We start from the raw sequence: 57,671 nt of genomic DNA on the forward strand, positions 1-57,671 counted from the left end.
GCCCGCGCCGTGCCGACGCCGCCGGCCGCCGGGCTCTCCACCGAGAGGAACTCGCGCCGGGCGGCCCGGGCGGGCGCGCCGACCTGCGGGCTGTTCAACGCGCGGAAGGACAGGCCGCGCTTGCTGTAGAGCTGGATTCCGATGCGCAGCGGGAGATCCCGCTCATAGCGCAGGATGTCCAGGCCCTCGGTCGCCGACAGGGTCGCCACGCGGTCGAGGGAAATCTCCTCGGGCAGGCCGATATAGAACTCCGCGCCCAGCGGGGCGGCGATGTCCTCGGCGAAGATGCGGCCCAGCGTGCGATGCGCGGGATCCACCCGCCGCAGCAGCTCACCCTGATACAGGCCGGCCGTGATCGGGTGATAGCCGTGCCGGGTTCCCGGCCGCCACAACGGTTTCTGCTCGGCCAGCACCACCGCCATACCGTCCAGATCCGCCATGTCGGTGAGCCGGAACGGGCGATCCAGGGCCGCCAGACCGCCCTGATGGTCGAGCAGCTGGCGCACGGTGATCGACTCCTTGCCGTGCGCGGCGAACTCCGGCCAGTGCAAAGCCACCGGATCCTCGTAGTCGAGCAGACCCTTCGACACCGCCGCCGCCACCGCGAACGCCGTCATGCCCTTGGTCGAGGACCACACCGGAGCCATGGTGTCGCGCTCCCACGCCACCGTGCGCCGGCGATCGCGATACCCGGCCCACAGATCCACCACCGGCCGATCCCCGTCGAAGACGGCGACCGCCGCACCGATCTCGCCGTGCCGGGAGAAATTGCGGTGGAACGCGTCGGCGACCGGACCGAAACCCGCGTCCACCTCGCCGTGGACCGTGACCTGCTCACTCATGATGGGGTCGATCGTAACCGGGTTGCCGGGCAGCGCCAGGGCGGCGAGCTCGCCGGACCGCCGCCTCGGTGCCCGGCGAGACCGCTCGCGATGGCGAAGGCCTTTCCCGTCTCCGCCCGCGCGATGTACCGCACATGTGGGGAAGCCAGGGTATAGCTGCCGCTTCCTCAGGCCTTTCCGGATACGGTGGGCGCAGGGTATTCCTGCCGGTACGTACCGGTATCGTGGCCGGGCATGCCCGGAATCCCGCGGATTACCGCATCATTGCTGCGCACCAAGCCCGTCGAACAGATCACCTCCGAGGGCGAGCACACCGCACTGCGGCGCAGCATGGGGCTGATCCCGCTGATCGCGCTGTCGGTCGGCGCGACGCTGGGCACCGGCATCTTCGTCGTCCTCGGCGAGGCCGCGCCGCTGGCCGGGCCCGCCGTCGTCGTCTCCTTCGTCATCGCGGCGCTGGCCGCGCTGTTCTCGGCGCTGTCCTACGCCGAACTCGCCGGAGCCGTACCGGTATCCGGGTCGGCCTACTCGTATACCTATGCGACGCTGGGCGAGATCGTGGCCTGGGTATGCGGGTGGTGCCTGCTGCTCGAGTACGGCGTCTCGGTGGCGGCCGTCGCGGTCGGGTGGGGCGCGTACCTCAACGAATTCCTCGGCTCCACCATCGGCTGGCGGATCCCGGACGCGCTCGCGCAGCCGCCGGGCGCGGGCGGGGTGATCAATCTGCCCGCGGCCATCGTGGTGCTGCTGGCCACCGCGGTGCTGCTCGGCGGTATCCGGGAGAGCGCGCGGGTCACCACCGTCACCACCATCATCAAGATCGCGGTGCTGGTGTTCTTCGTGGTCGTCGCGGTCACCGCGTTCAGCTCCTCGAACCTGCACCCGTTCGCGCCGGAGGGCATCTCCGGGATCGGGGCGGCCGCGTCGATGGTGTTCTTCTCCTTCATCGGCTTCGACGCCGCCTCCACCGCGGGCGAGGAGGCCAAGAATCCGCAGCGGGATCTGCCGCGCGCCATCATCATCTCGCTCGGCATCGTGACGCTGGTGTACGTGCTGGTGGCGCTGACCGCGGTCGGCGCGGTCGGGGTGGACGACGTGAGCAGCTCCGGCGCCTCCCTGGCCACCGTGCTCGACCAGGTCACCGGGCGCGGCTGGCCCGCCACCATCCTCGCGGCCGGCGCGGTCATCGCCATCGCCTCGGTGGTGCTGACCGTGCTGTACGGGCAGACCCGCATCCTGGTCGCCATGTCCCGCGACGGGCTCATGCCGGCCGTGTTGTCGCGGGTCGGGCGGCAGCGGGTGCCGACGGTCAACACGCTCATCGTGGGCGGCGTGGTGGCGGTGCTGTCGGCGCTGGTGCCGCTGGGTGAGCTGGTCAACGCCACCAATATCGGCACGCTGGTGTCCTTCGCACTGGTGAACCTCGGCGTGCTGGTGCTGCGGCGCACCAAACCCGATCTGCCGCGCTCGTTCCGGACGTTGGTGCCGGTGGTGCCGGTGATCGGCGTGGCCATGTGCGTGTGGCTGCTCGTCCACCTGCCCGGGGTGACCTGGCTGGCGTTCACCGTGTGGTCGGCGGTCGGGCTGCTGGTGTACTTCGGTTACGGACGGCGGCGATCGGCTCTGAACCGGGCCGCCTAGGCTCGACGTATGCGAGCGCTCGAGCAGATTCGACAGTGGCCGGTCCGGAACGCGGCGGCGGGAGTCGTCGTCCGCGGCACAGGCGTGGTCGATACCGAGGGTGACACCGCGCGGGTGTTTCCGCTCGCCTCGGTGACCAAACCCCTTGTGGCGTACGCGGTTCTGGTGGCGGTCGAGGAGGGGGCGATCGAGCTCGACCAGCCCGCCGGGCCGCCGGGATCCACCGTGCGGCATCTGCTCGCCCACACCTCCGGGCTGGCCTTCGACACCGACGCGGTGCTGGCCGCGCCGGGCGCGAAGCGGATCTACTCCAGCGCGGGCTTCGAGGTGCTCGCGGATTTCGTTGCGGCCCAGACCGGTATCGCGTTCGACCGGTACCTGCACGAAGCGGTCTTCGAGCCGCTGGGCATGACCTCCTCGGTGCTGACCGGTCCGGCCGGGCACGCGGGCCGGTCGTCGGTCGCAGATCTGCTGCGTTTCGCTGAGGAATTGCTGGCGCCGGAAATTCTCAGTGCCGAATTGCTTTCCGAGGCAAGCGAAGTGCAATTCCCGGGACGCAATGGCGTGCTGCCCGGATACGGTTCGCAGCGGCCCAACGACTGGGGGCTGGGTTTCGAGATCCGCGACCACAAGGCGCCGCATTGGACCGGAGGCGCGAACTCGCCGCGTACTTTCGGCCATTTCGGGCAGTCCGGAACGTTCCTCTGGGTGGATCCGGATATCGGCACGGCGTGTCTCGCCCTCGCGGACGAGAATTTCGGGGACTGGGCCCGGGCCGTGTGGCCGACCCTCAGCGATGCCGTGATCGCGGAGTTTGCGTAGACGGCGACACGGTCGCCGAGTAACACACGCATCACCGGGCACTCCAGTAAACTCGGGCCACGCCGCGCTCGGGCCGGGGTCGTTGGGGAAGACGTACCTCGTCGAGCCGGAGGTGTCAGTGGTGCGTGCGTCTAGTCAGTTCGCGGAGGCGACGTCTGGGGTCGTCTATGTCCATTCGTCTCCGGCCGCGCTGTGCCCGCATATCGAATGGGCGCTCACCTCGACCCTCAAGGCCCCCGCCAAACTCCGCTGGACCGTCCAGCCCGCCGATCCCGGACAGCTGCGCGCCACCACCGATTGGTATGGGCCGGTCGGTACCGGGGGAAGATTAGCCAGGGCATTGCGAGATTGGCCCGTGCTGCATTTCGAAGTCACCGAGGAACCCAGCGAAGGCGTCGACGGCGAACGCTTCAGCTTCGTGCCCGGCCTCGGCATGTGGAGCGGGGCCACCGGCGCCAGCGGCGACGTCATGGTCGGCGAGATGCGGCTGCGCGCCATCGTCGCCGAGGCCCGCGCCCACGGCCGCGGCTCGGCCGCCGAGATCACCGCCGAAATCGATCGCGCCCTCGGCACCGCCTGGGACGACATCCTCGAGCCCTACCGCCTCGGCGCCGACAGCGCCGACGTCACCTGGCTGCGCCGCGACGTCGGCTAGATCCGCCCACCGGACACACCGCGTGGACCGCCCGACCCTGCGAGCCTGCCGTCGCGAACGCCCCGAAACGGGCAGAATGCCCAGGGGGAGGGGCAGCCGACGAGGAGGATTCGTGCGGACCACAGCGCAGATCACGGGCACGGCGCTGGCCATCATCACCACGGCCTTCACCCTGAGCGCCTGCGACGACGCCACCAGCAACGGTGCTTCGGACGCCACCAGCGGCGTCGCCAAACCCGCCACCTCCGCCGCCGCCTTCCCGGCCGCGGGCCACTCCGCCGTCCAGTGCGGTACCGGCCCCTGGGGCCTGGCCGTCATCGCCTCCACCGCCAAGGGCAACGACTTCTGCCCCACCGCCCTGTCCGTGGCGGGCGCCTACGCCGACGAACGCGCCAAACAGTCCACCGGCGATATCGCCGTCACCGTCGCCGCCGTGCGCTGGGTCTGCGGCGAACGCGCGGGCAACCCCAACCCGTACCAGGAATGCGCCAGTCAGAACGAATCCGCCGAGAAGGTGCGACTCCAATCCTGAACGGGCCCAGTGCGACCCGGCCTGAGTCGACACGGCGCCGCCACACGCGCGACTCGCCGGCCATTTCGGCGCGCTCGCGCCCATGAACCGCCCCCGCGTGCCCTGCGTACTTCCGGAACACCGGAAAGGCGGCGTTCAATAGGGGCGAATGAACGATGCGCTGGGGACCCGAACAGCGCAGCCCGAATGTCGCCACGGAGGCCGGACGGACTACTGAGGAGCGGACATGACCACTGCGGAAATCGATATCGAGGGACTGCGCTCGGCCGTGGACGGGGTGGTGATCACGCCCGCCGACCCCGATTACGAGACGGCTCGCCACGTCTGGAACGGCGCCATCGACCGCCGCCCCGCCGTGATCGTCCGCCCCGCCTCCGCGGCGGGTGTCGCGGCCGCGGTGCTCGCCGCCCGCCGGTACAACCTCGACATCACCGTGCGCGGTGGCGGCCACAACTACGCGGGCCACGCGGTCGCCGACAACGCGATGATGATCGACCTGCGCGACCTCGATTCGGTCACCGTCGACACCGCCGCCGAACTCGCGCACATCGGCGGCGGCGCCACCTGGGCGCAGGCCGACGCCGCCACCTCCGCGCACGGCCTGGGCGTCACCGGCGGCTTCATCTCCACCACCGGCGTCGGCGGCCTCACCCTGGGCGGCGGCATGGGCTGGCTCACCATGCGCTGCGGCCTGACCTGCGACAACCTGGTCGCCGCCGAGGTCGTCACCGCCGACGGTCGCGTCGTGATCGCCTCGCCGCGCGAGAACGCCGAACTGCTCTGGGGATTGCGCGGCGGCGGCGGCAATTTCGGCATCGTCACCACCCTCACCTTCGCCCTGCACGAGGTGCCGCCGCTGGCCCAGCTCACCATGCTGTGCTTCACCCCCGAGGACGCCGCCGCCGGCCTGGCCGCGGGCCGCGAGCTCATCACCGCCCTGCCCCCGGGGTACGGCGGCGTGATCTTCGCGGTCAGCGCCCCGCCCGCGCCGTTCGTGCCCGAGCACTATCAGGGGCAGCCGGGATTCGTGGTGATGGTGGCCGGTTTCGGTGACCCGATGGAACTCGAGGCCATCGTCAAGCCGATGCGTGACGCCGCCCCGGCCCCCGCGTGGGAACTGGTCACCCCGATCCCGTACACCGCGCTGCAGCAGATGTTCGACGAGTCGGCCCCGCCCGGACTGCACGCCTACGAGAAGTCGCTCTACGTCGACGATCTGTCCGACGCCGTGCTCGCCACCCTGATCAGCGCCTTCCCGCGGCGTCGCTCACCGCTGACCCTGGTCCCGATCTTCGCGCTGCGTGGCCGCTACAGCGAAATCCACGAGGACACAACGGCATTCAGTGGTTCCAGGAACCCCTGCTGGGCCATCAACATCAGCGCCATCACCCCCGACCCGGACGACTTCGCCGCGGAACGCCAATGGACCCGCGACCTCTGGGACGCGCTGCGCCCCCACGCCAACTCCTCGGCGAGCTACGTCAACTTCCTGGTCGACGATGATCCGGACCGGCTGCGGGAATCCTACGGCGAGAAGTACTCCCGCCTCACCGCCCTCAAGGCGGAATGGGATCCGGACAACATCTTCCACCACAACGCCAACATCCCCCCGGCCTGAACCGGAATCTTCTCTCCTGCAACGAAAGCGGGCGGACTCCGAAGAGACCGCCCGCTTTCACGTTGCCGGGGAACCGATTACAGCGGAATGTTCTTGTTGTGCTGCGGCCGCGACGGCGCGGCGGCCAGCGCGGCGGCGATGGTGGAGCGGGTCTTGGCCGGGTCGACGACCTCGTCCACGACCCCGATCGCCATGGCGCGCTCGACGCCGCCCGCGATCCGCTCGTGCTCCTCGGTGAGCCGCTCCAGCATGGCCTCGCGCTCCTCCTCCGGGGCGGCGGCGAGGGCCTTCTTGTGCAGGATGCCGACCGCGGCCTTGGCGCCCATGACCGCGACCTCGGAACCCGGCCAGGCGTACACGGCCGTCGCGCCCAGCGAGCGGGCGTTCATGGCGATGTAGGCGCCGCCGTAGATCTTTCGGGTCACCAGGGTGACGCGCGGGACGCGGGCCTCGGCGAAGGCGTGCAGCAGCTTCGCGCCGCGGCGCACCACGCCCTCGAACTCCTGCGAGACGCCCGGCAGGTAGCCCGGCACGTCGGTGACGACGATCAGTGGGATGCCGAACGCGTTGCACAGGCGCACGAAACGCGAAGCCTTCTCGGCGCTCTCGGAGTTGAGGCAGCCGCCCAGGCGGATCGGGTTGTTGGCCAGCACGCCGACGGTCCGGCCGCCGAGACGGCCCAGGCCGACCACCATGGAGCGGGCGTAGCCGCCCTGCAGTTCCTCGAAAGTGCTTTCGCCGTCGACATTGTCGAGCAGCTCGTTGATGATCGGCTTGACGTCGTAGGCGCGCTTGGCCGACTCCGGCATCATGGCCTTGAGGTCGACATCGCCGTGCGCGGCGGCGGCCAGGTCGAATTCGCCCTGTTCGGCGAACATCGAGACCAGGCGGCGCGCACGGTGCATCGCGTCCTGCTCGTCATCGGCGACGATGTGGCAGACGCCGGACTTCTTGCCGTGGGTGACCGGGCCGCCCAGGGTCTCCATGTCGACGCTCTCACCGGTGACCGTCTTCACGATGTCCGGACCGGTCACGAAGACCCGGCCTTCCGGAGCCATGATGACGATGTCGGTCAGCGCCGGGCCGTAGGCGGCGCCACCGGCGGCGAAACCGAGCACCACGGAGATCTGCGGAACCTGGCCGGACGCGCGGACCATGGCCTCGAAGACCAGGCCGACGGCGTGCAGGGCCTCGACGCCCTCCGCCAGTCGCGCCCCGCCCGAATGCCACAGGCCCACAACGGGAATCTTGGAGTCGATGGCGGTATCGATCGCATCGACGATGTGCTTGCACCCCTCGACGCCCATGGCGCCGCCCATCACGGTCGCATCGGAGCAGTAGGCGACGGTACGGACACCGTCGATCTCACCGATGGCGGCGAGCACGCCGGACTTGTCGCGGGGGTGCAGCGGGAGAACGGTTCCGGGATCGAAGAAGCGCTGCAACCGACCCAGCGGGTCACGGGGATCGGTCGTGGTGTCCGCGTGCGCGGGGGCCATGATGGTCATCGCAAACTCTCCTCATGAGGAAAATGCGGTCGCTGAGAGCGGCTGCGAAATGTCGAAGTCCCGGCAGGGGATCAAGGTTCGGGATCTCGATCCGAAAATCCCCTGCCGGGACCGCTTGTCTTACTGACCGGTTCTAGAAGTGCGCGGTTCGTCTAGAAGGTGCGCGTCAGTACCGGCCGAAGGCGAGCGCGACATTGTGCCCACCGAAACCGAAGGAGTTGTTGATCGCGTACTGGATGTCCTGCTGACGCGCGGCGCCGTGCACGACGTCCAGATCGATCGCCGGATCCTGGTTCTCGAGGTTCAGCGTCGGAGGGACGATGCCGTCCCGGATGCTGAGGACCGTGAGAATCGACTCGAGCGCGCCGACGGCGCCGATCGAGTGGCCCAGGGCCGACTTGGGTGCGTAGACCGAGGCGTGCTTGACGCCGGCCTTGTGAATCGCGTTGGCCTCCGCGGTGTCACCCACGGGGGTGGCGGTCGCGTGAGCGTTCACGTGGGTGATGTCCGAAGCGGACAGACCCGCGGTCTGCATCGCGCGCTGCATGGCGCGAGCCGCACCGCTGCCCTCCGGATCGGGAGCCACCAGGTGGAACCCGTCGGAGGTGATACCCGCGCCCATGAGCCGGGCGTGGATGGTGGCGCCACGAGCCTTGGCGTGCTCCTCGGTCTCGAGGACCATGAGCGCGCCCGCTTCGCCGAAGACGAAGCCGTCGCGATCCTTGTCGAAGGGACGCGAGGCGCCCTTCGGATCGTCGTTGCGAGTCGACATGGCCCGCATCATGGAGAACGCGGCGATCGGAATCGAGTCGATGAAGCCCTCGACACCGCCGGTGACCACCATGTCGGCGTCACCCATGACGATCATCCGCCAGGCGTTGGCGATGGCCTCCGAGCCCGACGAGCACGCCGAGACCGGAGTGACCACTCCCGCGCGGGCCTTGAGCTCGAGGCCGACCACGGCGGACGGACCGTTCGGCATGACCATCTGAACAGCCAGCGGCGAAACCTTGCGGTAGCCACCGTTCTTCAGCTTGTCCACCGAATCGATCAGCGCGTCGCCGCCGCCGAGACCGGTACCGATGGCCACACCCAGCCGCAGTGGGTCGACCTCGGGGGTGCCGGCGTTCTTCCAGACCTCACGACCGAGCACGGTCGCCAGTCGCTCGACGTACGCCATGCGGCGGATCTCGACCCGCTCGAGCAGCGTGTCCGGCGACACCTTCAGGTGGCCGCCGATACGAACCGGAAGGTCGTACTCCGCAATGAAGTCGTCCTCGAGAACGTCGATGCCGCTCTCGCCATTGAGGAGGCCCTTCCACGTCGCATCGACGTCACCGGCGATCGACGTGGTCGCCGCCATGCTCGTTACGACGACGTTGGGAAAGTTCCCGTTCAAGGTGGAAGGAGTGGTCACGGTGTCGGTCCTACTCGCCCTGGTGCTTGGCCTTGAGGGCCTCGGCCGCCTCGGAGTTCTCGGCCTCGAGCTTCTGGATGTACGCCACCGCGTCGCCGACGGTCTTCAGGCTCGCCAGGTCCTCGTCCGGGATCTTGACGCCGTACTTGTCCTCGGTCTGGACGGCGATCTCGACCATCGACAGCGAGTCGATGTCCAGGTCGTCGACGAAGGACTTCTCGATGGTGACCTCGGAGGGCTCGATACCGGTCACCTCTTCGATGATCTTCCCGAGCTCTTCGACGATCTGTTCCTGGGTCAGAGCGGCCACTGTGGTGGCTCCTTATCTTCTGTAGAGGGGTGGGGATTCATTGTTTGCGACCCGGTTGCTCCATCGCCGTTGATGGGAGCGGGCCGCCAGCCAAGCTAGCTTGCTGCAGTCAGCTCGGCGAGCGCGGGGAGATCCGCGGGGGTCTTCAGCGCCAGGTTCGGGGTGCCCTTGAGCTCCCGCTTGGCGATGCCGACCAGGGTGCCCGCCGGCGGCAACTCTGCCACCGCGGAAACCCCTGCCGCACGGATCGTTTCGGTGCACAGGTCCCAGCGCACGGGGCGCGTGACCTGAGCAGCGAGCTTGTCGATCGCATCCTTGCCCGAGCTGACCGGCTGCCCGTCGAAGTTCGACAGCAGGGTCCGGACCGGCTCGTGCGGGACGATCTGGGCGATGGCCTCCGCGACCGCGTCCTGGGCGGGTGCCATGAACGCGGTGTGGAAGGCGCCGGCGACCGGCAGCGCGCGGACGCGGGCCTTTTCCGGCGGGTTCGCGGCCAGGGCCTCGAGCGCCTCGAGCTTACCCGCTGCCACGATCTGGCCCACCGCGTTGCGGTTGGCCGGGACCAGGCCGAGTTCCTCGAGACGAGCGAGAACCTCCGCTTCGTCACCACCGAGCACCGCGGACATTCCGGTCGGCTCGAGCGCGCACGCCTTGGCCATCTCCGCTCCGCGGATGGCGGCCAAGGTCACCGCGTCGTCGGCGGAGATGACTCCGGCGACAGCGGCGGCGGCGAACTCACCGACCGAGTGTCCGGCGACGACTGTATCGGCGGGCAACGAATCCTGCGGGATTTCGGCGAAAGCCAGCAGGGCGGCCGCGACGACGAGCGGCTGGGTGACAGCCGTGTCGACGATTTCCTCGGCGGTCGCAGTCGTGCCCAACCGCAGCAGGTCCAGCCCCGCGGCCTTGCCCCACAGCGCGACGCGGTCCGCGGCGCCGGGGAGTTCCAGCCATGAGGTGAGCATGCCGGGTGTCTGTGAGCCCTGTCCGGGCGTGAGCAATGCGATCACGGGTTAAGAAAACACTGTGAGGCGGCTCTCACGAGATGTCGGCGCGAATGAAGCTTCGTTGGCAGTTTTGTGAGGAGTCCACAAAAGACCAAGTGGGTTGTCCGGATCGCCCGATCCTCGAATCTCGTTACACCCCATCCTTGGGCTCTGTGACGGGAGTCACATCAGTGGCGGGAGTGGGCGATTCGTTACGGGTTCGTGTCAGCCGGCCTACTGTGGCCGCGATCCGTAACACATAGGCATCGCGCGGATTCATCGGATCCCGACCCGTGATGTCACCGATCCGCTTGAGGCGATAGCGCACCGTATTTGGATGAACGAACAGCTGGCGGGCGCAGGTTTCGACGGCTCCACCGCAATCCAGATACGCGTCCAGCGTGTCCGACAAATCGGCGCTGGCGGCGGCCAACGGTAGCACGAGGAGCTCGTTCAGGGCGTCGATGGCGGCCCGGTCCCCGAGCAGGGCGCGTTCGGGCAGCAATTCCGACGCGTGCACTGGTCGGGGGGCTCCCCGCCAGCCCACCACGGCCTCCATCCCGGCCATCGCCTCCACCGAACTCACGTGCGCCGCGGACAGCGCGCGCATGGTCGGGCCGATCACCACCGGGCCCTCACTGAAGGCATCCGCCAGCAGATCGGCGAGGAACTGCGACGGATACATCGGGTCACCGAGATGTCCGCTGACTACCATTACCAGCCGCGAACCCTGCACCACGGCGAGCGCGTTGCGGCCGTGCCGGGCGGCCACCGCATGTACGGAACTGACAACGGCCACCTGATCCTTGGGCGGGGTACCGACCAAGACGGTGGCCGGTGCCGTCGCGTCCCAATTGAGGGTGGCCGCGCGCGAGAGCATCTCCGGACCGTTGTCGCCGCGCACCACCGCGTCGACGACGAGCGCCTCCAATCGGGTGTCCCACGCACCGCGCGACTCGGCGGCCGAGGCGTACACCGAGGCGGCCGCGAATCCGAGCTCCCGCCCGTACCGCAGCACCGCCTCGGTCAGCGCCACCAGCTGCCGGTCGTTGCGGGCCAGTGCCGGCAGCCACTGTTCGAAGAACTCCATGGCCACCCGGACCATGTCGACGGTCTGGCGCAGCGTCAGCCGCCGCGCCAGATCGTCCGGAATCACTTGGAAGGCATCGAGACTGAACCGGATATCGGACTCCGGGTCCTGCAGCCATTCCAGGAAGTTCACCACCGCCGTCTGCACCAGCATCTGCACCCCGGCCCGCTGGGCGGCGTCCAGATTGGCGAAGAACGGCAACCGATCCTGCATCGAGGCCACGGCCTCGGTCGACAGGCGACCGGAGAACTGCTTGACCCGTTTCAGGAGGGTGTCCGGAAGCGGGTCGCGCGTCTGCCGATTCGGGGAGAGCGCGCCGGTCGGAAGATAGACCTCGTGGGAGGAGGTGCCCTCTTCGTTTATCCGGCGCGGCCTCGGCGGTTTACGTTCCACAGCTCTTATGTTCGGTTATGCGTCGCCGCCTTCGGTACCGGGTGCCGCCTTCGGCGCGGCGTTCACGTCGTCGACGCCGTACCGGCGGGCCGCCTCGGCCACCGTCGCCTGGGCGATCCGGCCCTGATTGGCCAGTCCCTGCAGCGCGGCCACCACGATGGACGCGGCATCCACATTGAAGACGCGGCGCGCGGCCGGGCGGGTGTCGGAGAAACCGAAACCGTCCGTGCCCAGGGTGATGTACTCGCCCGGCACCCACTGGCGGATCTGATCGGGCACCGCGCGCATCCAGTCCGAGGCCGCCACGAACGGGCCCTGCGCCTTGGACAGCACCTCGGTCACGTAGGGCAGGCCCTGGTCCTGGTCGGGGTGGCGCAGTTTCGCGATCTCCTTGGACAGCGCCTCCTTGCGGAGCTCACCCCACGAGGTCACCGAGTAGACGTCGGCGTGCACGTTCCAGTCCTGGGCCAGCATCTCCTGGGCGCGCAGGCCGTCGGGCATGGTGACGCCCGCGACCAGGATGTTCGCCCGCAGGATCCCCGCCGAACCGGGCTGATAGAGATAGATGCCCTTCAGCAGGCCCTCGACGTCGAGGCCCTCCGGCTCGGCCGGCTGTACGTACGGCTCGTTGTAGAGGGTGATGTAGTAGAAGACGTCCTCGCCGCCGAACTCGTGATGCACCGAATGCGATTCGGGATCGGTGCCCGGCAGCGCCTCCTGATAGCCGGTGGCCACGCCGCCGCCGTACATGCGGCGCATGCCGTCGCGCACGATGTGGGCGATCTCGAAGGAGAAGGCCGGGTCGTAGGCGACGCAGGCGGGGTTGGTGGACGCCAGCAGCAGGGAGTGACCGTCGTTGTGCTGCAGGCCCTCACCGGTCAGCGTGGTTCGTCCGGCGGTCGCGCCGAGCACGAATCCGCGGGCCATCTGATCCGCGGCCGCCCACAGTCCGTCGCCGGTGCGCTGGAAGCCGAACATCGAATAGAAGATGTAGAGCGGGATCATCGGTTCGCCGTGCGTGGAGTACGAGGTGCCGACCGCGGTGAAGCTGGCGGTCGAACCCGCCTCGTTGATGCCCTCGTGCAGGATCTGCCCGACGCTCGACTCTTTGTAGGCGAGCATCAATTCCGCGTCGACCGATGTGTACAACTGGCCGTTGCGGTTGTAGATCTTCAACGAAGGGAACCACGAGTCCATACCGAAGGTGCGGGCCTCGTCGGGGATGATCGGGACGATGCGCTTGCCGATCTCCTTGTCGCGCAACAGTTCCTTCATCAAGCGCACGAAGGCCATGGTGGTGGCCACGCTCTGCTTGCCCGAACCCTTGCGGACCGAACGGTAGGCCTCGTCGCCGGGCAGCTGCAGCGGCTTGGACAGGGTGCGGCGTTCGGGGACGAAACCGCCGAGCTGGCCGCGGCGGGCCATCATGTACTGGATCTCGGGGGCGTCCATGCCGGGGTGGTAGTACGGCGGCAGGTACGGATTCGCCTCGAGTTCGGCGTCGGTGATCGGAATGCGCTGCACGTCGCGGAACGCCTTCAGATCGTCGAGGGTCATCTTCTTCATCTGGTGGGTGGCGTTGCGGGCCTCGAAGTGCTTGCCCAGGCCGTAGCCCTTGATGGTCTTGGCGAGGATGACCGTCGGCTGGCCCTTGTGCGCCATGGCAGCGGCGTAGGCGGCGTAGATCTTGCGGTAGTCGTGGCCGCCGCGCTTGAGGTTCCAGACCTCGGAGTCCGACAGGCCCTTCACCAGTTCCTTGGTGCGCGGGTCGCGGCCGAAGAAGTGCTCGCGCACGTAGGCGCCGTCATTGGCCTTGTAGGTCTGGTAGTCGCCGTCGGGGGTGGAGTTCATCAGGTTGACCAGGGCGCCGTCGCGGTCGGCCTGCAGCAGGGCGTCCCATTCGCGGCCCCACACCACCTTGATGACGTTCCAGCCGGCGCCGCGGAAGAACGACTCCAGCTCCTGAATGATCTTGCCGTTGCCGCGGACCGGGCCGTCGAGGCGCTGCAGGTTGCAGTTGATCACGAAGGTCAGGTTGTCCAGGCCCTCGTTGGCGGCCACCTGGATCAGGCCGCGCGACTCCGGCTCGTCCATCTCGCCGTCGCCGAGGAACGCCCACACGTGCTGATCGGAGGTGTCCTTGAGGCCGCGGTCGTGCAGGTAGTGGTTGAAGCGGGCCTGATAGATGGCGTTCATCGGGCCCAGGCCCATGGAGACCGTGGGGAATTCCCAGAAGTCGGGCATCAGGCGCGGGTGCGGGTAGGACGACAGGCCCGCGCCCGGACCGCCGTGGCTGTACTCCTGGCGGAAGCCGTCCATCTGATCCTCGGACAGCCGGCCCTCGAGGAACGCGCGCGCGTAGATGCCGGGGGAGGCGTGGCCCTGGATGAACACCTGGTCGCCGCCGCCGGCGTGGTCCTTGCCGCGGAAGAAGTGGTTGAACCCGACCTCGTAGAGCGCCGCCGAGGACGCGTAGGTCGAAATATGGCCGCCCACACCGATTCCCGGGCGCTGGGCGCGGTGCACCATGACGGCGGCGTTCCAGCGGATGTAGGCGCGGAAGCGGCGCTCCACCTCTTCGTCGCCGGGGAACCACGGCTCGTTCTCGGTGGGGATGGTGTTGACGTAATCGGTGGAGGTCAGCGCGGGGATCGCCACATGGCGTTCACCGGCGCGTTCCAGCAGGCGCAGCATGAGGTAGCGGGCGCGGCCGGGGCCCTCGCGGGTCAGCATCTCGTCGAAGGAGTCGAGCCATTCGCTGGTCTCCTCCGGATCGATGTCCGGCAGATATGACGCCACCCCCTCGCGAATCACTCGAACCCGGCCCCCCGCCGGGCTTTTGCGTGCCGATCCGCCCTGGGGTTCCGGTGACCCGTTGGTGGAATTCGACGACGTAGGGTGCATCAAGTCGGTCAAGACGATTGCTCCTCGTACACATGGGGTGGGACATCTGGTGTGGCGTCAATACCCCGGGTAGCCGTTGGTGCGCGGCGTACCCGTAACGATTGGTTGGGGCGCATCTCACATCCTTGCCGATGATGCGGCCCAGGTCATCATGTCAGTCGGAAATCCAGTACCGTGGCGCAGGGAACCGCGCCGCTCGCGACGGGTTCCATGACTTCCGGGCTGGATCGGGGAGGAACCGAGTGAAGCTGCTGAACCCGAGGGGGTTCGGAGTGCTGTGCGCGTCCGCGGCGGTGGCGACCGGATTGGTGCTGGCCGGGTGCGCGAACACGGTCGAGGGTACCGCGACCGCGAATCAGGTTCAGGTGTCGTCGTACAAGGCCGACGCGGCCACCTCGGCGGCGGCGGCCAGCTCGTCGAAGGCGGCCGCGGCGAAGGCGAAGGCGACCGCGGACAACTGCGGTCCGTTCCGCAAGACCACCGGCACCCAGGTCGACCGCTACAACGAGTTCGTGGACGCCCACGACGCGAACGACGTGAGCGTGGCCGACAAGAACGCCAAGCGCGACACCGCGGCCCAGGCCCTCGAGGACGCGGCCAAGACGGTCGAGGCTCAGGTGACCGCGTCGGGGCCGGACCTGGCGCCGGAGATGGCGCAGAAGTTCACCGACTACGTGTCCGCGGCCCGGGATCTGGCGGCGTCGGTGCGCAAGCTGACCACCAATTCGTCGGTCGCGCCGTTGAACGACGCGAGCCGGAAGGTCAACGACACGTTGACCGCGGTTCGCAACGCCTGCCCGGCCTGAGCGCCGCTCCCCGCTCGAGCCCGATCGATCGACCAGGTCGGAGGGGGTGTGAACGGTCTGTCCGCTGAGCCCCGGCGGTCTCACATACGACATTTAGGGTGCGATTTCGGCCGATCGGCTTGCGCTGGGGGCTTTTACCATGTTCGCTTGCAACTACCTATTGTCGGGAATTGAGGAGGACACCACCGTGGTCGCCGCGGCGGACGCGCAGAACTACGCTCAGAAGCTTGGCATTTCACACGACATGGTGGTTCAGGAACTGGGCTGGGACGAAGACGCCGATGACGCGCTTCGCGCCGATATCGAAGAGGCCACCGGATCCGAGCTGCTCGACGAGGACACCGACGAGGTGGTCGACGTCGTGCTGCTGTGGTGGCGGGACGGTGACGGTGACCTGGTCGATGAACTGCTCAATGTGATCACCCCGCTCGCCGATGACGGCGTCGTCTGGGTGCTCACGCCCAAGACCGGTCAATCCGGCCATGTCGATCCGAGTGAGATCGCCGAGTCGGCCACCCCCGCGGGCCTCACCTCGACCACTCCGGTCTCCCTGGGCACCTGGACGGGCACCAAGCTCACCCAGCCCAAGACACCCTCCAAGCAGCGCTGAGGCCTTCCACTAAGGTTTTCGGTGAACCGGGTGCACCCGGTGGATCGGCTGGTCCGATCCACCGGGTCGCACGCGGCGCCGCGTCGCACGCCGCGCCGCCACATCAGGATGGAGGGGAACGCATGCCGCTCGAGATCGGTACGCCCGCACCGGACTTCACGTTGAAGGACCAGAACAACCAGGAAGTCACCCTGTCGAGCTTCCGCGGTGAGAAGAACGTCCTCATCGTCTTCTACCCCCTCGCCTTCACCGGCATCTGCCAGGGCGAACTGTGCAAGGTCCGCGACGAACTCCCCAAGTTCCAGAACGACAACGCGGAAATCCTGGCCATCTCCGTCGGCCCCCCGCCCACCCACAAGATCTGGGCCGCCGAACAGGGCTACACCTTCCCCCTCCTCTCCGACTTCTGGCCCCACGGCGAGGTAGCCCAGGCCTACGGCGTCTTCAACGCCAAATCCGGCTACCCCAACCGCGGCACCTTCGTCGTCGACAAGGACGGCATCATCCGCTTCGCCGAAATGAACGGCCCCGGCGAGCCCCGTGACCAGGCAGCTTGGGAAAAAGCCCTCGCCACACTAGATTCATAACCCGTCGCCCGGACTCCCCAGTCCGGCCCGACTCCCACCCCGCTCTTCCGGGCGGTCCGGGGCGTATAGCTCAGGGGTAGAGCACTGGTTTTACACACCAGCGGTCGGCGGTTCGATCCCGTCTGCGCCCACTTCCAGAAACCCAGGTCACGCCTGGGTTTTCGTGTATCACCGCCGATCGTGGTGGCGATTCGTGTTGGCATTCATGTAGCAGCCGTCGCTAGCTAATTGTTCGCCTTCATCCAGATGAGACGCATGTGGAGTTGGGTGCGTCGGGAAGGTGTGCAGGCGGTGGTCAGCTCGGGCCAATCCTGTGTCGGTGACCGTCGCTATCTTGAATTCCGGGGAGCGCTTGGGCTAGCTCAGCGCTCCCCGAACTTGATCCCATTGGCTATCGCCTAACTTGGCGTACCGCTGAGTTGTTCGGACAGATGCGTGGCCGAGGAGTTCCTGGACCTGTTGCAGGGTGACCTTCGCGCGCACGAGTCGGCCGGCATAGGTGTGCCGTAGGTCGTGGGGGCGAACCGCGCCTAGCCGACGTTTGTCTTCGCCGTCACCAACCCAGGCAACCCGAGCCGCGGCCGTAAACCGATCTCTGAAGTTGTCTTGGTCGAACGGCCGGTTTCCTGTCTGCGCCAGCAGCAACCCGCTACGCACGGTTCGACCGTCATCGATGTACCGCACTGGGGCGGGCGTACCGAGTCCAGTCTTCTTGATCGCGGAGGCAAGGATCTTGGTGAGGTTGTCGCCGATGGGGATTACTCGGCGCTCATGGTCCTTTGGGGCCTTCATCCGCTTGGCGGCCTTGTCCCATGCCCACTCGATGCTGACCGTCTTCCGTTTGAGGTCGATGTGCTCGCGATGGAGGCCCTGTGCCTCTCCCATCCGCATGCCGGTGCCGACGAGGACATCCACGATGAGTTGGTCGAACTCATCGAGTGGAGCGCGGAGTGCTGCGACCTCATCATCTTCGAGATAGCGTTCGGGAGTTGGTCCGGGCTTGGGCAATTCGATGTCGTGGCAGGGATTCTCAGGGATGAGTTTGGCCTTGAGTGCCGACTTCAGTGAGGAGCTGAGTAGGCGGTAGCACTTGTCAACGCTGGTGGGTGCCAACGTCTTTCGGAGGTCGGCGACCCACATTTGGATGTTGGGTTGGGTGATGTCGGCCAGCATCACTGTGCCCCACCTTGGGGCCAGATGCTTGTCCATCCGGTGGTTGTCGATCTTCTGGGTGCCTTCGTCGACTACGCGCCGGAGCGTCCACCGCGGACGCCATTCGTTCCACGTCATCATCTCCGGTGGGTGGTACTTGCTTTCGCGAACCTCATCCTCCTTCACGGTGGCCTTGCGTTCCGCGATTGCCTTTGTGGTGAAGGTGCCTGGCACTCGGCGAACCTTGCCCGCGGAGTCGCGGTAGAGACCGCTGTACCGCCCACTGGGGAGTTTTTGAGCCCATCCCATGTCAGACCCCCTTTGAGATGTTCGATCGTTGGTCATGGAGAGTCGGCTTCTGTGAACCATTATCGTCCAGCAACACTGTGGTTGACTCGAAAAATGCTGTCTCAGTGGACATTTGAGGACGTATACTGATTTGAAGGACCGTTCGCGGTGGGGATTGAGGTGTTCCGACTATGGCGCGAGTCGTGCAACCGAACATGAAGCTGATGGCTGTCATGGAGGAGGCCGGCGTCAAGAACCATGGGCTCGCGAACCGGATGCAGGAGGCTAGCCGTCTCGACGGTGGTGAGGTGCTGGAGACCTCGCACTCGAACATCCAGAAGTATCGGACCGGGGTGACTGCCGAGCCGAAGCCGCGAACCTGTGCGGTGATGCTGAATGTGCTGAGTGAGTTGGTCAAGCGCGATCTAAGTCCGGCGGATATCGGATATCCGGGGGTGAAGCTCGATCGGAAACCCACTCTGGCACTGGTCGAGTCATTCGAGAGCCCACTGGTGATCACCGAGCGGCTTCAGGTTCTGGGTGAAATCGATGTCGACGATACGGTTTTGGAGATCGTTGATTTCGCTCTGGAGGACATCATCGACCGATATGAGGTCGAAGGCCCGGGACGACTAGCTCCTCAAGTTATCGCCTTGCGACGGCGCATTCATGAGCTCACGTTGCAGCGCCAGCACCCGAAACAGCTTGAGCGCCTATACGGGTTGGGGGCCAAGCTGTCCGGCATGCTGAGCTATATGGCGGTGAACCGAGGGAGATTCCCTCTGGCCAGGATGTACGCCAAGGAAGCATTCCATGTGGCAGGGCTGATCGAAGATCCGGAATTGCAGGCTTGGGTCAAGGGCACCGAGAGCTTCTGCGCCTACTACATGGGCAAGTACGGTATGGCGGTTGCGCTGGCTAAGGAAGGGCTTCAGTTCGCGCCTGAAGGCCCGCAGGCAATCCGCCTGTTGTCCAATGGATTAGCGCGCGCATTGGGCAAGATCGGCGACCTCAATGGGGTTCATGCCGCGGTTGAACAAGCGAACGCCCTCGCGGAGATCCTGCCAGTTCCGGATGGGCTGTCGCCCGCGCTGACCTTCGAGCCCTACAGCCAAGCCAGGCTCGCCGCGAACATCGCGACGGCGTACCTGTCGGTTGGCAACTACGAGAAGACGCTCCAGTACGGTCATCAGGTGGAATCGCTTGTCGACGGCTCTGATTCAGTATGGAGTCGCTCGCTGGTCCGACTGGATATCGCCACCGCACTGGTCAAGTCCACCAGCCCGAATGTCGAGCAGGCTGTTCACTTGGGGGCCGAGGCGCTGACTTTCTCCGAAGAACGGCCTATCCGTTCGGTGTGGCAGCGTGCCCATGAGTTCGGCACTGCCACCCAATCGTTCGACGCTTCGGAAGCGCGGGACTACCAAGAGGTACTTCGCGATTGGTCTGATCGTGTTCGTGACTTCTCCTCGCCTGCCCAGGCTAGCTAGGTTTCAGGGCGAGTGTCGCTACGTCTTCCCAATGGTAGGCGTGGGGTTCGCGACGAAGTCGAACAAGCTTAACGGCGTCAACTTGCACGGTGACCGGAGTTGCGTCCCGGAGGGATGCAACTTGCTTAATGAGCTGAGCGGCTTCCTGCTGGCGGTTGCTGTAACCGATTCCGAGGTGCGGCCGGAATCTCTGGGTGCTCGCGATCGGAAGATCTGGAAGAACCTTACGGGTGGCCGCTTCGAGAATCCGGTGTAGCCGGAACAACTCTGTCCATGGAGAAACCGTGAATCGCACTGCGCCGCGGGATCCGGCCAGCGGTCCGACTGTTAGGTCGAAAGGGTCGATATCGCTTAAACCGGCCTTGGCTCCATCCGCTATGGCCTGGATATCTTCTTGCGAAATTTCGCCATAATTACCGATCCTCAAAATGGTGATATGTAGCCCATCGAGGGGAACTAAATCAAAACCGTCGGACTCCAAGGAATTCTGACAGAGCTGTGCCAGGTCAATCAGTTCCGGATTCCGAAAAGTCAAGTACCAGTAGAAGGCCTCCCGTCCGGAGGGCCATTCGTTCCGAGACCAGTGGTCAACCGTATGTTTGATATTGCGAAAAGCGCTCCAGTCGTTTTCGCAGATCGACCGACGGTCTGACAGGGAAGTCGGTAGCGATTCGGGGAATGACCCCGATCGGGCATCTCTGATCATCTGTTTCGAGTCCTGTCCGTCCGGCACCGCCTCAGCCTACGTGTGCTGTCTGTGTTCCGTGTGCCGGTTGATGTGCCGTGTTCTGGGCCTCCGTTCGCGAGTTTTCTGATGTGGCAAGGCATTTCACGCCATGCCCGTCAAAGGAGGCACATTCATGACACAGCGACAAACCGGGGACATGAGGGCCCCGACCGGCCAGTTGATCAGTCTGCGCGAGGCCGCCGCGCTGGCGAAGGTGGACATCAAGACGATCCGGCGATGGATCGACGGTGGTCATCTCGCGGCGTACAGGATGGGACCGAGGCTGCTCCGCGTCGAACGCAGTGAGCTGCTGGCGGTGGCCAAGCCTGTTCCGGTCAGTTTCTCGGACGGTGCGGCATGATTCGGGTTTCCTTTCTGCTGCTGTTCGTCGTGCTGGCGCTCGCGATCTTCGTGCCCCAGGTGGCCATCCTGCTCTTGGTTGGGGTGTTCCTGGTCGGTTTGGTCGGAGTCGTCTGGTCTTCTCGGGGCCCGTTCGGGCGGCGGCGGGGTGGTCGGCGATGAACGACTACTTGATGACCGGATACCGCGATCGGTCGACGGTGTCTCCGCTCGGGTTCGCGATCCTGGTTCTGCTGGGCTTCGTCTTCGCCGCAGGTGTGTACCTGGGTGTGCTGTTGTTCGGTTCCCGGGAGGGCTTGCCGTCGACGGTGGTGACCTGTCCGGCGCCGGGGACGGCGCAGGTGGCGGTGTGGCCGCGTGAGTGCCCGCGTGAGGCGGTGACGCGATGAGTGAGCCGCAGATTCGGTTGCAGGCGTGGGAGACCCGTCTGGAGGAGTTCATCGCCCAGCAGTACGGGTTGTCGTTCGAGACGGTGGCCCGGGCGATGGGCCGGGGCCCGCGGGCGGCATCGGATTTCGCGCGCCGGTTGAAAAAGCTCGGACATGCCGAGGTGGCCCGGGTCGACTACGGGTCCCGCGGGCCGTGGCGGAACTCGACGACCTTCGACGAGCCCGCCGTGGTGCCGCACGGTCCGCTGTGGTTGTCGCTCACCCGCGCGACCGCTTGGGGCTATTTGGAATTCGACCCGGGGGAGTGGACCCCGAAACCGTCGACGGCCGCGCACCTCACCGCGGTCACGGAGTTGCGGTTGGCGCTGACCGGTCTGGATACCGATCCGCGGATGTGGACGAGTGAGCGGCTGTTGCGGCGGCGGCTCCGGGGTGAGTCCGGACGGCCCGAGGTTCACGTTCATGACGGCTGGTTCCGGGACTTCGCCGATCCGGACAAGGTGTGGGCGGTCGAGGTCGAGTTGTCGCGCAAGTTCGGCGACGGCCGCCTGACGCGGGCGATTTCGGCGGCGCTGGACGCGGCCGACCGCAACGACTTGGCCGGCGTCGTGTACTTCGTGCGCGGCGAGGGCCTGCGGCGCGCGGTCGAGACGGCCGCGACGCGGATTGCGCACAACCAGAACGTCGATCGGCTGCCGAATCTCGAAATCCATGACCTGGACGCCACGATCGCGCGTGGCATGCAGCCGCGAGGGCAGGTGAGCTGAGATGACCGATTGCGTTCCCTTGATCACCCCGCATGACTGCGGCCCCACCGCGATCCCGACCCCGGGGCTCACGTCGGCGGCACCCGTACCCGCGTCACCGCAACAGCTGGTGGTGAGTTCGGTTGCCCCGCAGACACCTTCGCCGGACCGGTTCGAGAATTCCGAGCTTCCCGGTGGCTGGCGGGCCCCGGACTGGCATCTGCACTTCTCCAGCGTCACCGAGGTCCTCGCGTTCCTGGGCGCGTTCCTGCTCGGCGTCGGGTTCGTCGCCGCGGTCGCGGTCGCGATGAACTGGTTCGCGAACTGGCGGCGCTGGGACGCCCGCCAGGTCCGCAACTACGCGCTCGGCGCGGTGGTGTTGCCGGTCGGGGCGATGGTGCTCACGAACTCCTGGTTCGCGGCCCCGCGGCTGTGGTGGCAGGGCCTGCACGTGCTGACGGCGTCGGGGCCCGGATCCGGTGCACTGGTGGCGATGACGGCGGGGTGCCTGCCGTTGGCGTGGGGTGTGGCCGCGGTGTATCGGGCGCGGTTCCTGTCGCGGCTGGGGACCGAGGGTGTGGACTCGCCATGGAAGACGCGGCGGCTGTTGCGCCGTCAGCAGCACGGGCAGGCGCGCGCGGCGCGGCGGGCCGCGAAATACGGTGCGCCGCTGACCACGGGCTGGTTAAACAACCGGGTGGTGCTCGGGCCGCTGTCGGAGCGCACGGATGCGACGCAGCCGACGACGGTGACGCACCTGATTCAGAAGCGGTCGGCGAAGTTGGAGATCCCGATCGAGGGTCTCGGGCACATGATCGTGCTGGGTAAGTCGCAGAAGGCCGGCAAGACCACCATGCAGATCCGCCTGGGCACCGCCCTGTACGAGGCTTACTGGCGGCGCTACGTGCGCACCGGGGAGAAGCGCCCGCTGCTGATCTTCTTGGACTGCAAGGGCGGTAAGCCCGGGTTGGCGACGGGTCGTCAGGTGGTGAAGATCGCGCATCGGCAGGGGGTGCGGCCGGAGCGGATCGCGTTGTGGCCCATCACGAATCGGTTCGATTTGTGGGACATGTCGGCCGAGGATCAGTGCGCGACGTTGGAGTCGATGATCAACCCGGTCCAGGCCACCGACGCGGGCGCGGAGCACTTCAAGCAGAACCGGATCCGGGTGGTGCAGTTGGCGGTGACCGCGCCGGGTGGGAAGCCGACCAGCAAGGACGACTTCCAGCAGCGCCTGAGCCTGGAGTGGTTGAAGGACGCCTGGGCCGGGCATGACGCGATCCTGGCCGAGATTGCGGATTTGCAGCAGAACAAGCCGCCCGCGGTCGGTGATGTGGCGGGCAAGTTCCGCAACATCTTCAACGCCATCGGCGAGGGCTTCGACGGCGGCCGCTCCCTCGACAGCTTCGACGTCATCTACGCCACCACCCCAGGCACCGTGCGCGGTGAATACGCGCGTGCTCAGGTCGCCGCGATCACGACGCTGATTTCGCAGTTCGCGTGTGGGGAGCATGACCGGCAGATCGTGTTGATCGTCGATGAGATGTCGGCGGTGTCGGACAAGACCGGCGGCATCAACCAATTCACCATCGCCGAACGGCTACTCGGGATGGGCGTGGTCGCGATCTTCTCCGCCCAGAACCAGTACGGCCTAGGCCAAACCCAGGACGAGCGCCGCCGCCTGATGGAGGCATGCCCCTCCGGAGCGCTGCTGATGGCGCTGGAGGGCGCGGGGAAGGTGTCGGAGGTGTTCGGGACCCGACCGGTCACCGAAAACTCGCGGCACTCCAAGGGCGGGCGCGTCGGTGATGAAGGGACCTTGGGCAATCGGGAAACGTTCTTCATCGATCCGAACCGGCTGGCCGAGTTCGACCGCGGCGATGTCGTCTGGGTCCATGCGCTGAAAGCCCAATGGGGGCATGTGGTCCCGGTCGATTTGGACGAGATCACCGAGTTGCCGGTGGATCCGTATCCAGAGCGGTGGGCGCGGAATATGCAGCCGCGGGTGCCGTTGCGGGCGGTGCGGGATCTGGATTCCGGGCGGGCCCGGCGCGCTGATTTCGGGTTCGACGGCGAGGGCGGTGAGGTCGCATGACCGACTACCTGCGCCCGATCACCGCCTACGCGGCCACCCAGAACAGCCACCGCCACAACAACACTGACCGCCCTGGCCGGACAGCTCAGGGTCGCGTGTCCGGCCCGGACACCGAGGCGGACACCACCGAGGCCACCCCGGACAACGGCGCGGACAAGGGGTGGACACGATGACCACCCGTATCGACAAGCCGCGCGGCCAGTTGGTGGCGCGCACCGGGTTCGTGTTCGGGTCGCTGACCTCGGTGGCCACCAACGTCCTACACACCTACCTGCCGACGGTCCGCATGCCCGATGGGGTGGCGCTAGTCATCGCCGCCCGGCTCGGGGCCGCGATCTGGCCCATCGGCCTGTTACTGAGCATCGAGGTCTTGGCGCGGGTCGCGTGGCGACGCGGCCCCGCCTGGACCGCCGCACGATTCGGCGGGGCCGGCGCGGTCGCGTTCGGATCCGCGGTGATCTCCTACAGCCACGTGCGAGAAGTCCTGTTGGCCTGGGGATACGGGCACCCCGCCGCCGAATTCGGTCCCCTCACCCTCGACGGACTGATGGTGGTCTGCGGGTTCGCGCTCCTGTCCCTGACCCCGCCCGTCGCCGACTCGAACCGGCGCAGCGACGCGGTTCACCTGCTGGCACGACCGATTCCAGCAGCCACACCGAAGCCGACAGCGCCGCAAGAGATTCCGCTCGCGGCCCAGATCGAAGCACTGCACGAACCCATCCGCCCGGCCATCGAAAGGGCGCCCTTGGTGTCCGGACAAGCGGACACCGCCACCGGAAGCCCGGACGGCGGGGAGGACAGCGAGGCGGCCATTCGACGTGAGCGTGCCCGTGCACTCCACGGCCAGGGCTGGACGCATGCGCGGATCGCCTCCGAGCTCGCAGTCAGCAAACGCACCGTCCGGCGCTACCTGTCCACCGGGGCGGACACCTGCGCGGCCACCGAAGACCAGACGGCCAGCACGGTCAGCGACGCTGACTGGCTGTCCGGGCTCGAAACCAACCATCACGACAACCATCAAGGAGTTCTGGCATGAGCACGAACAAGGGCATCGATTGGGATGGTGAGCTGCAAGCGCTCATGGAGTCCTCCGGCATCAAACACGCCGAACTGACCCGCCCCACCTGGGCGACGCGAGCCCGCCGAAAGGCCCTGGGTGCACGCCCGTTCCTGGCCGCGATCGCCATCACGGGCCCGCTGATGTGGGTGATCACCGTGTCCGGTGCACCGGCGGCGGCCACCGTCCCGCTGGTGGTGTGGCTGGTGGGCTGGATCGGGTACGGCGCGTGGATCAGTCTGGGTCGCCCTGACGCGACCATCGCAGCCCACGCCGTCGCCGCCCACGGGGGCAGCGCCTTCGCTGCGGCGTCGCGGTTCTGCTTCACCCAATCCCGACCGGCCCGCGCCCGCTGGCGGGCCTGGCGCACAGCCGCCATCCGCCGCCGTACCGCCACCGCCGGTGAGGCCACCGCCTGATCACCCGATCACTCACCCATTTGAGGAAGGAACGAAATCTGATGTCCGGCAACGAAGTCGATGAACTGGCCCGCAGTTGGCCCCAGCTGGCGGCACTGATCTTGCAGCTGTTGCAGCGGATCCAACGCGCCAGCGCCGATGGATCGATCCGCTTGTCCCGCGCCGACTACAAGCAGTTCGTCACCGAACTGCGCGACGCCCAGAAGACCCTCACCCACGAAATCAACACCACCCAGCACTGGTACCAGGCCCGCACCGAGGACTACCAGCGCGAATCCCGTGCCGCCCAGGCCCATGCTGTGGCCGGCGCTTCGGCCGAGGAACAAGCCACCGGCGCCGCCTATCTGTCCGGGTTACGGGCCAGCATCGAGCACACCATCCACGACACCGTGCTCACCGCCGAGCAACGCGGCCAGATCATGCAGGCACTCGACGGCATCGATGGCGATCCGTCGAAGCCGATCGCCCGCAACGTGTTCGAACCCATCACGAGCGACGCTGCGGTGCAAGCCCGCCTGGCCGCCGCAACGAGTGAGCAGCGAGTGCACCAGCACCGCGAACGCCTCACCCACACCACGGCCGCCGCCGGGCAGCCGACCAGCACCGAGATCGCGCAGCTGCGGCAAGACAACGCCCGCCGTTTCGATGACCTCGCCGGGCGCTTGGAACGCCTCGAAGGCGAGATCAGCCAACTGCGACCACAGCAGACCCCGGCCATCGCGACCAACGGGCACGGCGCGTTCCGCGAGACCCACAAGCCCCGCCCCAAAGCCGGGCAGCGGCAGGAGCAGAGTCCGGAGGCCGACCAGGGCCACGGCACGCCGATGACCCCGCAAGCCGCCGCGGAGCCCGAGCAGGACTCCCCGGCGCCGCGGCCCGCCGCAGAACAGGGTCGCTCGGAGGCTGTGTGGGCGGAGTGGGCCGCGCGGATGCAGGCCGAGGCATAGCAGAACCGGCTGTGCCCCAAGGGTTTTTAACAACAACACAGAAATGGAGGAACCGCTATACGACAGCTGCAACGCCCGTGATGCTCCGGCATCACATCTCTGAGGCTTGGACAACCTCACCGAACACTGTTTCGGAATCTGAATTATTTCAACAACTTTCAGGAGTTATGACATGTCCGGAGAGACGACTCTCACCATCATTGGCAACCTGACCGCCGACCCGATCGTCCGTTTCATGAATGACACGGGTGACGCGGTGGTCAACTTCACGGTCGCTTCCACCCCGCGGGTCTTCGATTCGAAGTCCAAGCAGTGGAAGGACGGTGCCGCGCTGTTCCTGCGCTGCACCCAGTGGCGCGAGGCCGGCGAGCACGTCGCTGATTCCCTGTCGAAGGGGGATCGGGTGATCGTGGTCGGGAAGCTGTCCCAGCGCGAATACACCGACCGCGACGGCGTCAAGCGCACCGTCATGGAGTTGGTGGCCGACGAGGTAGGGACGTCGCTGAAATACGCGGTGGCCAGACCGGTCCGGTCCAAGAACCGCAATGGCGGGCGGCCGAATCCGAAGGACGGGAACGCTCCCGGTGTCAGCGATGACCCGTTCAGCGATTTCCAGCCGAGCGCGGATGAGGTGGCCTGATCATGGCGTGCGCACTGAGCCGGGCCGAGGAGCCCAACGGCAAGAAGTCGACCCAGCACTGGCACCAACTGCCCACCAACGTGGTGCTGGACCTGGGCGAGTCCGACCCAGCGGTCGTCCTCGCGTGGCAGCCCGACCCCGACACCGGGGTACAGGCATACCTCAGTCTCGTCGAGGCCGCCGCGCTGGCCGAGGCGCTGATCACGACGCTGGAGCACTGCGAGTCGTTCACCAGCAACGACGGTCAGGACTCGGTGCCGGATTGGATGCGTGACCCGTCCCCGAACGGGTTCCCGCGCTACTTCGGCCCGAACGCGCGGCCGTTGGAGGAGTTCTGATGAACATCCTCCTGTGCCACAACGCCATTCACCACAACACCCAGAAAGGAATCTGATCATGGCGTATCTGCACTCGCAGGCGACGGCTACCTCCAACGGTGAGTACGGGCGCGGCGGCTCTGGATCGATCCAGCTGCATTGGCACAATATGCCCGATGCGACGGTCGAACTGCTGCCCGCCGAGGACACCCGCGGTGACATCGAGATCCGCTGGCACCTGGACCCCGATTGGGAGGGCGCGCTCGCCGATCTCACGCTCACCGAGGCCCGGACCCTGCGGGACAAGCTGACCGCGGCGATCGTGAGGTTCGAAGGCATCCCCAATTCCGGCGTCATCGACAACGAGGTCGGCGACGCGGCGCCCGTCAACGTGGACGGCACCGTGCTGACGCCCCAGAGTGACTTGGTTCGCTGCCGCCGCTGCAATGGCCGGATCATGCTGGTGTTCAACGGGAACGACTACTGGTGGACCCACGAACCGTTCTCCATCAACGATCATGAGCCCATCCAGGCTCAAGCCGTCCCGTGTGGACTGTGCGGTGGCGCGATCGAGTTGCTGGACAACGGAATCGACATCTGGTGGGTCCACGACACCCATCCAGCCGATGGCCACCAGGCCACTCCGGTCCGGACCGCGGTCGTCCCGGAGATCGGGGAGGTGGCGTGATGGGCCGCCACACCCTCGCCGCACGAGCCGACCGTTACGGACGGCTGATGGTCGCCATGAACCCGGGAGCGCGCTTCCGGTTCACGTTCCTCTACGCCCTCGGCGGTGAGTACCGTTCGGTCACGGCCGAACTGCCGCGCCCGGGTCTGGTGGAACTGATGGCCGCGGTCACCGAAGCCCTCCAGGACGGTGCTCAGGTCGTCGACAGCGAACCCGTTGTTGCCGACGCGACGGCGCACGCCGTCTGGGTGGCTGAGCTGATCAAGGAACGCGACGAACTGAAGGACGAGTGCAAGGAACTGCTCGATCAGGTGCAGTGCTTGCAGTGGGATCTCGGTGCGCTCCAGGCCCAGCACGACCTGTGCCCGGATCAGTCGGCGGTCGGGAGCCTGTGATGGACCCGAACGTCGCACTGGCCGAGGTCCGGCAGTTGCTCCAGTCCAAAGACGAACTGGGGCTGTGGAAACGGGACTACGACTGCAACGAAGCAGTCCGCATCCTCATCGACCTCGCCGCCGGCGTGGCCGCGCTGGATCATTCCCTGTCTCAGGGTGGATATCTGCCCCGGGAGTGGGAATGGGCCCGGACCGCGGGGAGGGCGTGATGGATCCCAACACTGCACTGACCCGAATCAGGGAGCTGATCGCAGAGGGTGACTGCCTTGCTGGGCAGGTCGTCTACGACCAGAACGCGGCGGTTCGCATCCTGTTCGACCTCACCGAAGCCGTTGAGGGCCTGGACAGGTGGATGTCACGAGGCGGTTCAATGCCCGAGGCATGGAACTCTCAGACGCGCATCGATCGGGTCGAACCGATGATGTGCTGCGGCGAACCGATGGACGTCTTCCCGACCAGATTGGGCGCCGCGTTCGGGACCGGACAGAACCGCATCATGGTGGTGTGGCACTGCTCGGAGTGCGGTCACTGGGAACCGTACGAACCCCACCCCATCGACCTGGAAGCGACGGTGCCGAACTGCTTGTGTGGTACGGCCATGGTCGATCTGCCGGTGTCGCAATGGGATCCGGATCGATTCCGGCTGGCCTGGTGCGTCGAATGCGGTCTCTACGAGACCTGGGGCACCGAGCCACTCCGCCGCCACGGCAACGACGCCGATGACGACCAGCAGCAGGAGACACGGTCATGACCGCGGCCTCGTGCTACCGGTGGTGCGGATGCCGGGACTGCTTCGACATCGTCGTCGGAACAGCCACCACCACGACACTGTGCGATGACTGCACGACGGCGGGGTGCGAGATCGACAACGGCGAGTGCCAACGGTTCGACGCCTACGAAGGTTGAGGCGTTCGGTCATGGCCAAGGCCAGAAAACGGATGAGCCGGCGAACGGAGCTACGGCTCGGGCGGGAGATCCAGGAACAGTACGACCGAGGTGCCAGCTGGGCCGCGATCACCGTGAACTTCGACCTACCGAAGTACAAGGTGCAGCGGCTGGCCAGAACCTACCGGGAAGACTGCGACCGGAAAGCCCACCAGAACCAGTTGACCTTGTTCAACTGAACGCTCCGGACATAACCGGATATTGATAAAGCGGAGCCCGTGCCTGTTACAGCCAGGCACGGGCTCCGCCCTATTTTTCTATCAGGAGACCCGACGGGCGTGGGTTACCAGGACCGATACGGTCAGCCGAACGACTCGAACTGCCGGATGTGCGTTCTTCATGGCTGTGCGGTCCGCGACCCGCTAACGGGTCAGTCGTCTGGAGCTGTGTTCAGGTCCCCCAGCGTAGCCTCGTCGGTCACCCGGAGCCGACGCGACTGGTAAAGGTACTGACCGATGATTCGGATGAGCTCGTCTGCACGGTCGTTGTCGCCCGTCAGCGCGCCTGTGAGCTTCCCGAACGCGCCCTCGTTCAACACGGCCGCGTCAGTCAACGTCTCGCGAAGGTCGGGAGAAGACAGGAACTGGTCCTGCGCGTTGTGGTCGATCTGCTCGGCAATGCGCGGGTCTTCCCCCGCCATCCCTGCAGCGGCCACCACGAACCCTTCGATCTGCGAGTCGGCGAATTCGGAGCCGAACAGCGCGTTGATGCGGGCTACTACGTCGGACAGGAGCTCCTGCTCCGGGTCCTGACGCGATGCCCGTGATCCGACCCCGCTGATCCCCCGCAGCGCATGTGTCGGCTGGTCTCCGGATAGACCTATATCGGCCTTGCCCAGGTTGATCTGATGGACCCGTCGTAACTCCAGCCCCGATACGTCGACGTCGGTACCGGGCTCATCAATGGGAAGCAGTCTTGTCAGCTGGCGCAGAAACTCTGCGAGCTTCTCCAGGTCACTAGTGCCGTAGTCAACGACCTGGGACATGAAGTCATACAGGCGAACATACGAACCACAGTCCTTGCGGAAGGTTCGCAGATCATCGAGCGCCTGCTGATCCTGCTTGGCCGCTGCCTCGGCCCACCGGCCAGCGAACTCGTCACGGGCTGGCGTGACCGCCGCCGCCAGCGCAGCGTGCGACTGGGTGGGGGCCCACCAAGCCTCGGCGTAATGTTCGACATCCGCAGGCGTATAGATCCGCGCCTCCGCGAGCTTCGCCGCGAGCCGATGGACCAGGTTGGGGTCCGTGGCGGTCTCGACGTGCGCCTCAAGGTAATACGTGAGGAACGCTTCCTGGATTTCTGCCGGGTCGTTGACGAAATCGAGGACGAACGTACGGTCCTTCACCTCACCAGAAGGTGCCCGGTAGGTGCGGTTCAACCTCGAGAGTGTCTGGACCGCGTGGACATCCGGGAGCTTCTTGTCCACGTACATGGCGCACAGCAGCGGCTGGTCGAACCCGGTCTGGAATTTGTCAGCAACCAGCATCAATCGATACTCGGGGCGACGGAACTCACGGGCCAGATCCGAGCCTAGACCAGGGTTCATCGATGCCTCGGTGGCATCGACCACCCCGTACTCATCGTCGCTGATCTTGTCCGAGAACGCCACGATCGTCTGATACCCGTAGCGTCTCTGCTTCAGGTACTTGTCGGTCTCGACCTTGTAGCGGACCGCGGCCTGTCGCGAGTCGGTTACAACCATAGCCTTGGCGTGCCCGTCGAGGAGGTGGGCGACGTTTGCGTGGAAGTGCTCGACGATGATCTCGACCCTCTGACCGACGTTGGTCGGGTGCAGGGTCGCGAACCGCATGATCTTCCGGGTCGCAACCTTCGGATCCACCAGACGATCCCCGCCATCGACAGTGCCAGCGCCGCCGGTGATGGAGGTGACGACGCCCTTCTCGCCGCGCTGCTCGATCTCGAAGGCGGTTCTATAGGTCTGGTAGCCGCGCAGTACGTCGAGGATGAAACCTTCCTCGATTGCCTGCCGCATCGGATAGACGTCGAACGACACAGGCTTCCCGTCATCGTCCTGACGGCCGAAGAGCATCTTCGTCTTGGCCTTGGGCGTCGCGGTGAACGCCAGCAGCGACACGTTCGCAGCACCGGCGCGGGCGGCGGTCTCAGCGGCTATCTGCTTCTCCCGTACGACGTCAGCCTCTACCAGCTCATTCACAACATCCTGGGTATCGACCTGCTCCTCAGTTGATACCTGGCCGTCGGTGAGGACCTTCTTCAAATCCGCGGCGGTCTTCCCGGACTGAGAGGTATGCGCCTCGTCCACGATCACCGCGAAGTTCCGATCACCCAACGAGGTCTCCAAGAGACCCTTCACGTAGGGAAACGTCTGAATGGTGACCACGATGATCAGCGACGACCCCGTTAGTGCATCCAGCAGCGCCCGGGACTTCGAGCCACCCGAACGGCGCACGGCCGCGGAATCAATGACCGCGACGGTGCCGACGGAGTCGTCGATCTGCTCGACGGCCTGCTGCAGTTGCGCGTCCAGGACACGGCGATCGGAGACGACGAGAACCTTGTCGAACACCTTTTCATTCGCCTGGTCGTGAAGCCGGGCAAGCCGGTGCGCGGTCCACGCGATCGTGTTCGTCTTGCCCGATCCAGCGGAGTGCTCGATCAGGTACCGGCGACCGGGACCCTCCTCGGTGATCGTTTGCACGAGTTTCTTCACCGCGCGCCACTGGTGGTAACGCGGAAACATCAACGTCGTGGACCGCTTGATCTTCCCCGTGGCGGGATCCTCATCAGTCTCGGTCTTCAAAAATATCTGCGAACCGAGGATGGCCAGCCAGTTGTCCCGCTGCAACACTTGCTCCCACAGATAGGACGTGGCGGCACCGTTCGGGTTCGGTGGGTTCCCAGCCGCACCCGTACCCTCGTGCCCTCGGTTGAAAGGCAGGAAGTAGGTCTTCTCGCCCGCGAGCTTCGTGGTCATGTGGACCTGGTCATCGTCGACCGCGAAGTGCACCAATGCGCGAGTACCGAACCCGAGCAGCGGCTGTCCCGCCGGGGCCCGGTCCGTGCGGTACTGACTAACTGCACTGCGCCACTGCTGCTTGAAGAACGACTTCAGCTCGCATGTCGCCACCGGCAGTCCGTTGACGAAGAACACCAGGTCGATCGAACGGGAATCCCCACGCTTCGGCGAGAAGTGCACCTGGCGGACCACCCGCAGCCGCACCTTCCGGTAGTGCTCGGCGACCTCCCTATTCAGCGTGGTCGCGGGCTTGAACTGGCACATTCGCAGGTGAGCAGTCGCGCCGCGAGTGTGGGAGAACTTCCTCCGAAGCACATTCAGCGTGCCACCGCCCGAGCTCATCGGCATGTCCAACCGAGACACAAGCGAGTCCAGCAGCGCCTCACGGTCCACCTGCTCTGCCGCGGTGCCGACCCTGACTACCTTGGCGTACTCATCGGGCTGCGTCTCGGACAGCCACCAGTCCACGTCCTCGGGCCAGAGAGCCCGCTTCACGTCGTAGCCAACATCAGTCTCGCTGTACTCCCAGCCGTGCGCCGCGAGATACTCCGCGATCTCGGTCTCAAATGCCGCCTCGCGGGTGCTATCAGGTGCTGCCATTGCTCTCAGCCGGCCGTCCGTTCTGGGGTGTGCACGTCGATCTGCCCTGTCACCGCCGCAGTGATCAGTGCCGAGCGCCGCTCCTTCGCGAGGGCGATGTGCTCCTCGGCGATGGAAATAAGCGCGTCGATCTTTGTCGTCTGCTCTCTGAAGTGCTTGACGATGGCCCGCTGCTCGTCGATCGACGGGATCGGGATGGGCAGGTTGTCGAGATCGTTCTGCTTGATCCTGCGGTCGAATGTGGTGTTGGACCGGGTGTACAACTTGTACTGGTCGAAGTACGGCGCGGAGCGGAGCACCGCATGCAGGTACCAGGGATCCAGGACATCCGCGACCTCGAAGACGCGATAGTCCGGGCTGACAGCTCCGCGCTTGTCAGAGACACCAATCGCTCCACCTATGAGCCACATCGGGTTGATAACGAGATCTCCCGGACGGGCCACGAAGTACCGAGGGATGGACGCGTCCGACGGGTTCTGCTGTATCGCCATCGTTGACCGATCGATCAGGTGCCCCTTGACGGTCAGTGAAAGCATCACCTCTGTCCCCGAGACATTGCGCTCTTCCCGAGACAGGCAAACAGTCTTGAACCGTTCCATACCCCAGGAGGCAGGGGCCCTCGATAGCCATGGCTCGACCGCAAGTGATTTTCCCCACCGGCCGATGTCTCGCCAGCCGCCTTCGTGACCCTGTAGACCAGTGAGCGCAGCGGTCGTTACAACCGTGATTCGACGCTCTTCCAAGAGGCGAATTAACTCCTCCTGCTTGGCCACGAGCGCATCAATCTGGCCCGTCTCGTGGTCCAGGAAGTCGGCGATGGCGCGCTGCTCCTCAAGAGGCGGGACAGGAGCAATGATCGCGCCAAGGACGTCCCGTGAAAGCGACGGAAGAGTGGCAGTCCGGTTGTTCGCCTCGATGTATCCACTCGCCAGGCACGCTTTGAGGCAATACACCAGGAATCTCGGCAGGATTGAACCGCTTCTTTGCCGGACGCGTGCCACATGGTTCTGGAATCCCCATCCGACGAGATCGTTCACGAGCAGATGGCTTCTGCCGTACCCCGCACCACCTTCGACAACAACGATGTCGTCACGCTTCAACGCGTACTTCCGCAACTCGGCCTTCGAGAAGTCCATGCGTTTCGACTCGTCGAGCACGAGATGCTCGGGCTGGATCGAACCAGCCGCTAGGTACGGCGCTGAGATTCCCCCACTCACCTCGTTCCTAGCATTGATCATCTTCCCCAGCAGGATCTCGAAGTGATAGCCGATCGGTGCATCCGACCATCGTGCGGGAAGATCTCCAAACCACCTGCGTCCGTCATCACTCATGCTTCAACCTCGCGCAGGATGTCCATGATCTCGCCCACGACCCGGTTGAGGTCGGAGTCGATGTCCTCAAGCGGCCGGGGCGGTTTGTAGGTGTAGAAGTGCCGGGTGAACGGGATCTCATAGCCGGTCTTAGTCTTGGTCCAGTCGATCCAGGCATTGTCGACATGGCGCTTTACCTCGGCGTCGAAGTAGGCCTGTACCGTCACCTCAAGGGCCTCGTGGGTCTTGGGGTGCCCGCCCCAGCCGAACGGGACGTTCTCGGTGTCGCGCAGCGCAGGGTCGGGCTCGGGCTCACCCTTGTGGATGCCTGAGATGTGCCGGCAGATATCGGCGGTCTGGTCGTGGACGCCGATTGTCTGCCACAGGGTCTTGCGTTGGGCGGCGGTCAGACTGAGCCCATGCTCACGCAGGTGAACGGTGAGCTCCCGGTTGAACTTCTCGCGGTTCAGGTATGGCTCGTCACCGAACGCCTTGAGTGCCTCAACCAGCCCAGCGATCTTGCCCAGCGTCTTGTGATCAGCCACCTCACCGATCGTCTCGGCCGTGCACTCGAAGCGGAGCTGGAGGGGGCGCTCGACGGCGACGGTCCAGCAGGCGAAATCCCGGTTGGCGAACTCCTTCACCGGCACCCTGGTTTCGTCGTCCTCGTTCGCGATCCCGGCGAAGGCTCGCACGATCGCATCGCGATGCTTCTTGGAGATCTCGACGCGTTTGGAGCCGATCGACTTGCGCAACTTCGAGCCGAGACCGGTGGCGTTGATCAGCCGCACCCTGCCCTTGCGATCGTTGGGCTTCGCGTTGGAGAGGATCCATAGATAAGTGGCGATGCCGGTGTTGTAGAACATGTCGTTCGGCAGGGCAACGATGGCCTCGACTATGTCGTTCTCAAGCATATGCCCCCGGATGTCAGAAGGCCCTGAACCGGCGCCTCCATTGAAGAGCGGGGAACCGTTGAGGACGATGCCGGCCTTTCCTCCGCGGCCAGCGTCGTCGACGTCGCGCAACTTGGAGGTGACGTGCAGCAAGAACAGCATGGCGGCGTCACCGACACCGGGCAGTCCCGGCGCGAACCGACCATGCCCGCCGCGGGCGTGCTCGTTCTTGACTTGGCTCTCGACAGCCTTCCAGTCGGTGCCGAAGGGCGGATTGGAAAGCACGTAGTCGAAGCGCCGGTCTTCGAAGCGGTCAACAACGAGCGTGTCACCTTGGCGGACGTTGGACGGGTCTTGCCCTTTGATGAGCAGGTCGGCTTTGCAGATGGCGTAGGTGCGCGGGTTGATCTCCTGCCCGTATAGAGCGGTGGAGGCGTCGCGGTTGATCCCGTGGAGGTGCTCGTCGGCGACGGTCAACATGCCGCCGGTGCCGACAGTGGGGTCATAGATGGAGCGAACCGTGCCGCGCTCGCGCAAGGCTTCGGTGTCCTCCGCGTAGACCAGATCGACGAGCAGCCGTACGACGTCGCGGGGGGTGTAGAACTGGCCGGCCCCATCATTGGCGGACTCCGCGAACCGGTAGATGAGGTTCTCGAACAGGTCGCCCATGTCGGCGTTCGAGACGGCGTCGGGGGACAGGTCGATCCGCTCAAAGTGGCGGGTCACTTGGGCGAGCCGGTCACGCGTGTCGAGGGTGCGGATCACGTTCTCGAAGTCGAAGGACTTGAACACGTCCAGGTTTGTCGAGAATCCGCCGACGTAGTCGATGAGGTTCGCGGCGAGGTTGTCCGGGTCCTGCAGCGCCTTCTCAAGGGTGTAGTCGCTCGTCGTCCAGAACGACAGCCCTGCGCTGTCCTCGGTCCGGGTCTTGATCTTCAGGTGAGTGCGACGCTGCTGCTCACCCTCAAACTGCGAGACGATCTCGGCCATCGCCCCTCGGTGCGGGGCCATGACGCACTCCAAGCGGCGCAGCACCGTGAAGGGAAGGATGACCGAGCCATACTCAGCCTCGGCGTAAGGGCCACGGAGAGTGTCGGCGACGCTCCACACGAAGCTGGACAGAACAGACACGATGGCTGGTTCTCCGGATTCTGGAAGGGACTAGGGACGGTGCCACAGGCTATCGAAGCAGTCCGACAGCTTGAGGGTGAACTCGCGGCAAGCCTGACTTTGGAGGAGAATTAGCGGAAGCTGGCAGCGGAACCGTCGAAGACAAGAGCCAGTCTCGTTGACACAGAAGCACGTTCGTCACCGTCCCCACGGAAACGAGATCGAGACACCTACTGTGGCAAGTGGATCGGGCCGAGTTCGGTCGTGGTCTGCGCCAGCGCCCAGATGGCGCTGTCGGCCGAGGTGAAGCGCCGCGTCGGGACCCACCAATTGCGAGCTGCAGGCGAAACCGAACACCGCATCTCCCCTCAGCCAAAGGCGAAATCCGTTCGACAGTCAGCTGACCAAAGCAGCTTCCAGGTCATCCGCGTTCCCATCTTCGATATGCCCCGCTGGGGGCGCCACCGATCCTGACCATTTCCAAGGTCAGGCCGGGTACCCACATTCATAGCCTAACGGTGGCGACAGGCAAAGATGCCACAACACTTCGCGCGGCATACAGCGCCTTCACCTCTCAGTGGTTCAGCCCGGGGCACTCAGTTGAGATTGGGGAGGATCGGGGGCGATGGTGGTAACGCTGCGATGGCGGCCTGTAGCGAGGTGACGACCGATTCGGCTACCGGATCAGGCGCGATGAAGGTGTTGATGCCGTCGGTGATGGCGTCTCCGAGCTTGGCTGGATCCTCATCCAGCGGTGGCAATTCGGGTACAGGCGCACCGACGTCGACGAGGGGTGGAGGAGTCGCCGGTTCGGGTATGTCCACGCCTGCGCCGAGTGCGCCGAAGGCCGCGCCGCCGGCTATCGCTCCGGTCGTTGCGCCGACTGCGATCCCAGACACTGCCGCGAGCGCGACTCCGGCCAGACATCCGAGCCCGGCTCCGGCTCCGGCTCCGAACGGCAGGCCGACACCGGCCGCTGCGGCACCGAGCATTCCGCCTGCGATCGCACCGACGCCGCAACCGGCGAACGCTGCAGGTACTGAGACGATTTCCGCGCCTGCCACCCCGCCGACGAGGGCGCCGGTCAAGGTCGACGCGGCGCGGCGATCAGATTCGTCGTGGCTGAATCCGATGGTGTCGTATCTGGCAGCGATTTGCCATTCGATGTAGTCGAGGTAGGCCTGGGCTTTATCGTGGGTACTGGCGTCGATCTGGTCCGGTATCGGGACAGTGGTGTTGCCGATGCGCAACATGTGTGGGTCTGCGGGTGGTGATTCCGGTAGCGCGACCGCGGGCTGTTCTTCGTCGGGTTCGGTCGGTTCCGGTTGCGCGGGAACAGTGTTGGCGGGCGGGGTGAGTTGCTGGTGTGGGCGTGGGCGGGCGGGCGGGGCCGGAGGGTCGGGGAGATAGTCGGCCAGACTTGGGGGTGGTGGTGGGGCTGGCACGGTACTTAGTCCCGGTTGCCCGTCCCCCGGTACGGCCAGGCCGGGTTGCCCGGGAGCGCCAGCAGCGATGCTGGGCCCTGCAGCGGTGATGATAGGTAGGACGGCCAGTGTTGCGAGCGTGCGTGTCGTAGTCATGTGCTCGGTGCCTCGATCCGACCGGTGAAGTCTAGGGCCGGTCCCTCGTAGGCGGAACCGACACTTTCGGTGATCACGCTGTTTGGAACCCTACTCGGAACCGGCTGTGCGACAACCGGGCTGGCGAACCTGGCACAGTCGGTCGGATGTCTGGCATCGCGACGGAGAACCGAATGTCTGCCAAGGCGAGGGGTGGGGCGCGTGAAAGAGACGGGCAGGCCCGGCCTGCCCGGCACTCTGCCCGTCGCGGCGTCGCAGAGGCTCCCGGCCGAGGAGGAATTTCCGGCTTCCAGACCGCCACCGTCCCAGCGGACCGCCACGGGAAATTCGTCCTCGGGCGCGGAGGGGCGACGCCGCTAGAATTGCGCGCCCCACCCCTCCCGCACGTGGCAGGCATCCCCGGGCATAACCGATCCGGGAGCTGCCGTGGGCGACCCAATGCCGGAATCAGCCTATTGATCAACAGGATTCGGGCCGTCGAACCCAGGCGGAAGTAGCGAAGAAGACGACACTGCCAGGTACGAAACTCGGGATTTCTTCCCCCGTGTCGCAGACGAAGGCGCGCGAAAAAGGGACGTGTCGATCCCATAGTTTGACGTGTGTTTCGCGCCCCCAACACGCAGGCCGACCTGCGGTGATGTTTGCTCCCCTCGAAAGGATCACCAAGTACCCACATCAATGTGTACTTGGTGATCCTTTCGAGGGGAGCAGGTGAGTGAAGAGAGAAGCGTGTCGGGAGTAATGGTTATGTGAATAAGGGGTTTGGTGGGTAGGTGGTAGTGGTTGCGTTGGGTAGTGAGCGTGGCGGTTGGGTAGGTGGTGGCGTTCGGGGACGGGGTGTGCGTACGTGACGGTGGCGTAGGTGGCGAGGTTCGGAGCGCTGGCGCGGTGGTGAACTCCGGCGCTTGGCGTCGCGTCGAGGTGGCCGTGTCCGGCGGGATCAGTTGCGTTTGCCAGTCCGGTGCTAGGTGCGGCCGGAAGGTCCTGTGCGGCTGGTGGATTCCCCGGGTGCGCGCCGCATGGTAGCCGCGCCGCCCCTCCGCGTCCTAGGACGATTTTCCGCCCGGCGGGCCGGTAGGCCGCCGTCGGTGTGGTGATCGGAAATTCGTCCTAGGTCGGGAGCCTCTGCGGCACGGCGGGCAGGCGGTGGGGGCAGGCCGCGGGGCCTGCCCCGTCGAGGGCGCGGCGTGCGCCCAGGGAATCCACGCCCTCGACGGGTCTCCAATCATGTTGACACGTACGTGTCAAAACCGTTGGGCCGCCGGTTGACACGTACGTGTCAAGCTCTCAGAAGGACCCGCAGATCATGACCGACTCCGACACCATTACCGGCCTGCTCGTCACCGCATTGGAAAATACCTGGGCGGCGATTCGATCCCGTCACCCCGACGTGCCCGAGGTCGTACTGACGGTCGGGTCCGGCTCGACTGGGGGGAGCGAGTTGACGCTTGGTCATTTCGCGCCGAACCGATGGATCCGCGGCGAGTACGAGATCCATGAATTGTTCGTCGGCGGTGAAGGGCTCGCGCGTGGCTCGGTCGATGTCCTGGGCACCCTGCTACACGAGGCTGCTCACGGACTCGCGGTTGTGCGCGGAATCAAGGACACCAGCCGTCAGGGCCGCTGGCACAACGAGCGATACCGCGCTCTGGGCGAAGAACTTGGACTTGTGCTCGCGCAGCATCCGAAGATCGGATGGTCGGTCACCGCCGTGCCGGACCAGACTCGCCACCAGTACCGCAACGTCCTGGACGAGCTCGCATTCGCGTTGGTTGCCTACCGCCGGCGCGAGCCCGAACGCCGCGGTGGCCGCAAGTCCAACAACAACGGCGTGACCGGCGAATGCGACTGCGGCCGGAAGATTCGGGTTTCGCGTGGTGTCTATGACGCCGGACCGATCACGTGTGGGCTTTGCGATGGGATCTTCGGGGCAGCAGGCATGTAGCAGCGGGCGGCTCCGATGTAGCAAAACATGTTGCAGACAGGTGTCCAAACAAGGGTTCGCGAGTCCACGCCTGTCCGATCCCCGAGGCCGTCATATACCCTGATCAGTGCAGAATGGATGCTGAGAACTGTTAGGTCAAAGCCTTGGGCGAGCCAGATTCGTCGCACTGGTTTTACACACCAGCGGTCGGCGGTTCGATCCCGTCTGCGCCCACTTCAACCGGCAGGTACCAACGAGGTATCGGCCGGTTTTTCGTTTGCCACATGGACATTTGCGTGGGGCAGCGGTGACGGCTTCGAACAATGTGGGCTATCGGGCCCCTTCGGCTCCAATGTCGTAGTGGCGCAGGGAGAATCGGATGGTATGGGGCCGATCGCTCAACAACTGCTGACCATTTCCGGGGTTCTGCTGGGCGCTGGAGCCGCGTTCACTGCGACAACGTTGATCGAGAGGTCCAAGTGGCGGAGGACCCTGGACACACGCTGGGACGATAAGCGATTGGCTGCATACAGCGAGTTCGCAGGTTCGCTCAAGTCGCTACATGAGGTGCTGTACCGGCTCGCGGCAACGGCGGGATTGCCGGCGATTGCTCAGCCGCTCGATCGTGAGGTCGGCCTGGCTGCGATGGCGGCCGCCGAGGGCGAGCGGACGGTGCGGTGGGAGGCAGTCCTCTTACTGGGCTCCACGGATGTCATCTCTGCTGGGCGACAATGGCACAAAGAGATCCTGGACCTCAGCCACGTTGTTTTGGCCGCGGATCCGGACCACACCGAGTACCTTCGACTGTTTCAGTCGACGGGCAGGCTCAGAAACAGCTTCTACGACTTCGCGCGGGCAGATCTAGGGGTGAGGGGAGGGGTCCTTCCGCCCGGTGATGTTGTGTGGCTGCCTCCGGGCTACACCCCGGGCCGCGTCGACGCCGGACGGGACGGTGGATCGATGTCCTCCGACCAGGTTAGCCAACCCGCCGATTCCGATTGATCGGCCTTCTCGTTTTCGGCGTGTCCACCAGGGATCTTCGACAGTATGTTCGACTATGGCCAAGGTGCTTCAGGCGTATCGGTTTGCGCTCGACCCTACGGGTGCGCAGGAGCAGGTGCTTCGGTCGCACTGTGGGGCGCAGCGGTATGCGTTCAACTGGGGACTGGCGCTGGTTCGGGCAAACCTTGCGCAGCGAGAAGCGGAGCGGTCCTATGGGATTGCGGATGCGGAGCTGACACCGCTGGTTGGCTGGTCTGCGTTTGCGTTGCGGCGGTCGTGGAATCGGGCCAAGGATGATGTTGCGCCGTGGTGGGGCGAGAACTCGAAGGAGGCGTACTCATCGGGGTTTGGCGAACCTGGCTGCGGCGCTGGTGAACTGGTCGGATTCTCGATCGGGAGTGCGGGCTGGTGCTCAGGTCAGGTTTCCGCGATTCAAGGGTAAGCGAGGCACGATGTCATGCCGGTTCACAACCGGCAGCATCGGGTTGTCGCGGGTTGATTGCCGGCACATCCGATTGCCCAGAATTGGTTTGGTTCGGACTTGCGAATCAACCCGAAAACTCGCGCGCCGCATTGCCTCCGACGTGGCGCGTATCCGTTCCGCGACAGTATCGCTGCGCGCCGGGCGGTGGTTCGTGTCATTCTCCGTTGAGATGGACCGCGCCGAGCGGGGCGCTGCGTGTCCGGGTTCCGTGATCGGCGTTGACCTCGGTGTGAAATCGCTGGCGGTCCTGTCCAACGGAGAGGTGGTCAGCAATCCGAGGAGTCTCGATCGTGCTCAGAAGCGGTTGCGCCGGTTGCAGCGGCAGAGTGCGCGGCGGCGCGGACCCGACCGTCGGCGTGCGAGCGTTCCCTCGAAACGGTGGATGCAGACAAAGGCGCGGATTGCGACTCTGCATGCCCGCGTGGTTGATTCGCGGCGCGACGGTTTGCATAAACTGACCACCCGATTGGTGCGTGAGCACGGCACCGTGGTTGTCGAAGATCTGAATGTGGCAGGGATGTTGGCCAATCGCCGGCTGGCCCGGAGCATCGCCGATGCCGGATTCGGTGAACTGCGTCGCCAGTTGGGCTACAAGACGGAATGGGCGGCCGGAACCCTGCATGTAGCGGATCGTTGGTACCCGAGCTCCAAGAGATGTTCGTCCTGTGGCGTTGTGAAAACCAAACTGCGCCTCGGTGAACGAACGTTCATCTGTGATCACTGCGGATTCGTGGTCGACCGGGATCTCAATGCGGCTCGAAATCTCGCAGGTTTGGTGACGTCCTCGGCGAGTTGCGTCGGGACGAGAAACTTGCCCGCTGGAAACCCATCCAAGTCCTGCGCAACGCAGGCATCGGGTATCGCCACGGGAAGACCCGATCCGACAGGAACGGGCCAACGTAGACGGAGTAATTCGCCTACTCGGGGCAGCTCAAGGGGCATGTCCTGAACGGTTCGAGCCCCTCTGCGCCACGTCATCGGTGAGGTGTGTAACAGCCTGGCTACTGTGGCCGAATTCACCTGCGGCGCCGTCGATGTGGGTGCCGAACATGCCGGGGGTGACGTCTGGATCGGCTGCACCCGGATAGTCGTGATTGAGCGTGTCGATTGTGGAAGGGCGAGGGTTTGACGTCTCCGATCTTGTCCAAGGGACAGAACATACCGCTACCTGACGATGTCGAGCGGATCGATGTCGTGATCGGGTGGACGGAGCCGGAGGTGGAGGTCGATGCGTCCGCCCTGCTACTTGGCGAAGACCGAAAGGTCGCTTCAGACAATGACTTCGTCTTCTACAACCAACCGGAGTCCGCGGACGGATCGGTGAGGTTCCTCGGCACAGGAGTAATCGAGGAAGGGGCTCAGACGCGGATCGCGATCGACCTGTCGGCCGTACCAGAAGCCGTTCATACGGTGGCGTTGGCGGGCAGTGTCGGTTCGGGCACATTCGGGACGGTCGGCAAAATCACATTCTGTGTTGTTGACGGCGCAGGGCAAACGCTGGCCGAATACACGACTGCGGACGCGACTTCGGAGTCGGCGTACTCGTTCGGTGAGGTCTATCGCCGTGGCGGGGTGTGGAAGGTCCGGGCCGTCGGGCAGGGCTGGGATTCCGGATTGGCCGGTCTGGCAACGGACTTCGGGGTCTGTATCGACGATGCGCCGGACGAAGCACCGTCCGGCGAGCAGGTCGAGGTGGCGTCGCCGATCGATGCGGAACAGGCAGTGGCAGCGGACGCGGAGGCTGTCTCACCGGCCGACAAGGACGCCGAGCCCGGCGATGCGCCGAAGACGCGCACCGTGAATCGTGGCCGGGGCGTCCGTACAGCAAAGACGGTAGCGAGGAAGGCCAAGCCCGTCGAATTCAAGCTCGCGGAGGACGAATCCTGGCAACCAGCCCGGCTGTTCTCCGTGGTCGGCGTCGGCGCGGGGGAGGAGCAGGAAGGGCGCGCGACGTCGGCGCTCATCGCGACCATGCAGGCCGTGCGACACTTCGCACGGGCGATATGCGCTCGGATGGGTGCTCCGGCAGGCGCTTTCGAAGGCTACGTCGAGGTTCAGTACGAGCGGGGAGACTCGAAGGTCATCCCCGACGCGGTGCTCAAGGTAGTCCGGGGCAGCCGGGTGTGGACCGCGCTGCTCGAGGTGAAGACCGGCAGCGGCAAGCTCAAGCGGGACCAACTCGAAAGCTATCTCGATATCGCCCGTAAGAAGAAGTACGACGTCGTGGTCAGCCTATCGAACGACATTCCGGCCGGTCCGGGAGAACTGCCCGTCGAGGTCGATCGGCGCAAGCTCGCCAAGGTTGCTCTGCGTCATCTGTCCTGGGCGGAGGTCATCCACGAGGCGCGGATGTTGCTCTCGCACGGCAGTCTCGACGACGAGCTGCAGGTGTGGATCCTGAGCGAACTGCTGCGCTATCTCGTTCACCCGCGGTCCGGTGCAACGGAATTCGTCGATATGGGCAGGCACTGGGTGGCGGTCCGCGATGCGGTTGTCGCCGGCACGTCGCGCGCGAGTGATCAGAAGGCATTACAGGTCGCCGATACCTGGGTCTCCCTGTGCCGTCACCTTGCCTTGCGGCTGACCGCCGAGCTCGGGGTGACGGTCAAACACGTTCTGTCGCGACGTCACCGGACCGATCCGGCCGCGCGCAATACCGCGGTCGCGGAACAGTTGGCGAGTATTGGAACCCTGGAGGCTGTCCTGCACATCCCCGATACCGCCGGGGACCTGGTCGTGGTTGCCGAGCTCCGCGCCAATCGAGTGCGCTGCCGCACCACTCTCGACGCACCGAATGAGGGCACCTCCACGCGACGACTGTCGTGGCTGCTCAAACAACTGCAGGATGCTCCGGGAGACGTGCAGGTCGAGGCGGTCTTCTCCGAGCAGGGCAACGAGGCCTGCGAACATCTCGCCACCGTGCGCGAGAACCCGAAGATTCTGACACAGGGGCGGTCCGGAGAGATCGTCTCCTTCGCTTTGGAACAGATCTTCCCGCTGGGCAACCGACGCTCCGGCACCGCCGCGAGCTTTATCGCAAGCGTTACCTCGGCGACCGATGCCTTCTATGGATCGGTGGTCCAGCCGCTGCGTGGCTGGGTCCCCGCCGCCCCTAAACAACCCGAACTGCCGCAATCCGATACCGCGGTGGACACCGACGTGTAAGTCCAAGCGTCGCAGTCGTGATCTCGAGAGCCCATCCGTTTCGACGGATGGGCAAGATCGCCCGCGCCTTCCAGGTGCCGGAGCGCACGATGGCGCGGCGGCTGGTGCGGGCCAAACGGAAGATCAAAGCGGCCGGGATCCCATTTCGAGTGCCACCGAGTCACCTTCTCCGCGAGCGTCTCGACTCGGCTCTCGCCGTCGTCTACCTGATCTTCAACGAGGGTTACGGCGGCCGTGACGAGCTCGCGGCCGAGGCAATCTGTTTGGGGCGCACGCTTTCTGGGCTGCCTCCTGAGGTGCACGGGCTGCTGGCGATGATGCTCTTGCACGACTCCCGTCGCGAGGCCCGGTTTCGCGACGCCGAACTCGTGCTGCTCGGCGATCAGGACCTGTCACGGTGGAATACCGAGCAGATCGCCGCCGGCCGCGCCGCGCTCGACCAGGCGCTGGCCCGGCGCGGTCGTGGACCCTATGTCCTGCCGGCCGCCATCGCTTCCTTGCATGCCGAATTGCCCCGCGACTGGGCACAGATCGCATCCCTCTACAGCGAACTCGGCCGCCTGACCAGCTCGCCTCTCGTGGAGCTCAACCGCGCGATCGCCATAGCCGAGACAGAAAGGCCCCGAGGCCGGTTCTGCGCATTGTCGAGCAACTCGGTCTCGACGACTTTCGCTACCTGCACTCGACCAAGGCGGAACTTCTGCGACGCCTCGGGCGCATCGATGAGACGCGCAAGGCCTATATACGGGCCAGAAAGCTCACCGACTCCGGCGCTGAACGGCGCTTCCTCGAACGGCGGCTCTCAGAACTCGCAGCCGCCACGGATTCGGGTCCTGAACGGTTCGAGCCCCTCTGCGCCTTCCTTGGAAATGGCAGGTCATGACCAGATTATCCGCAACAAAACTATGATGGTGGCGTGACTGCATTGGCGCCCAGGCGTGATGAGCCTGACCTGTCGTTCCTGCTCGACCGGACGAGTCATGTGCTGCGCACTCGGATGGCGGCGGCGCTGGCCGAGATCGGGCTGACCACTCGTATGCATTGCGTACTGGTGCATGCGCTCGAGGAGGAGCGGACGCAGATTCAGCTGGCGGAAATCGGGGATATGGACAAGACCACCATGGTGGTCACCGTCGACGCGCTGGAGAAGGCCGGGCTGGCGGAGCGGCGGCCCTCCAGTACGGATCGGCGGGCTCGGATCATCGCGGTTACCCCCGAGGGCGCGAAGGTCGCGAAGCGGAGTCAGCGGATTGTCGACGGGGTGCATCGGGACGCCCTGGCGACGCTGCCGACGGGGGATCGCGAGAACCTGTTGCGCGCCTTGACTTCCCTGACCGAAGGGCATCTGGCGGCGCCGGTGGAGACGCCCGCGGCGCGAAGGGCGCGCCAATAGTCCGCTTCTATATTGTCTGCAACGGAACTATCTAGTACGGTCTCTCCTGTTGGTTCCGAACCGGAGATGACGCATGACAATGTCCAAGTGCCTCGCCCTCGCCGTCCTGTCGGCGGCGACGTTGATGACCATCCTCGACGGCAGCATCGTGACCGTTGCGATGCCCGCGATCCAGAACGACCTGGGCTTCACCGCGACCGGCCTGAGCTGGACCGTAAATGCCTACCTCATCGCCTTCGGTGGGCTGCTGCTGCTTGCCGGGCGGCTCGGTGATCTGATCGGCCGAAAGGCTATGTTTCTCACCGGGACCGCGGTCTTCACCGCCGCCTCACTGTTCGCCGGAGCCGCCACCACGCCGGAATTGCTGATCGCCGCCCGCTTCCTTCAGGGCGTGGGCAGTGCTGTCGCCTCCTCGGTGGTGCTGGGAATCCTGGTTACCGTGTTCACCGAGAATCGTGAACGGGCAAAGGCCATCGGCATTTTCAGCTTCACCGGTGCGGCCGGCGCCTCCCTCGGCCAGGTTTTGGGTGGGGTGCTGACCGATGCGCTGAACTGGCACTGGATCTTCCTGATCAATGTGCCGATCGGGGTGGTGACGGTCGCGCTGGCGGTCCGGGCGCTGCCCGCCGATCGTGGTATCGGGTTGGCCGCGGGTGCGGATGCGCTCGGCGCGCTGCTGGTGACCGGTGGACTCATGCTGGGCATCTACACGGTGGTGAAGATCGAGCGGTACGGCTGGACTTCCGCGCACACGCTGGGACTCGGCGCGGTCGCGGTCGGGCTGCTCGCCGCCTTCGTCGGGCGTCAAAGGACGGCGCGTACGCCGTTGCTGCCATTGCGAATCTTCCGTTCCCGCAACGTATCCGGCGCCAACCTGGTGCAGATGCTGACGCTGTCGGCCATGTTCGCCTTCCAGATCCTCGTCGCGCTCTATATGCAGAAGGTGCTCGGCTACAGCGCGCTGGCCACCGGGCTGGCCATGCTGCCCGCCGCCGTCGCCATCGGCGGGGTGTCGCTGTTCGCCTCGGCGCGGTTGATCACCCGCCTCGGTGAACGCGCCGTGCTGGTCGCAGGCCTGGGTCTGCTGCTGGCCGGAATGAGCTGGCTGACCAGGCTTCCGGTGGAGGCCTCCTATGTCGTCGATCTGCTGCCGATGATGGTGCTGGTCGCCGGTGGCGGGCTGGTGCTGCCCGCACTGGCCGCGCTGGGCATGTCCGACGCGGATGCGGAGGATGCCGGAGTGGCCTCCGGATTGTTCAACACCACGCAGCAGGTCGGCATGGCACTGGGCATCGCCGTGCTGTCCACGCTCGCCGCCTCGCGCACCGGGAGCCGGCTGGTTTCAGGTGCTTCCGAGGCCGCGGCGCTGACCAGCGGATACCGCCTGGCCTTCACTGTCGCGGCCGGGCTGTTGGCCGCCGCGCTCGTGGTCGGCCTGACCGTGTTGCGGCGGCCCGCCGCCACTGTCTCCGCACCGGCGGAGACAGTGGCTCCCGCTCTCTGACCATCCGAAATTCCTGCTGCTGAACGGACTTCGTCATGCGTGTACTTCGGGCCCTGGTGGTCGGACTCCTGCTGCTCACGGCGGCCGTGACCGCGCACGCGGCGCCGCTGGAAGGCGCAGGGTGGACCACGGTGTGGGCGACCTCGGCGCAAATGCCGAGTAAGACGATGGGACCCAACTGGTCCGTGCAGGGATTCTCGAATCACACTCTGCGGCAGGTGATCCGGGTGAGCCAGGGTGGCGTCGCCACCCGGGTGCGCCTGACCAATCGATATGGCACCGAGCCATTGGCGATCGCGGGGGCCACGATCGCCATGACCGATGCCGGCGCGAGCATTCTCCCGGACACCCTGCGGCCCTTGACCTTCGGTCTCGCCTCGGTATTCCGAATCCCGGCCGGGGCCGATCTCACCACAGATCCGGTATCGCTGCCGGTCGCGCCCTTCCAGTCACTGACCATCACGCTCTACCTCGCCGGGCCGACCGGCCCGGCGACCCACCACGCACAGGCCTTCGCGACCACGTACCGCGCCGCCGGCGACCACGCCGCGGACGGCGTCGGCGCCGCCTTCACCGAGTCCACTCGGTCCTGGTACTACCTGTCGGGCGTCGAGGTCCTGGACGTGCTCCCGCACCGCTCGGGTGTGGTCGCCTTCGGTGATTCCATCACCGAAGGCGTCGGCTCGACCCCCGACGCCGACCATCGGTACCCCGACGAGCTGGCCGAACGCCTGGCCGCCGGAGGTAATCCACGCGCGGTGATCGATCAGGGTATCGGGGGCAACCGGGTCACCGTCGATTCGACTTGGCTGGGCGACAGTGCGCAACGCCGATTCCGCGCCGATGTGCTCGACCAGCCGGGCGTCGGCACGGTCATCATTCTCGCGGGCATCAACGACATCGGTCTCAGCGCCGATGGTCCGGGCGCTGCCGATACCGTCGTGCCCGTCTCCACCGACCGGCTCGTCGCCGGGCATCTCGATCTGATCCACCAGGCCCAGGCCAAGGGTATGCGGGTCATCGGTGCGACCCTGACCCCCATTCACGGCTCGCCCTACTTCTCGCCCGCGGCCGAGGCGGCTCGCCAGGCTCTCAACACGTGGATCCGTACCGCGGGGGCCTACGACGCCGTGGTCGATTTCGATGCCGCTCTGCGTGATCCGGTCGATCCCCAGCGCTTCGCCCCGGAGTTCGACAGCGGCGATCACATCCACCCCGGCGATGCGGGCTATGCCGCCATGGCGATGGCGGTGAACCCAGCCGAGTTGGGCTGACGCCGCGCCCGCCTCCCCGGCCCCCGTGGTGGTCCTGGCCCGTTGCTGGTGAGGCATTCGTAGTCGTCGGCGAGATCGCGTCGGGTGATCTCCTGCCTCCCAACGGGTCGTCACCGGGCCGATCACAGGCCACGGGAAAGGAAAGGGCCGGGTGAGCCCGCAAGCCCGCTGGCAACCGGGCTCACCCGTCGACGGAACGAATACTGTTGTGTGTCACGGGAGTACGGGAATGTGCCTGCCTGCGGCCGCCACCTCGAATGGCTGTGCACGCACCGCCCGAACGCTCGGACAGTGGATGGTGCCGATGGCGCAGGGCTGGTCACACGTCCCGCCTCCCGCGAGAACCACTCTCATCGTGCTGTGTATCGGAACGGGCATCACCTCACTTCCTGCCTCACGCCGCGGTCACCGGCGTGGTCGGTGCGGGCGCATCCGGCCCCGCTCTCTCTGCTCAGCAAGAGGCGGGCCAGGTCAGGCGTTGATGGCCTGACGCTCGTGGTCGGCGTGGGTGATCTCGATCTTGCGGGGCTTGGCCTGCTCGGCGACCGGGATCACCAGGCGCAGCACGCCGTCGCGGTAGTCGGCGCGGATCTGCTCGGTGTCGAGGTTCTCACCCAGGAACAGCTGACGGGAGAACACACCGCGGGTCCGTTCCGCGGCGATCATCGACCGTCCCGGATCCAGCTCGGGCCGCGAGGCCTTCACCGTCACCACATTGCGTTCGACATCCAGATCCAATGAGTCGGGGTCGATGCCAGGCAGGTCGAACTCCACGAAGAACTCGTCCCCATCGCGCCAGGCGTCCATCGGCATCACCACCGGCTGCGCTGGGGTCCCGAGCATGGCGCGGGTCAAACGATCCAGGTCACGGAAGGGATCGCCAAAGGGATCGGTGCGCATCAACATGGTTGCCACCTCCAGTTACTCCGTTCTCGATTGAAGGCAACGCAGATAACCTATGTCATCTGACAGAGATAATTTCTAGCACTCTCACTAGGTGAGTGCAAGGCTCTTGAGCAGGTAATCTCATAGCGACGAGGAACAGGAGTGCCATGGATCCGCAGCAACAGTCACTCGGCCACCTGCCCGGCGCGGAGCGGGCGGTGTATGCGATCTCGGTCGCTGCCGAGTTGTCCGGTCTGGGCGTGCAGACCCTGCGCCTCTATGAGCAGCACGGCCTGATCACCCCGGTCCGCAGCAGTGGCGGCACCCGCCGCTACAGCGGCGCCGACCTCGCCCGTGTCGCGCGCATCACCGCGTTGACCGGGCAAGGAGTCAACCTCGCCGGTATCGCGCGCATCCTCGACCTCGAAGACGCCAACACCGTCCTGCGCGAATCCAACACCGCTTTGACCGCCGAGCGCGACCAACTACGCGACCAGCGCTGACCAGGTCCGCCCTGGTCGAACGCGGCGATCCCCCAGCGCCCGGTAGTCCGCGGGCTCGTTGCGCCATCTGTCTGCGCCCGGTAGCTGCGCTGCTGGACCGGGGCGGTGGTCACCGCCGGTAACGACTTCGTCATCGGGTGGCCACGATCGAGGACCGAGGGGTTACGCGGGCCGGGTTGTTGGTGTGTGCTGAGGTGTCGGCGCAGCACGCGACCCGGGTGTCCGAGCCGATACGAGGGTCCGCCCCTCGTGCACTGACGGACGCTGGGGCGAGACCCTTGTCCATCCCGAGCCGGGATGCGGCCATGGCGACTGAGACGGGAAGAGCTTCGATCGCGCGCCGCCGGCGGGCGGTGCGCGACTGTGCTGCCGCAAAAGGGCTGGCGATATCCGTTTCAGCGCAACGTGTTTGACGGAGCCGGGCAGGGAAGCCTGTCGGCGGCATAGGTCGAAACCATCTCGTACTGCCGTTGGCGCTGACGGGTTGAGTCATGACGGGAACCCCTCCGCACGATTGTGTGCGAAATCCACCGGACGAGGCAGTGCCGCCTGTGCATCACCGCTTTGTCTGGATTGTCGCCATCGACCATCCGGTCCCGAGTGGAGGACCGATCTCAGCGTGTTCTCAGCGGTCGACGGGCAAACTCCGCTACGACTCGATCCGACGGCCCCACCGGGAAGGGAAACCCCAGCATGGCCTCCGCGCCCACCCGCACCGACTACAAGCTCCCTCAGGTCACTGCCCTGTTCTGGGTACTCAAGATAGCCGCGACAACGCTCGGCGAAACCGGCGGCGATCTTCTCGCGCAAACCCTGAACCTCGGCTACGCCGCCGCGTCGGTACTGTTCCTCACCGTCTTCGCTGTCAGCTTGTTCGCCCAGCTCCGAGCTCGCCGCTTCCATCCGGCCCTGTACTGGACGGTGATCGCCGCGACCAGTACCGCCGGCACCACGATCTCCGACTTCCTCAACCGCGGGCCCGGCTCGGGCACCTCCACCGACGGCGGCCTCGGCTATGGCACAGGCGCGGTCATCCTCATCTCCGGTCTGCTGATCGTTTTCGCCGTCTGGAGATTCACCGGCCAAAGCTATGACGTCACCAGCATCAGTAGTCCGCGGGCCGAAATCCTGTACTGGTCAGCGATTCTGCTGTCCAACACCCTCGGCACCTCCCTGGGTGACTATCTCTCCGACAGCTCCGGCCTGGGCTACTGGGGCAGCGCGGCACTCATCGCCGCGATCATGGCTGCCATTCTCGCCGCCCACTACATGACCCGTATCTCCGGCGTGCTGTTGTTTTGGCTCGCGTTCATCCTGACCCGTCCTCTCGGCGCCACAGTCGGCGACCTGTTGTCCAAACCTCACGCCAAAGGCGGGCTCGGGTTCGGAACCTGGGGAACTTCCGCCGCCCTGCTCACGATCCTCGTTGCCGGGATCATCTACGGCTACAGCCACACTCGCGGGAAGCAGGCTGCCACCGTCGAGGCCACCGAGGTGCTCGACAACGTCTGACCTCGACGAGGTGAGTTGGTGGAGGGGCGTGGGATGTAACCTGGGATTGTGTGGGGCGCCGTCGTCTGCGAGCGTTCCCGCTCCCTTTACACCTGATGCGGTGCGGCCTGAATGTGGCGTTGGTTTGCTATCCGTCGAGGAAGGGAGCCGTGATGAGCACTGCAGCGGAGCGGGCAGCCCAGCTGGATCTGGTTGCTCGCCTCAAATCCTCTTTTTCCGAAATTCCGGATGCTCCGACCCCTGATCTCGTGGACCACGAGCACCTCGCCGCCTATATGAAGACGGTGCATGACGTGGGTGGGGAGCCGGACGCGCCGATGAAGTACGAGAACAAGCAGTACGAGGGGTGGGAGCACAACACCTATGTGATTTGCGAGGTGCTCGCTTGGCGGGGGATCTGGTTGTCGGAGGAGCGGCGCCGGATGGGCAATGTCGACGTTGGTCGCGCGATCTATTTGGGGATTCCGTATTACGCTCGCTGGCTGCTGGCCGTGGCGCGGGTGCTGGTCGAGAAGCATCACATCGGTCTCACCGAGCGAGCGGATGGTCGAGGTCCAGGACCGTTATGCGGGTGGTCTCCATGGCAGGCCCATCGAGGCTCGCCCCAAGTTCGAAGGGGACGGTTCAGGGGTCGCACGGAACCGGCATCATGTCGAGGCGGTCGGTAAGGGTGATCCGCAGGTGTTCGCGGGACGGGCCGGGGAACCGAGATTCCGGGTCGGCGATGCCGTGATGGTGCGCGAACTGCCGGCCCTGTTCTACACCCGGACGCCGGAGTACGTGCGCGGCGCGAGAGGTGAAATCGCTTCTGTCGCTTATGAAAGCCCGGCGGCAGAGGATGAAACCTGGGATCGGCCGGACGCGAAACCCGAGTGGTTCTATGTCGTTCGGTTCGATCTCTCCGAATTGTGGTACGGCTACACCGGAACGAAGAGCGACACCCTGCAAACCGAGCTGCCCGAGCGTTGGCTGAAAGGGATCGAATGAGCGGCCATGATCACGACCACGATCACGACCATGCGCGCACGGTGGCGCCGATGGTCGATGAGATAACCGACTTCGAAGTCCTGGAGATCGCATTACGCGAACTGTGCATCGAAAAAGGCATCTTCACGGCCGAGGAGCATCGCCGCTTCACCGAATTCGCCGAGCAGATCGGGCCCACCCCGGCCGCGCACCTGGTGGCCCGGGCCTGGCTCGATCCCGAATTCAAGGCACTCGCGCTCGCGGAACCGATGACCGCCAGCCGGGAGGTCGGCGTCGACTGGCTGGAACCCACCGGCTTCGGAACACCCAGCGATTTCACCGCATTCGAGATTCTCGAGGACACCCCGACCGTGCACAATGTGATCGTCTGCGCCTTGTGTTCGTGCTACCCGCGGCCGATTCTCGGCAATTCCCCCGAGTGGTATCGCACGCCCAACTATCGGCGTCGGCTGGTCCGCTGGCCGCGCCAGGTGCTGTCGGAATTCGGTCTCGAATTGCCCGAAGGTGTTTCGGTGCGAGTGCAGGACTCCAACCAGAAACACCGGTTCATGGTGATGCCGATGCGGCCGGAGGGCACCAATGGCTGGGATGAGGACCGGCTCGCCGACATCGTCACGCGGGACTGTTTGATCGGTGTCGCACTGCCCAAGGTCGGTGTGACGAGCAATGTCATCACCGATACGCGTCCGGCCATTCATCCGGTGGACTGAGAGGACATCGTGAGCACCGAAGAGATCTCGTCGCTGCGCGGCATCGTGGAACGGAACCAGGTCTGGCCCCGGATGGCCGCCAAATACGGCGTCACCAATCCGGTGCCGCCCTGGAAGACGAGCCTGGACGGCCTGTGCGACGCCCTGGACCGCGCGGCCTGCGCGGCGAACGTCCCCGATTTCCAGGAACGCCGGGACGAAGAGGACGCGCTGTCGGCGACCATTTACGCCGACCTGCCGTATCCGGAGAATCAGCTCGTCGCCTTGGCGCACTCGCTGGTGGCCCGCGGCGTCATCGACGAAATCGAACTCCGGGAACGCCTCGCCACCATCCGAGCCAGACTGGAAGCCTGATCACGGAGGGTGAGCTGAGGGTGTGTGACAACCCCATTCGGTTGGTTCGGACGACTGCGGCGCTTCTTCGAGCCTGATCTCGACGTCGTTGGCGAGATCTGTCGGGCGATTCCGCCGAATGGGGGTGACGGTGTTGCCAAGTACTTGCTGATATCCATAGTGCGGTGTCCGCGCCCGGGAGGAATCCGTAGTTTCCGGTATTTCCGCTGGTCGACTACTTACGGATGGGCGGCCGGGGTAGGTAGTACGTAGGGTGGCGCGTATGTCGAGGAATCCCTTCTTTGAGCGCAGTGCGCTGCCGTATGAGCTTCCGGAGTTCGCGGAGATCGGGGACGAGCATTATCTGCCCGCGTTCGAGCGGGGGATGGCGGAGCAGCTGGCGGAGGTCGCGGCGATCACGGCGGGGGACGGGGAGGTGACGTTCGCGAATACCGTTGAGGCGCTGGAGCTGTCGGGCCAGCTGCTGGGGCGGGTGTCGCGGGTGTTCTTCAATGTGGCGTCGTCGGATTCGACGGAGCGGACCGAGGCGATCGAGGCGGAGATTTCGCCTCGGCTGGCGGCGCACGAGGATTCGATTCTGCTCGACGGGGAGCTTTTCCGGAGGGTCGAGGGGCTGTACGAGCGGCGGGAGGCGCTCGGGCTGGATGCGGAGCGGCTGCGGCTGCTGGAGCGGTATCGGCTGAGGTTCGTGCGGGCGGGAGCCCGGCTGGATGCGGGGGAGCAGGCCCGGTTGCGGGAGTTGAACGCCGAGCTCGCTTCGGCGGCGACGCTGTTCAAGAAGAACAATCTCGCGAACACCAATGCCGCGACGCTGATTCTGGACCGGGAGGAACAGGTGGCGGGGCTGGCGGACGCCGCGGTGGCGGCCGCGGCCGAGAACGCGGCCGCCCTCGGGCATGCCGGGTCGTGGGCCTTGAGCCTGCAGAACGTGTCGAACCAGCCGGTGCTGGCCGAGTTGGCCGACCGGGACGTGCGGAAGCGCATGATGACGGCGTCCCTGGGACGCGGGTTCGGCGAGGCCGGCGGCAATGCCGAGCTGGCGGTGCGGATGGCGGGGTTGCGGGCCGAGCGGGCGGCGCTGCTGGGGTACTCCGATCATGCGGCGTACGTGGTCGAGGATCAGACCGCCAAGACGGTGGCCGCGGTGGAAGAGATGCTGGCGCAGCTGGTTCCGCCCGCGGTGGCCAATGCCGAGCGGGAACAGGCCGACATCACCGCGGCCGTGCGGGCGGCCGGGGACTCGGCGGAACTGCGATGCTGGGATTGGCAGTTCTGGTCGGAAAGGATTCGCGCGGAACAGTTCTCGGTCGACGCCGAGGCCCTACGCCCGTATTTCGAACTGGAACGCGTGCTGTGGGACGGCGTCTTCTTCGCGGCCGGCGAGGTGTACGGCGTCACCTTCCAGGAGCGCCCGGATCTGCTCGGCTATCACCCCGAAGTCCGGGTGTTCGAGGTCTTCGACGCCGACGGCTCCGGGCTGGGCTTGTTCCTCGGCGACTTCTTCGCCCGCCCGTCCAAGCGGGGCGGCGCGTGGATGAACAGCCTGGTCAGCCAGTCCACGCTGCTGGGCACGCGGCCGGTGGTCGTCAACAACCTCAATATCGTGAAGCCGCCGGAAGGTGAACCGGCCCTGCTCACCTGGGACAATGTGCGCACCCTGTTCCACGAGTTCGGTCACGCGCTGCACGGGTTGTTCTCGACTGTGCGGTACCCGTTCTTCTCCGGCACGGCGGTGCCCCGCGATTTCGTCGAGTTCCCATCGCAGGTGAACGAGATGTGGATGGCCCGCCCGGAGGTGCTGGCCAACTACGCCAAGCACGTCGAGACCGGGGAGCCGATGCCCGCCGAGCTGGTCGAGCGCATGCTCGAGGCGGGACAATTCGGCGAAGGCTTCCGGACGGTCGAGTACCTGGCGGCCGCGCTGCTGGACTGGGCCTGGCACCGCCTGCCCTCCGGGGCCGCCGACGGCGTCGAGGCCGAAGCCTTCGAGGCGGAAGCCCTCGACAAGGCCGGCGTCGCCGTGGCCGCGATCCCGCCGCGCTACCGCACCGCCTACTTCTCGCACATCTTCGCGGGTGGTTACGCGGCCGGCTACTACTCCTACATCTGGAGTGAGGTACTGGACGCGGACACCGTCACCTGGTTCGAGGACGATGCCGCGTCCATCCGCGACAAGGGCGAGGCGTTCCGCCAGGAGCTGCTCTCCCGCGGCGGCTCGGTCGACCCGCTGGCGGCCTTCGAATCCTTCCGCGGCCGCCCACCGGTCATCGAACCCCTGCTGACCCGGCGGGGGCTCACCGTCTGACCGCGGCGATCAGCGGTACCAGACGCCGGAATCCCACCGGCCGTAGTCGTGGACGTCGAAGTCGTAGCGTTCGTGGGCGGCCGCGAACACGTAACCCCACCACCCGGCCGAGGTGTCGCAGATCTGGTCGTCGTGATTGCAGACGGTGAGGACCGGGACGGTGCCGAACCAGTCGTCGACGCCGGCGAGGGGATAACCGAGAACCAGGTTGCCGGGAGTCGCCGACAATCCGGCGTCACCCGGCCCCGGAGCGCGCTTGGGGTCGGCGAGCAGGATGGCGTTGGTATCGGCGACATTCGGGTGGGCGGTGATCCAGGCATGAATGATGGCCGAGCCCTCGCTGTGTCCGATCAACCGGATGTGGTCGCTCGGACATTCGGCGCGGTGTGACCAGAAGAGCCGGTCGAGTTCGTACATCGCCGGGAGCGAATCGGTGGATTCGTAGCCGATCGCTTGGTCGACGAAGGGAGCGAACACCGAATGGATACTGTCGCCCGAACCGCCGATTCCGATGGACCAGTCGCCGACGCAGCTGTCGGCTCCAGCCTGTGCGATCGTCGCGGAGGCGATGGTGAGGAGGGACATCAGTAATGCGGCGAAGAGCGCCGTTGCTCTACGCATGGTCGTACTTTCTTCGAACACGGCGGATCCGATATCAGCCTACGCAGAAATGGCCCGCCGTGTTCGGTGCGATCACATGGGGTACAGGGGGTGCTTGCGGGGATTGAATTCCGGCTTGATCGGCGGTTTGTCACGCAACAGCCGCAGCGCGTGGCGGATTTCCAGGCGGGTGCGGGAGGGTTCGATGACCGCGTCGATGTATCCGCGTTCGGCGGCGATCCACGGGGTGGCGACGGTCTCGTTGTATTGGTTGATCATGAATTCGCGTGCGGCGGCGCGATGTTCCTCCGGCATCGCCGCCAGCTGCCGCCTGCCGAGCAGGTCGACCGCGCTCTCGGCGCCGATGACCGCGATCCGCGCGGTCGGCCAGGCGAAGCTGAAATCCGCGCCGACCTGGCGGCAGGCCATCATGCCGTAGGCGCCGCCGTAGGATTTGCGCACCACCAGGTTGATGATCGGCACCGTCGCCTCGATGATCGCCCGCGGGACGCGGCCGCCGCGGATGATCACGCCATTGGCTTCCTCCGCGAGACCCGGTAGCACGCCCGGAGTGTCGGCGACGAACACCAGCGGAATGTTGAAGGCGTCGCACAACCGGATGAAATAGGTCGACTTGTCCGAGCAGGCGGCGTCGATCGAACCGCCCAGCACCAGCGGCTGATTCGCGATGACGCCGACCGGATAGCCGTCGACGCGAGCGAATCCGGTGATCAGATTCGGGGCGAATGCCGCACGGATCTCATGGAATTCGCCGTCGTCGAAGATGCGCAACAGGATTTCGTGCATGTCGTACCCGGCGCGATCGGAGTCCGGGATGATCGTGTCGAGCTCGAGGTCGTGCGCCGTGATCTCCGGTTCCAGACCGGGATTCATGATCGGCGGCTGTTCGAGGCAGCTCGTGGGCATGTAGCTCAGGTAGTCGCGAGCCCACCGGTAGGCGTCTTCCTCGGTCTCGGCCACGTGATGCAGGGTGCCGCGTTCGGCCTGCACCTCGGCGCCACCGAGTTCCTCGGCGCTGACATCCTCACCGTTGACGGCCTTGATCACGTCCGGCCCGGTGACGAACATGTAGGAATCCTTGGTACCGATGAGCACATCGGTATTGATGGGCCCGTACACCGATCCGGCGGCGCACTTCCCGAGAATGATCGACACCTGCGGCACATAGCCGGACAGCTTCT

General features: G+C 65.7%; 55 protein-coding genes, 2 tRNA genes and 1 pseudogene (1 of these 58 running past the window's edge). 42 read left to right on the top strand and 16 right to left on the bottom strand.

The window, feature by feature from the left end; genetic code table 11:
- A partial coding sequence (locus tag ACWELJ_RS06910; protein ID WP_452365232.1) for a serine hydrolase domain-containing protein occupies positions 1–842 on the bottom strand: 842 nt, incomplete at its 3' end.
- Between the two features lie 234 nt (positions 843–1,076).
- Here ACWELJ_RS06910 and ACWELJ_RS06915 point away from each other — a divergent pair.
- From ACWELJ_RS06915 to ACWELJ_RS06935, 5 genes are all read left to right on the top strand, one after another.
- Positions 1,077–2,483: an amino acid permease gene (locus tag ACWELJ_RS06915; RefSeq protein ID WP_452365233.1), complete on the top strand. Its 1,407-nt coding sequence runs from the start codon at positions 1,077–1,079 to the stop codon at positions 2,481–2,483.
- A gap of 9 nt (positions 2,484–2,492) precedes the next feature.
- A complete protein-coding gene (locus ACWELJ_RS06920; protein ID WP_452365234.1) occupies positions 2,493–3,305 on the top strand; it encodes a serine hydrolase domain-containing protein in 813 nt (270 codons plus the stop codon).
- Between the two features lie 121 nt (positions 3,306–3,426).
- Positions 3,427–3,960, top strand: a complete 534-nt coding sequence (locus ACWELJ_RS06925; protein ID WP_452365235.1) for a DUF3145 domain-containing protein — start codon at positions 3,427–3,429, stop codon at positions 3,958–3,960.
- A gap of 112 nt (positions 3,961–4,072) precedes the next feature.
- Entirely contained in the window at positions 4,073–4,492 is a 420-nt protein-coding gene (locus ACWELJ_RS06930) for a hypothetical protein (RefSeq protein WP_452365236.1), read from the top strand.
- 226 nt (positions 4,493–4,718) lie between these two features.
- Positions 4,719–6,110, top strand: coding sequence for an FAD-binding oxidoreductase (locus ACWELJ_RS06935; protein WP_452365237.1), 1,392 nt, complete (start codon positions 4,719–4,721; stop codon positions 6,108–6,110).
- 77 nt (positions 6,111–6,187) lie between these two features.
- Here ACWELJ_RS06935 and ACWELJ_RS06940 read toward each other — a convergent pair whose 3' ends face one another.
- From ACWELJ_RS06940 to aceE, 6 genes are all read right to left on the bottom strand, one after another.
- Positions 6,188–7,618, bottom strand: a complete 1,431-nt coding sequence (locus ACWELJ_RS06940) for an acyl-CoA carboxylase subunit beta (RefSeq protein WP_387306658.1) — start codon at positions 7,616–7,618, stop codon at positions 6,188–6,190.
- A gap of 166 nt (positions 7,619–7,784) precedes the next feature.
- Complete coding sequence (locus ACWELJ_RS06945) at positions 7,785–9,035, bottom strand: KasA/KasB family beta-ketoacyl-ACP synthase (RefSeq protein WP_452365238.1); 1,251 nt, start codon at positions 9,033–9,035, stop codon at positions 7,785–7,787.
- Between the two features lie 10 nt (positions 9,036–9,045).
- Entirely contained in the window at positions 9,046–9,345 is a 300-nt protein-coding gene (gene acpM / locus ACWELJ_RS06950) for a meromycolate extension acyl carrier protein AcpM (protein WP_357098105.1), read from the bottom strand.
- Positions 9,346–9,440: 95 nt separating this feature from the next.
- Positions 9,441–10,355: an ACP S-malonyltransferase gene (locus ACWELJ_RS06955; protein ID WP_452365239.1), complete on the bottom strand. Its 915-nt coding sequence runs from the start codon at positions 10,353–10,355 to the stop codon at positions 9,441–9,443.
- Between the two features lie 127 nt (positions 10,356–10,482).
- Entirely contained in the window at positions 10,483–11,784 is a 1,302-nt protein-coding gene (locus ACWELJ_RS06960) for a PucR family transcriptional regulator (protein ID WP_452365295.1), read from the bottom strand.
- A 45-nt stretch (positions 11,785–11,829) separates the two neighbouring features.
- Positions 11,830–14,730, bottom strand: a complete 2,901-nt coding sequence (aceE, locus tag ACWELJ_RS06965) for a pyruvate dehydrogenase (acetyl-transferring), homodimeric type (RefSeq protein ID WP_452365240.1) — start codon at positions 14,728–14,730, stop codon at positions 11,830–11,832.
- A 230-nt stretch (positions 14,731–14,960) separates the two neighbouring features.
- On the opposite strand from aceE, the gene ACWELJ_RS06970 reads away from it, so the two are divergent.
- From ACWELJ_RS06970 to ACWELJ_RS06985, 4 genes are all read left to right on the top strand, one after another.
- Positions 14,961–15,524: a hypothetical protein gene (locus ACWELJ_RS06970; protein ID WP_452365241.1), complete on the top strand. Its 564-nt coding sequence runs from the start codon at positions 14,961–14,963 to the stop codon at positions 15,522–15,524.
- Between the two features lie 187 nt (positions 15,525–15,711).
- Complete coding sequence (locus tag ACWELJ_RS06975; RefSeq protein WP_452365296.1) at positions 15,712–16,134, top strand: DUF3052 domain-containing protein; 423 nt, start codon at positions 15,712–15,714, stop codon at positions 16,132–16,134.
- Positions 16,135–16,256: 122 nt separating this feature from the next.
- Positions 16,257–16,721: a peroxiredoxin gene (locus ACWELJ_RS06980; protein WP_452365242.1), complete on the top strand. Its 465-nt coding sequence runs from the start codon at positions 16,257–16,259 to the stop codon at positions 16,719–16,721.
- 59 nt (positions 16,722–16,780) lie between these two features.
- Positions 16,781–16,852, top strand: a tRNA-Val gene (locus ACWELJ_RS06985).
- A 226-nt stretch (positions 16,853–17,078) separates the two neighbouring features.
- On the opposite strand, the gene ACWELJ_RS06990 is transcribed toward ACWELJ_RS06985, so the two are convergent.
- Positions 17,079–18,107: a tyrosine-type recombinase/integrase gene (locus ACWELJ_RS06990; RefSeq protein WP_452365243.1), complete on the bottom strand. Its 1,029-nt coding sequence runs from the start codon at positions 18,105–18,107 to the stop codon at positions 17,079–17,081.
- Between the two features lie 245 nt (positions 18,108–18,352).
- Here ACWELJ_RS06990 and ACWELJ_RS06995 point away from each other — a divergent pair, with 245 nt between their 5' ends.
- Positions 18,353–19,651, top strand: a complete 1,299-nt coding sequence (locus ACWELJ_RS06995) for a hypothetical protein (RefSeq protein ID WP_452365244.1) — start codon at positions 18,353–18,355, stop codon at positions 19,649–19,651.
- Here ACWELJ_RS06995 and ACWELJ_RS07000 read toward each other — a convergent pair.
- Positions 19,644–20,384: a 2'-5' RNA ligase family protein gene (locus tag ACWELJ_RS07000; protein WP_452365245.1), complete on the bottom strand. Its 741-nt coding sequence runs from the start codon at positions 20,382–20,384 to the stop codon at positions 19,644–19,646. The genes ACWELJ_RS06995 and ACWELJ_RS07000 overlap by 8 nt on opposite strands.
- Before the next feature lie 127 nt (positions 20,385–20,511).
- Here ACWELJ_RS07000 and ACWELJ_RS07005 point away from each other — a divergent pair, with 127 nt between their 5' ends.
- The 16 genes from ACWELJ_RS07005 (at position 20,512) to ACWELJ_RS07080 (ending at position 29,555) form a co-directional block, all read left to right on the top strand.
- Positions 20,512–20,739 (top strand): excisionase family DNA-binding protein, encoded by a 228-nt coding sequence (locus ACWELJ_RS07005; protein WP_452365246.1) that lies wholly within the window; start codon positions 20,512–20,514, stop codon positions 20,737–20,739.
- On the top strand, positions 20,736–20,900 hold the full coding sequence (locus tag ACWELJ_RS07010; RefSeq protein WP_452365247.1) for a hypothetical protein: 165 nt from the start codon (positions 20,736–20,738) through the stop codon (positions 20,898–20,900). Before ACWELJ_RS07005 ends, ACWELJ_RS07010 begins: the two co-directional genes overlap by 4 nt.
- On the top strand, positions 20,897–21,127 hold the full coding sequence (locus ACWELJ_RS07015) for a hypothetical protein (RefSeq protein ID WP_452365248.1): 231 nt from the start codon (positions 20,897–20,899) through the stop codon (positions 21,125–21,127). Before ACWELJ_RS07010 ends, ACWELJ_RS07015 begins: the two co-directional genes overlap by 4 nt.
- Complete coding sequence (locus tag ACWELJ_RS07020; protein ID WP_452365249.1) at positions 21,124–21,894, top strand: hypothetical protein; 771 nt, start codon at positions 21,124–21,126, stop codon at positions 21,892–21,894. The genes ACWELJ_RS07015 and ACWELJ_RS07020 overlap by 4 nt, the downstream gene beginning before the upstream one ends.
- Before the next feature lie 112 nt (positions 21,895–22,006).
- On the top strand, positions 22,007–23,968 hold the full coding sequence (locus ACWELJ_RS07025) for a hypothetical protein (protein ID WP_452365250.1): 1,962 nt from the start codon (positions 22,007–22,009) through the stop codon (positions 23,966–23,968).
- The gene (locus ACWELJ_RS07030; protein ID WP_452365251.1) at positions 23,965–24,141 is read left to right on the top strand and encodes a hypothetical protein; all 177 of its coding nucleotides are present in this window, start codon (positions 23,965–23,967) and stop codon (positions 24,139–24,141) included. Before ACWELJ_RS07025 ends, ACWELJ_RS07030 begins: the two co-directional genes overlap by 4 nt.
- Complete coding sequence (locus tag ACWELJ_RS07035; protein WP_452365252.1) at positions 24,138–25,004, top strand: terminase gpP N-terminus-related DNA-binding protein; 867 nt, start codon at positions 24,138–24,140, stop codon at positions 25,002–25,004. The genes ACWELJ_RS07030 and ACWELJ_RS07035 overlap by 4 nt, the downstream gene beginning before the upstream one ends.
- Positions 25,001–25,444 carry a hypothetical protein gene (locus ACWELJ_RS07040; RefSeq protein ID WP_452365253.1) on the top strand — a complete coding sequence of 148 codons (444 nt, stop codon included), beginning with the start codon at positions 25,001–25,003 and terminating at the stop codon, positions 25,442–25,444. Before ACWELJ_RS07035 ends, ACWELJ_RS07040 begins: the two co-directional genes overlap by 4 nt.
- Positions 25,445–25,485: 41 nt before the next feature.
- On the top strand, positions 25,486–26,391 hold the full coding sequence (locus ACWELJ_RS07045) for a hypothetical protein (RefSeq protein ID WP_452365254.1): 906 nt from the start codon (positions 25,486–25,488) through the stop codon (positions 26,389–26,391).
- Positions 26,392–26,563: 172 nt separating this feature from the next.
- Positions 26,564–27,031 carry a single-stranded DNA-binding protein gene (gene ssb, locus ACWELJ_RS07050; protein WP_452365255.1) on the top strand — a complete coding sequence of 156 codons (468 nt, stop codon included), beginning with the start codon at positions 26,564–26,566 and terminating at the stop codon, positions 27,029–27,031.
- A 2-nt stretch (positions 27,032–27,033) separates the two neighbouring features.
- Positions 27,034–27,369: a hypothetical protein gene (locus ACWELJ_RS07055; protein ID WP_452365256.1), complete on the top strand. Its 336-nt coding sequence runs from the start codon at positions 27,034–27,036 to the stop codon at positions 27,367–27,369.
- A 58-nt stretch (positions 27,370–27,427) separates the two neighbouring features.
- Positions 27,428–28,036: a hypothetical protein gene (locus tag ACWELJ_RS07060; protein ID WP_452365257.1), complete on the top strand. Its 609-nt coding sequence runs from the start codon at positions 27,428–27,430 to the stop codon at positions 28,034–28,036.
- Positions 28,036–28,431 carry a hypothetical protein gene (locus ACWELJ_RS07065; RefSeq protein WP_452365258.1) on the top strand — a complete coding sequence of 132 codons (396 nt, stop codon included), beginning with the start codon at positions 28,036–28,038 and terminating at the stop codon, positions 28,429–28,431. Before ACWELJ_RS07060 ends, ACWELJ_RS07065 begins: the two co-directional genes overlap by 1 nt.
- Positions 28,431–28,640, top strand: a complete 210-nt coding sequence (locus tag ACWELJ_RS07070) for a hypothetical protein (RefSeq protein WP_452365259.1) — start codon at positions 28,431–28,433, stop codon at positions 28,638–28,640. Before ACWELJ_RS07065 ends, ACWELJ_RS07070 begins: the two co-directional genes overlap by 1 nt.
- Positions 28,613–29,182: a hypothetical protein gene (locus tag ACWELJ_RS07075; RefSeq protein WP_452365260.1), complete on the top strand. Its 570-nt coding sequence runs from the start codon at positions 28,613–28,615 to the stop codon at positions 29,180–29,182. The genes ACWELJ_RS07070 and ACWELJ_RS07075 overlap by 28 nt, the downstream gene beginning before the upstream one ends.
- Before the next feature lie 187 nt (positions 29,183–29,369).
- Entirely contained in the window at positions 29,370–29,555 is a 186-nt protein-coding gene (locus ACWELJ_RS07080; RefSeq protein ID WP_452365261.1) for a hypothetical protein, read from the top strand.
- Positions 29,556–29,746: 191 nt separating this feature from the next.
- Here the strand turns inward: ACWELJ_RS07080 and ACWELJ_RS07085 are convergent, their stop codons facing one another.
- From ACWELJ_RS07085 to ACWELJ_RS07100, 4 genes are all read right to left on the bottom strand, one after another.
- Complete coding sequence (locus ACWELJ_RS07085; protein ID WP_452365262.1) at positions 29,747–32,974, bottom strand: type I restriction endonuclease subunit R; 3,228 nt, start codon at positions 32,972–32,974, stop codon at positions 29,747–29,749.
- Positions 32,975–32,979: 5 nt separating this feature from the next.
- Positions 32,980–34,305, bottom strand: a complete 1,326-nt coding sequence (locus ACWELJ_RS07090; RefSeq protein ID WP_452365263.1) for a restriction endonuclease subunit S — start codon at positions 34,303–34,305, stop codon at positions 32,980–32,982.
- Positions 34,302–36,308, bottom strand: a complete 2,007-nt coding sequence (locus ACWELJ_RS07095; protein WP_452365264.1) for a type I restriction-modification system subunit M — start codon at positions 36,306–36,308, stop codon at positions 34,302–34,304. The genes ACWELJ_RS07090 and ACWELJ_RS07095 overlap by 4 nt, the downstream gene beginning before the upstream one ends.
- A 575-nt stretch (positions 36,309–36,883) precedes the next feature.
- Complete coding sequence (locus ACWELJ_RS07100) at positions 36,884–37,540, bottom strand: hypothetical protein (protein ID WP_452365265.1); 657 nt, start codon at positions 37,538–37,540, stop codon at positions 36,884–36,886.
- A gap of 1,633 nt (positions 37,541–39,173) precedes the next feature.
- Here ACWELJ_RS07100 and ACWELJ_RS07105 point away from each other — a divergent pair.
- The 10 genes from ACWELJ_RS07105 to ACWELJ_RS07150 all read left to right on the top strand — a co-directional run bounded on the left by ACWELJ_RS07105 (position 39,174) and on the right by ACWELJ_RS07150 (position 48,613).
- Entirely contained in the window at positions 39,174–39,812 is a 639-nt protein-coding gene (locus tag ACWELJ_RS07105) for a hypothetical protein (protein WP_452365266.1), read from the top strand.
- 145 nt (positions 39,813–39,957) lie between these two features.
- A tRNA-Val gene (locus ACWELJ_RS07110) sits at positions 39,958–40,025 on the top strand.
- A 126-nt stretch (positions 40,026–40,151) separates the two neighbouring features.
- Positions 40,152–40,793, top strand: coding sequence for a hypothetical protein (locus tag ACWELJ_RS07115; RefSeq protein WP_452365267.1), 642 nt, complete (start codon positions 40,152–40,154; stop codon positions 40,791–40,793).
- Positions 40,794–40,848: 55 nt separating this feature from the next.
- The gene (locus ACWELJ_RS07120; protein ID WP_452365268.1) at positions 40,849–41,235 is read left to right on the top strand and encodes a helix-turn-helix domain-containing protein; all 387 of its coding nucleotides are present in this window, start codon (positions 40,849–40,851) and stop codon (positions 41,233–41,235) included.
- Positions 41,192–42,226 carry an IS607 family element RNA-guided endonuclease TnpB gene (tnpB, locus tag ACWELJ_RS07125; protein ID WP_452365297.1) on the top strand — a complete coding sequence of 345 codons (1,035 nt, stop codon included), beginning with the start codon at positions 41,192–41,194 and terminating at the stop codon, positions 42,224–42,226. Before ACWELJ_RS07120 ends, tnpB begins: the two co-directional genes overlap by 44 nt.
- A 176-nt stretch (positions 42,227–42,402) precedes the next feature.
- Positions 42,403–44,442, top strand: coding sequence for a TerD family protein (locus ACWELJ_RS07130; protein WP_452365269.1), 2,040 nt, complete (start codon positions 42,403–42,405; stop codon positions 44,440–44,442).
- Positions 44,443–44,489: 47 nt separating this feature from the next.
- On the top strand, positions 44,490–45,362 hold the full coding sequence (locus ACWELJ_RS07135) for an RNA polymerase sigma factor (protein WP_452365270.1): 873 nt from the start codon (positions 44,490–44,492) through the stop codon (positions 45,360–45,362).
- Complete coding sequence (locus ACWELJ_RS07140) at positions 45,359–45,835, top strand: MarR family winged helix-turn-helix transcriptional regulator (RefSeq protein ID WP_452365271.1); 477 nt, start codon at positions 45,359–45,361, stop codon at positions 45,833–45,835. Before ACWELJ_RS07135 ends, ACWELJ_RS07140 begins: the two co-directional genes overlap by 4 nt.
- Positions 45,836–45,908: 73 nt before the next feature.
- A complete protein-coding gene (locus ACWELJ_RS07145; protein WP_452365272.1) occupies positions 45,909–47,339 on the top strand; it encodes an MFS transporter in 1,431 nt (476 codons plus the stop codon).
- 35 nt (positions 47,340–47,374) lie between these two features.
- On the top strand, positions 47,375–48,613 hold the full coding sequence (locus ACWELJ_RS07150) for an SGNH/GDSL hydrolase family protein (RefSeq protein ID WP_452365273.1): 1,239 nt from the start codon (positions 47,375–47,377) through the stop codon (positions 48,611–48,613).
- 471 nt (positions 48,614–49,084) lie between these two features.
- On the opposite strand, the gene ACWELJ_RS07155 is transcribed toward ACWELJ_RS07150, so the two are convergent.
- Positions 49,085–49,534 carry an Hsp20/alpha crystallin family protein gene (locus ACWELJ_RS07155; RefSeq protein ID WP_452365298.1) on the bottom strand — a complete coding sequence of 150 codons (450 nt, stop codon included), beginning with the start codon at positions 49,532–49,534 and terminating at the stop codon, positions 49,085–49,087.
- Between the two features lie 131 nt (positions 49,535–49,665).
- Here ACWELJ_RS07155 and ACWELJ_RS07160 point away from each other — a divergent pair, with 131 nt between their 5' ends.
- The 6 genes and pseudogenes from ACWELJ_RS07160 (at position 49,666) to ACWELJ_RS07185 (ending at position 55,869) form a co-directional block, all read left to right on the top strand.
- Positions 49,666–50,001: a MerR family transcriptional regulator gene (locus tag ACWELJ_RS07160; RefSeq protein WP_452365274.1), complete on the top strand. Its 336-nt coding sequence runs from the start codon at positions 49,666–49,668 to the stop codon at positions 49,999–50,001.
- Positions 50,002–50,694: 693 nt separating this feature from the next.
- Entirely contained in the window at positions 50,695–51,513 is an 819-nt protein-coding gene (locus tag ACWELJ_RS07165) for a COG4705 family protein (protein WP_452365275.1), read from the top strand.
- 152 nt (positions 51,514–51,665) lie between these two features.
- Positions 51,666–52,500: pseudogene (locus ACWELJ_RS07170) on the top strand (SH3-like domain-containing protein).
- Positions 52,497–53,210, top strand: coding sequence for a thiocyanate hydrolase subunit gamma (gene scnC / locus ACWELJ_RS07175; protein ID WP_452365276.1), 714 nt, complete (start codon positions 52,497–52,499; stop codon positions 53,208–53,210). Before ACWELJ_RS07170 ends, scnC begins: the two are co-directional and overlap by 4 nt.
- A 72-nt stretch (positions 53,211–53,282) precedes the next feature.
- Complete coding sequence (locus ACWELJ_RS07180) at positions 53,283–53,564, top strand: thiocyanate hydrolase (protein WP_452365299.1); 282 nt, start codon at positions 53,283–53,285, stop codon at positions 53,562–53,564.
- A 262-nt stretch (positions 53,565–53,826) separates the two neighbouring features.
- Positions 53,827–55,869, top strand: a complete 2,043-nt coding sequence (locus ACWELJ_RS07185; RefSeq protein WP_452365277.1) for a M3 family metallopeptidase — start codon at positions 53,827–53,829, stop codon at positions 55,867–55,869.
- A gap of 9 nt (positions 55,870–55,878) precedes the next feature.
- On the opposite strand, the gene ACWELJ_RS07190 is transcribed toward ACWELJ_RS07185, so the two are convergent.
- Positions 55,879–56,490: a hypothetical protein gene (locus tag ACWELJ_RS07190; RefSeq protein ID WP_452365278.1), complete on the bottom strand. Its 612-nt coding sequence runs from the start codon at positions 56,488–56,490 to the stop codon at positions 55,879–55,881.
- A 72-nt stretch (positions 56,491–56,562) separates the two neighbouring features.
- Positions 56,563–57,671, bottom strand: the 3' portion of a protein-coding gene (locus ACWELJ_RS07195) for an acyl-CoA carboxylase subunit beta (protein ID WP_452365300.1). 445 nt of this gene lie beyond the right edge of the window; 1,109 of the gene's 1,554 nt are visible here — the last part of the coding sequence; its start codon lies beyond the right edge, outside the window; it ends in the stop codon at positions 56,563–56,565.

The organism is Nocardia sp. NPDC004582, from assembly GCF_053602115.1.

Bases quoted from the DNA above. Each gene is read 5' to 3' on its own strand.
- ACWELJ_RS06915 (WP_452365233.1), top strand. From the start codon at position 1,077: ATGCCCGGAATCCCGCGGATTACCGCATCATTGCTGCGCACCAAGCCC.
- ACWELJ_RS06920 (WP_452365234.1), top strand. From the start codon at position 2,493: ATGCGAGCGCTCGAGCAGATTCGACAGTGGCCGGTCCGGAACGCGGCG.
- ACWELJ_RS06935 (WP_452365237.1), top strand. From the start codon at position 4,719: ATGACCACTGCGGAAATCGATATCGAGGGACTGCGCTCGGCCGTGGAC.
- ACWELJ_RS06940 (WP_387306658.1), bottom strand. From the start codon at position 7,618: ATGACCATCATGGCCCCCGCGCACGCGGACACCACGACCGATCCCCGT.
- ACWELJ_RS06980 (WP_452365242.1), top strand. From the start codon at position 16,257: ATGCCGCTCGAGATCGGTACGCCCGCACCGGACTTCACGTTGAAGGAC.
- ACWELJ_RS06995 (WP_452365244.1), top strand. From the start codon at position 18,353: ATGGCGCGAGTCGTGCAACCGAACATGAAGCTGATGGCTGTCATGGAG.
- ACWELJ_RS07005 (WP_452365246.1), top strand. From the start codon at position 20,512: ATGACACAGCGACAAACCGGGGACATGAGGGCCCCGACCGGCCAGTTG.
- ACWELJ_RS07010 (WP_452365247.1), top strand. From the start codon at position 20,736: ATGATTCGGGTTTCCTTTCTGCTGCTGTTCGTCGTGCTGGCGCTCGCG.
- ACWELJ_RS07015 (WP_452365248.1), top strand. From the start codon at position 20,897: ATGAACGACTACTTGATGACCGGATACCGCGATCGGTCGACGGTGTCT.
- ACWELJ_RS07020 (WP_452365249.1), top strand. From the start codon at position 21,124: ATGAGTGAGCCGCAGATTCGGTTGCAGGCGTGGGAGACCCGTCTGGAG.
- ACWELJ_RS07030 (WP_452365251.1), top strand. From the start codon at position 23,965: ATGACCGACTACCTGCGCCCGATCACCGCCTACGCGGCCACCCAGAAC.
- ACWELJ_RS07035 (WP_452365252.1), top strand. From the start codon at position 24,138: ATGACCACCCGTATCGACAAGCCGCGCGGCCAGTTGGTGGCGCGCACC.
- ACWELJ_RS07040 (WP_452365253.1), top strand. From the start codon at position 25,001: ATGAGCACGAACAAGGGCATCGATTGGGATGGTGAGCTGCAAGCGCTC.
- ACWELJ_RS07045 (WP_452365254.1), top strand. From the start codon at position 25,486: ATGTCCGGCAACGAAGTCGATGAACTGGCCCGCAGTTGGCCCCAGCTG.
- ssb (WP_452365255.1), top strand. From the start codon at position 26,564: ATGTCCGGAGAGACGACTCTCACCATCATTGGCAACCTGACCGCCGAC.
- ACWELJ_RS07055 (WP_452365256.1), top strand. From the start codon at position 27,034: ATGGCGTGCGCACTGAGCCGGGCCGAGGAGCCCAACGGCAAGAAGTCG.
- ACWELJ_RS07060 (WP_452365257.1), top strand. From the start codon at position 27,428: ATGGCGTATCTGCACTCGCAGGCGACGGCTACCTCCAACGGTGAGTAC.
- ACWELJ_RS07065 (WP_452365258.1), top strand. From the start codon at position 28,036: ATGGGCCGCCACACCCTCGCCGCACGAGCCGACCGTTACGGACGGCTG.
- ACWELJ_RS07070 (WP_452365259.1), top strand. From the start codon at position 28,431: ATGGACCCGAACGTCGCACTGGCCGAGGTCCGGCAGTTGCTCCAGTCC.
- ACWELJ_RS07075 (WP_452365260.1), top strand. From the start codon at position 28,613: ATGGGCCCGGACCGCGGGGAGGGCGTGATGGATCCCAACACTGCACTG.
- ACWELJ_RS07080 (WP_452365261.1), top strand. From the start codon at position 29,370: ATGAGCCGGCGAACGGAGCTACGGCTCGGGCGGGAGATCCAGGAACAG.
- ACWELJ_RS07085 (WP_452365262.1), bottom strand. From the start codon at position 32,974: ATGGCAGCACCTGATAGCACCCGCGAGGCGGCATTTGAGACCGAGATC.
- ACWELJ_RS07090 (WP_452365263.1), bottom strand. From the start codon at position 34,305: ATGAGTGATGACGGACGCAGGTGGTTTGGAGATCTTCCCGCACGATGG.
- ACWELJ_RS07100 (WP_452365265.1), bottom strand. From the start codon at position 37,540: ATGTTGCGCATCGGCAACACCACTGTCCCGATACCGGACCAGATCGAC.
- ACWELJ_RS07105 (WP_452365266.1), top strand. From the start codon at position 39,174: ATGACCGACTCCGACACCATTACCGGCCTGCTCGTCACCGCATTGGAA.
- ACWELJ_RS07120 (WP_452365268.1), top strand. From the start codon at position 40,849: ATGGCCAAGGTGCTTCAGGCGTATCGGTTTGCGCTCGACCCTACGGGT.
- ACWELJ_RS07135 (WP_452365270.1), top strand. From the start codon at position 44,490: ATGGGCAAGATCGCCCGCGCCTTCCAGGTGCCGGAGCGCACGATGGCG.
- ACWELJ_RS07145 (WP_452365272.1), top strand. From the start codon at position 45,909: ATGACAATGTCCAAGTGCCTCGCCCTCGCCGTCCTGTCGGCGGCGACG.
- ACWELJ_RS07150 (WP_452365273.1), top strand. From the start codon at position 47,375: ATGCGTGTACTTCGGGCCCTGGTGGTCGGACTCCTGCTGCTCACGGCG.
- ACWELJ_RS07160 (WP_452365274.1), top strand. From the start codon at position 49,666: ATGGATCCGCAGCAACAGTCACTCGGCCACCTGCCCGGCGCGGAGCGG.
- ACWELJ_RS07165 (WP_452365275.1), top strand. From the start codon at position 50,695: ATGGCCTCCGCGCCCACCCGCACCGACTACAAGCTCCCTCAGGTCACT.
- scnC (WP_452365276.1), top strand. From the start codon at position 52,497: ATGAGCGGCCATGATCACGACCACGATCACGACCATGCGCGCACGGTG.
- ACWELJ_RS07180 (WP_452365299.1), top strand. From the start codon at position 53,283: ATGGCCGCCAAATACGGCGTCACCAATCCGGTGCCGCCCTGGAAGACG.
- ACWELJ_RS07185 (WP_452365277.1), top strand. From the start codon at position 53,827: ATGTCGAGGAATCCCTTCTTTGAGCGCAGTGCGCTGCCGTATGAGCTT.
- ACWELJ_RS07190 (WP_452365278.1), bottom strand. From the start codon at position 56,490: ATGCGTAGAGCAACGGCGCTCTTCGCCGCATTACTGATGTCCCTCCTC.